Origin of the sequence: Citrobacter sp. Cpo103, assembly GCF_030332605.1 — a bacterium.
In the GTDB taxonomy this organism is placed as follows: domain Bacteria; phylum Pseudomonadota; class Gammaproteobacteria; order Enterobacterales; family Enterobacteriaceae; genus Citrobacter; species Citrobacter portucalensis.
The window spans coordinates 1-57,671 of record NZ_JAOWHO010000029.1 but is presented as its reverse complement, the minus strand read 5'-3'; the positions used below and the strand labels follow the sequence as shown (position 1 = coordinate 57,671).

The 57,671-nt window shown below is 53.5% G+C and carries 54 protein-coding genes (1 of these 54 running past the window's edge); 24 read left to right on the top strand and 30 right to left on the bottom strand.

Going from position 1 to position 57,671, the window contains the following annotated elements; all coding sequences use genetic code 11:
- Nucleotides 1-128, top strand: partial view of a KpsF/GutQ family sugar-phosphate isomerase gene (locus tag OGX89_RS09025; protein ID WP_125112738.1) — the 3' end only. Its footprint begins 472 nt before the window's first position; only the last 128 of its 600 coding nucleotides appear in the window; its start codon lies off the left edge, out of view; its stop codon occupies nt 126-128.
- A gap of 883 nt (nt 129-1,011) precedes the next feature.
- Nucleotides 1,012-2,289 (top strand): stationary phase inducible protein CsiE, encoded by a 1,278-nt coding sequence (csiE, locus tag OGX89_RS09020; protein ID WP_003835255.1) that lies wholly within the window; start codon nt 1,012-1,014, stop codon nt 2,287-2,289.
- On the opposite strand, the gene OGX89_RS09015 is transcribed toward csiE, so the two are convergent.
- Nucleotides 2,284-3,432 (bottom strand): 3-phenylpropionate MFS transporter, encoded by a 1,149-nt coding sequence (locus tag OGX89_RS09015; RefSeq protein ID WP_125112739.1) that lies wholly within the window; start codon nt 3,430-3,432, stop codon nt 2,284-2,286. The genes csiE and OGX89_RS09015 overlap by 6 nt on opposite strands.
- Nucleotides 3,433-3,925: 493 nt before the next feature.
- Between OGX89_RS09015 and OGX89_RS09010 the strand changes: the two genes are divergently transcribed.
- The 4 genes from OGX89_RS09010 to OGX89_RS08995 all read left to right on the top strand — a co-directional run bounded on the left by OGX89_RS09010 (nt 3,926) and on the right by OGX89_RS08995 (nt 8,888).
- A complete protein-coding gene (locus OGX89_RS09010) occupies nt 3,926-4,501 on the top strand; it encodes a fimbrial protein (protein WP_286560302.1) in 576 nt (191 codons plus the stop codon).
- Between the two features lie 83 nt (nt 4,502-4,584).
- Entirely contained in the window at nt 4,585-5,277 is a 693-nt protein-coding gene (locus tag OGX89_RS09005; RefSeq protein ID WP_003835261.1) for a fimbrial biogenesis chaperone, read from the top strand.
- Between the two features lie 42 nt (nt 5,278-5,319).
- Complete coding sequence (locus OGX89_RS09000) at nt 5,320-7,815, top strand: fimbria/pilus outer membrane usher protein (protein WP_125112740.1); 2,496 nt, start codon at nt 5,320-5,322, stop codon at nt 7,813-7,815.
- The gene (locus OGX89_RS08995) at nt 7,806-8,888 is read left to right on the top strand and encodes a fimbrial protein (RefSeq protein ID WP_080470574.1); all 1,083 of its coding nucleotides are present in this window, start codon (nt 7,806-7,808) and stop codon (nt 8,886-8,888) included. Before OGX89_RS09000 ends, OGX89_RS08995 begins: the two co-directional genes overlap by 10 nt.
- A gap of 4 nt (nt 8,889-8,892) precedes the next feature.
- On the opposite strand, the gene hcaR is transcribed toward OGX89_RS08995, so the two are convergent.
- The gene (gene hcaR, locus OGX89_RS08990; protein WP_003835264.1) at nt 8,893-9,774 is read right to left on the bottom strand and encodes a DNA-binding transcriptional regulator HcaR; all 882 of its coding nucleotides are present in this window, start codon (nt 9,772-9,774) and stop codon (nt 8,893-8,895) included.
- A gap of 135 nt (nt 9,775-9,909) precedes the next feature.
- Here hcaR and hcaE point away from each other — a divergent pair, with 135 nt between their 5' ends.
- From hcaE to hcaD, 5 genes are read left to right on the top strand one after another with little or no spacing between them, the layout of a single operon-like run.
- Nucleotides 9,910-11,271: a 3-phenylpropionate/cinnamic acid dioxygenase subunit alpha gene (gene hcaE, locus OGX89_RS08985; RefSeq protein ID WP_063941929.1), complete on the top strand. Its 1,362-nt coding sequence runs from the start codon at nt 9,910-9,912 to the stop codon at nt 11,269-11,271.
- Nucleotides 11,268-11,786 carry a 3-phenylpropionate/cinnamic acid dioxygenase subunit beta gene (gene hcaF / locus OGX89_RS08980; RefSeq protein ID WP_032944241.1) on the top strand — a complete coding sequence of 173 codons (519 nt, stop codon included), beginning with the start codon at nt 11,268-11,270 and terminating at the stop codon, nt 11,784-11,786. The genes hcaE and hcaF overlap by 4 nt, the downstream gene beginning before the upstream one ends.
- A complete protein-coding gene (gene hcaC / locus OGX89_RS08975) occupies nt 11,786-12,106 on the top strand; it encodes a 3-phenylpropionate/cinnamic acid dioxygenase ferredoxin subunit (RefSeq protein WP_003835270.1) in 321 nt (106 codons plus the stop codon). The genes hcaF and hcaC overlap by 1 nt, the downstream gene beginning before the upstream one ends.
- A complete protein-coding gene (hcaB, locus tag OGX89_RS08970) occupies nt 12,103-12,915 on the top strand; it encodes a 3-phenylpropionate-dihydrodiol/cinnamic acid-dihydrodiol dehydrogenase (protein WP_125112741.1) in 813 nt (270 codons plus the stop codon). Before hcaC ends, hcaB begins: the two co-directional genes overlap by 4 nt.
- A 9-nt stretch (nt 12,916-12,924) precedes the next feature.
- A complete protein-coding gene (gene hcaD, locus OGX89_RS08965; RefSeq protein WP_125112742.1) occupies nt 12,925-14,127 on the top strand; it encodes a phenylpropionate dioxygenase ferredoxin reductase subunit in 1,203 nt (400 codons plus the stop codon).
- Nucleotides 14,128-14,219: 92 nt separating this feature from the next.
- Here the strand turns inward: hcaD and glyA are convergent, their stop codons facing one another.
- Nucleotides 14,220-15,473 carry a serine hydroxymethyltransferase gene (gene glyA, locus OGX89_RS08960; RefSeq protein WP_003835277.1) on the bottom strand — a complete coding sequence of 418 codons (1,254 nt, stop codon included), beginning with the start codon at nt 15,471-15,473 and terminating at the stop codon, nt 14,220-14,222.
- Between the two features lie 325 nt (nt 15,474-15,798).
- Here glyA and hmpA point away from each other — a divergent pair, with 325 nt between their 5' ends.
- A complete protein-coding gene (hmpA, locus tag OGX89_RS08955; protein ID WP_003835279.1) occupies nt 15,799-16,989 on the top strand; it encodes an NO-inducible flavohemoprotein in 1,191 nt (396 codons plus the stop codon).
- Nucleotides 16,990-17,090: 101 nt separating this feature from the next.
- Here hmpA and glnB read toward each other — a convergent pair whose 3' ends face one another.
- From glnB to purL, 5 genes are all read right to left on the bottom strand, one after another.
- Complete coding sequence (gene glnB / locus OGX89_RS08950; RefSeq protein WP_002914032.1) at nt 17,091-17,429, bottom strand: nitrogen regulatory protein P-II; 339 nt, start codon at nt 17,427-17,429, stop codon at nt 17,091-17,093.
- Nucleotides 17,430-17,489: 60 nt separating this feature from the next.
- Complete coding sequence (gene glrR, locus OGX89_RS08945; RefSeq protein WP_304502732.1) at nt 17,490-18,824, bottom strand: two-component system response regulator GlrR; 1,335 nt, start codon at nt 18,822-18,824, stop codon at nt 17,490-17,492.
- Nucleotides 18,824-19,567: a two-component system QseEF-associated lipoprotein QseG gene (qseG, locus tag OGX89_RS08940; RefSeq protein WP_125112743.1), complete on the bottom strand. Its 744-nt coding sequence runs from the start codon at nt 19,565-19,567 to the stop codon at nt 18,824-18,826. Before qseG ends, glrR begins: the two co-directional genes overlap by 1 nt.
- 22 nt (nt 19,568-19,589) lie before the next feature.
- A complete protein-coding gene (gene qseE / locus OGX89_RS08935; protein ID WP_125112766.1) occupies nt 19,590-21,020 on the bottom strand; it encodes a two component system sensor histidine kinase QseE/GlrK in 1,431 nt (476 codons plus the stop codon).
- Between the two features lie 647 nt (nt 21,021-21,667).
- Entirely contained in the window at nt 21,668-25,555 is a 3,888-nt protein-coding gene (purL, locus tag OGX89_RS08930) for a phosphoribosylformylglycinamidine synthase (protein WP_125112744.1), read from the bottom strand.
- Nucleotides 25,556-25,812: 257 nt separating this feature from the next.
- On the opposite strand from purL, the gene mltF reads away from it, so the two are divergent.
- Nucleotides 25,813-27,363, top strand: coding sequence for a membrane-bound lytic murein transglycosylase MltF (mltF, locus tag OGX89_RS08925; RefSeq protein ID WP_125112745.1), 1,551 nt, complete (start codon nt 25,813-25,815; stop codon nt 27,361-27,363).
- Nucleotides 27,364-27,403: 40 nt separating this feature from the next.
- Here the strand turns inward: mltF and tadA are convergent, their stop codons facing one another.
- From tadA to murQ, 4 genes are read right to left on the bottom strand one after another with little or no spacing between them, the layout of a single operon-like run.
- Nucleotides 27,404-27,940, bottom strand: a complete 537-nt coding sequence (gene tadA, locus OGX89_RS08920; protein WP_125112746.1) for a tRNA adenosine(34) deaminase TadA — start codon at nt 27,938-27,940, stop codon at nt 27,404-27,406.
- A gap of 28 nt (nt 27,941-27,968) precedes the next feature.
- A complete protein-coding gene (gene yfhb, locus OGX89_RS08915; protein WP_048234700.1) occupies nt 27,969-28,604 on the bottom strand; it encodes a phosphatidylglycerophosphatase C in 636 nt (211 codons plus the stop codon).
- Between the two features lie 3 nt (nt 28,605-28,607).
- Nucleotides 28,608-29,972, bottom strand: a complete 1,365-nt coding sequence (locus OGX89_RS08910) for a PTS transporter subunit EIIC (protein ID WP_125112747.1) — start codon at nt 29,970-29,972, stop codon at nt 28,608-28,610.
- Between the two features lie 9 nt (nt 29,973-29,981).
- Nucleotides 29,982-30,875, bottom strand: a complete 894-nt coding sequence (murQ, locus tag OGX89_RS08905) for an N-acetylmuramic acid 6-phosphate etherase (protein ID WP_048215764.1) — start codon at nt 30,873-30,875, stop codon at nt 29,982-29,984.
- Between the two features lie 117 nt (nt 30,876-30,992).
- Here murQ and OGX89_RS08900 point away from each other — a divergent pair, with 117 nt between their 5' ends.
- The gene (locus tag OGX89_RS08900) at nt 30,993-31,841 is read left to right on the top strand and encodes a MurR/RpiR family transcriptional regulator (RefSeq protein WP_048215763.1); all 849 of its coding nucleotides are present in this window, start codon (nt 30,993-30,995) and stop codon (nt 31,839-31,841) included.
- 55 nt (nt 31,842-31,896) lie between these two features.
- Nucleotides 31,897-32,157: a YfhL family 4Fe-4S dicluster ferredoxin gene (locus tag OGX89_RS08895; RefSeq protein ID WP_003037590.1), complete on the top strand. Its 261-nt coding sequence runs from the start codon at nt 31,897-31,899 to the stop codon at nt 32,155-32,157.
- 106 nt (nt 32,158-32,263) lie between these two features.
- Here OGX89_RS08895 and acpS read toward each other — a convergent pair whose 3' ends face one another.
- The 12 genes from acpS to rseD form a co-directional block, all read right to left on the bottom strand.
- Complete coding sequence (gene acpS, locus OGX89_RS08890) at nt 32,264-32,644, bottom strand: holo-ACP synthase (protein WP_003037588.1); 381 nt, start codon at nt 32,642-32,644, stop codon at nt 32,264-32,266.
- Nucleotides 32,644-33,375: a pyridoxine 5'-phosphate synthase gene (gene pdxJ, locus OGX89_RS08885; protein WP_003835325.1), complete on the bottom strand. Its 732-nt coding sequence runs from the start codon at nt 33,373-33,375 to the stop codon at nt 32,644-32,646. The genes acpS and pdxJ overlap by 1 nt, the downstream gene beginning before the upstream one ends.
- Nucleotides 33,376-33,390: 15 nt before the next feature.
- On the bottom strand, nt 33,391-34,101 hold the full coding sequence (recO, locus tag OGX89_RS08880; RefSeq protein ID WP_008785495.1) for a DNA repair protein RecO: 711 nt from the start codon (nt 34,099-34,101) through the stop codon (nt 33,391-33,393).
- 27 nt (nt 34,102-34,128) lie between these two features.
- Nucleotides 34,129-35,034, bottom strand: a complete 906-nt coding sequence (era, locus tag OGX89_RS08875; RefSeq protein ID WP_003037581.1) for a GTPase Era — start codon at nt 35,032-35,034, stop codon at nt 34,129-34,131.
- Nucleotides 35,031-35,711 (bottom strand): ribonuclease III, encoded by a 681-nt coding sequence (gene rnc, locus OGX89_RS08870; RefSeq protein ID WP_003037579.1) that lies wholly within the window; start codon nt 35,709-35,711, stop codon nt 35,031-35,033. The genes era and rnc overlap by 4 nt, the downstream gene beginning before the upstream one ends.
- 269 nt (nt 35,712-35,980) lie before the next feature.
- Complete coding sequence (gene lepB, locus OGX89_RS08865; RefSeq protein WP_003835329.1) at nt 35,981-36,955, bottom strand: signal peptidase I; 975 nt, start codon at nt 36,953-36,955, stop codon at nt 35,981-35,983.
- Between the two features lie 15 nt (nt 36,956-36,970).
- A complete protein-coding gene (lepA, locus tag OGX89_RS08860) occupies nt 36,971-38,770 on the bottom strand; it encodes a translation elongation factor 4 (protein ID WP_003037577.1) in 1,800 nt (599 codons plus the stop codon).
- A gap of 270 nt (nt 38,771-39,040) precedes the next feature.
- Nucleotides 39,041-39,505 (bottom strand): SoxR-reducing system protein RseC, encoded by a 465-nt coding sequence (rseC, locus tag OGX89_RS08855; RefSeq protein WP_003835332.1) that lies wholly within the window; start codon nt 39,503-39,505, stop codon nt 39,041-39,043.
- Entirely contained in the window at nt 39,502-40,458 is a 957-nt protein-coding gene (rseB, locus tag OGX89_RS08850; RefSeq protein ID WP_003835334.1) for a sigma-E factor regulatory protein RseB, read from the bottom strand. The genes rseC and rseB overlap by 4 nt, the downstream gene beginning before the upstream one ends.
- The gene (rseA, locus tag OGX89_RS08845; protein ID WP_008785497.1) at nt 40,458-41,108 is read right to left on the bottom strand and encodes an anti-sigma-E factor RseA; all 651 of its coding nucleotides are present in this window, start codon (nt 41,106-41,108) and stop codon (nt 40,458-40,460) included. The genes rseB and rseA overlap by 1 nt, the downstream gene beginning before the upstream one ends.
- Before the next feature lie 31 nt (nt 41,109-41,139).
- Nucleotides 41,140-41,715, bottom strand: a complete 576-nt coding sequence (gene rpoE, locus OGX89_RS08840; protein ID WP_003037573.1) for an RNA polymerase sigma factor RpoE — start codon at nt 41,713-41,715, stop codon at nt 41,140-41,142.
- On the bottom strand, nt 41,712-41,876 hold the full coding sequence (gene rseD, locus OGX89_RS08835; protein ID WP_122973798.1) for a rpoE leader peptide RseD: 165 nt from the start codon (nt 41,874-41,876) through the stop codon (nt 41,712-41,714). Before rseD ends, rpoE begins: the two co-directional genes overlap by 4 nt.
- Before the next feature lie 263 nt (nt 41,877-42,139).
- Here rseD and nadB point away from each other — a divergent pair, with 263 nt between their 5' ends.
- Entirely contained in the window at nt 42,140-43,762 is a 1,623-nt protein-coding gene (nadB, locus tag OGX89_RS08830; RefSeq protein WP_063941920.1) for an L-aspartate oxidase, read from the top strand.
- Here the strand turns inward: nadB and trmN are convergent.
- Nucleotides 43,747-44,484: a tRNA(1)(Val) (adenine(37)-N(6))-methyltransferase TrmN gene (gene trmN, locus OGX89_RS08825; protein WP_125112748.1), complete on the bottom strand. Its 738-nt coding sequence runs from the start codon at nt 44,482-44,484 to the stop codon at nt 43,747-43,749. The genes nadB and trmN overlap by 16 nt on opposite strands.
- A gap of 130 nt (nt 44,485-44,614) precedes the next feature.
- Here trmN and srmB point away from each other — a divergent pair, with 130 nt between their 5' ends.
- The gene (gene srmB, locus OGX89_RS08820) at nt 44,615-45,943 is read left to right on the top strand and encodes an ATP-dependent RNA helicase SrmB (RefSeq protein WP_003835340.1); all 1,329 of its coding nucleotides are present in this window, start codon (nt 44,615-44,617) and stop codon (nt 45,941-45,943) included.
- Nucleotides 45,944-45,960: 17 nt separating this feature from the next.
- On the opposite strand, the gene OGX89_RS08815 is transcribed toward srmB, so the two are convergent.
- Nucleotides 45,961-46,857 (bottom strand): LysR family transcriptional regulator, encoded by an 897-nt coding sequence (locus OGX89_RS08815; RefSeq protein ID WP_122973964.1) that lies wholly within the window; start codon nt 46,855-46,857, stop codon nt 45,961-45,963.
- 102 nt (nt 46,858-46,959) lie between these two features.
- Between OGX89_RS08815 and eamB the strand changes: the two genes are divergently transcribed.
- On the top strand, nt 46,960-47,547 hold the full coding sequence (gene eamB / locus OGX89_RS08810; protein ID WP_003835342.1) for a cysteine/O-acetylserine transporter: 588 nt from the start codon (nt 46,960-46,962) through the stop codon (nt 47,545-47,547).
- 79 nt (nt 47,548-47,626) lie between these two features.
- On the opposite strand, the gene grcA is transcribed toward eamB, so the two are convergent.
- Nucleotides 47,627-48,010: an autonomous glycyl radical cofactor GrcA gene (gene grcA, locus OGX89_RS08805; protein WP_003037563.1), complete on the bottom strand. Its 384-nt coding sequence runs from the start codon at nt 48,008-48,010 to the stop codon at nt 47,627-47,629.
- A gap of 317 nt (nt 48,011-48,327) precedes the next feature.
- On the opposite strand from grcA, the gene ung reads away from it, so the two are divergent.
- Nucleotides 48,328-49,017 (top strand): uracil-DNA glycosylase, encoded by a 690-nt coding sequence (ung, locus tag OGX89_RS08800; RefSeq protein WP_003835344.1) that lies wholly within the window; start codon nt 48,328-48,330, stop codon nt 49,015-49,017.
- A gap of 32 nt (nt 49,018-49,049) precedes the next feature.
- On the opposite strand, the gene OGX89_RS08795 is transcribed toward ung, so the two are convergent.
- The gene (locus OGX89_RS08795) at nt 49,050-50,129 is read right to left on the bottom strand and encodes a tRNA/rRNA methyltransferase (protein ID WP_125112749.1); all 1,080 of its coding nucleotides are present in this window, start codon (nt 50,127-50,129) and stop codon (nt 49,050-49,052) included.
- Nucleotides 50,130-50,336: 207 nt separating this feature from the next.
- On the opposite strand from OGX89_RS08795, the gene trxC reads away from it, so the two are divergent.
- The 5 genes from trxC to OGX89_RS08765 all read left to right on the top strand — a co-directional run bounded on the left by trxC (nt 50,337) and on the right by OGX89_RS08765 (nt 56,059).
- Nucleotides 50,337-50,756 carry a thioredoxin TrxC gene (gene trxC, locus OGX89_RS08790; protein ID WP_003835346.1) on the top strand — a complete coding sequence of 140 codons (420 nt, stop codon included), beginning with the start codon at nt 50,337-50,339 and terminating at the stop codon, nt 50,754-50,756.
- A gap of 69 nt (nt 50,757-50,825) precedes the next feature.
- The gene (gene tapT / locus OGX89_RS08785) at nt 50,826-51,524 is read left to right on the top strand and encodes a tRNA-uridine aminocarboxypropyltransferase (RefSeq protein ID WP_125112750.1); all 699 of its coding nucleotides are present in this window, start codon (nt 50,826-50,828) and stop codon (nt 51,522-51,524) included.
- Between the two features lie 36 nt (nt 51,525-51,560).
- Nucleotides 51,561-54,221 carry a bifunctional acetate--CoA ligase family protein/GNAT family N-acetyltransferase gene (locus tag OGX89_RS08780; RefSeq protein WP_125112751.1) on the top strand — a complete coding sequence of 887 codons (2,661 nt, stop codon included), beginning with the start codon at nt 51,561-51,563 and terminating at the stop codon, nt 54,219-54,221.
- 114 nt (nt 54,222-54,335) lie between these two features.
- Nucleotides 54,336-55,691, top strand: a complete 1,356-nt coding sequence (gene pssA, locus OGX89_RS08770; protein WP_003835350.1) for a CDP-diacylglycerol--serine O-phosphatidyltransferase — start codon at nt 54,336-54,338, stop codon at nt 55,689-55,691.
- A gap of 32 nt (nt 55,692-55,723) precedes the next feature.
- Nucleotides 55,724-56,059 (top strand): YfiM family lipoprotein, encoded by a 336-nt coding sequence (locus tag OGX89_RS08765; protein ID WP_208021691.1) that lies wholly within the window; start codon nt 55,724-55,726, stop codon nt 56,057-56,059.
- On the opposite strand, the gene OGX89_RS08760 is transcribed toward OGX89_RS08765, so the two are convergent.
- Nucleotides 56,056-57,354, bottom strand: coding sequence for an MFS transporter (locus OGX89_RS08760; RefSeq protein WP_125112752.1), 1,299 nt, complete (start codon nt 57,352-57,354; stop codon nt 56,056-56,058). The genes OGX89_RS08765 and OGX89_RS08760 overlap by 4 nt on opposite strands.
- A 135-nt stretch (nt 57,355-57,489) precedes the next feature.
- Nucleotides 57,490-57,630 carry a hypothetical protein gene (locus OGX89_RS08755; RefSeq protein WP_164562528.1) on the bottom strand — a complete coding sequence of 47 codons (141 nt, stop codon included), beginning with the start codon at nt 57,628-57,630 and terminating at the stop codon, nt 57,490-57,492.
- Between the last annotated feature and the right edge of the window lie 41 nt (nt 57,631-57,671).

Genomic DNA, 57,671 nt, shown 5'->3' with positions numbered 1-57,671 from the left:
TACTGGTGCTGGCTATCTTTGACGCCGCCTGCGCCTGCCTGATGAGCGAAAGCGGTTACTCAAAGGAGACGCTGTTGTCTGTGCATCCAGGTGGTGATGTGGGATTAACGCTGAGCCGTGGTAAGTAACGCCAGACAGCTGTTTCGGAGGTAATGAATCTGTTGCCTCCGGTATATTGCTACGTTCACCTTATGTTTTTCACTTCTCTGAAACGATACTGCCTGTGAACGTGTTAAGGGTACTATCGCCGTACCCTTAACAATCCCGGCTCCCCGCGGGAAAATTGTTGCTACGCAATACCCTCCGCTTATTCCTCCAGGCTACCGGGCCGGGCGCGAGGTAGCGTCCTTGCAAAGCGCGCCCTGAGCCAGCATCCATGCTGGCTCTCCCGGCCTTACGGAAACACGTCGGCAATTTTCAGCCGGACCAGCCCACACCTGACCATCTGCGTTTTTTGTTTAAACAGCAAAACGGGTTTCACTGGAAGTCAGAGCGTTGAAGCGATGACCCCGGTCCGGCTGAAAATCGATGAGTCGTTGACGGCTGACCGGGTCTGCCCGCATGGATGCGGGCAGAGGGGACGGCCTGCAGGGACGCAGGCTCGTCCCCGACCCGACAGGCAGACGGCATAAGACGAATGAATCGCATCGCGACGATTTTCCCGCCGGGAGCCTGGGATGCAAGGGAGGCGGCGGTGAGCCTCCCTTGCACGTTCACGGGTATCTCTGATTCAGAGAAGTGATAACGCTGGGGTGAACGGAACCCCATAGCGGAATAAAATATTCTCCATCATGTTTAACATGACATGCAGTACATCTCTGGCATATCTAAACAAAAGATAAAACAGTGAAAAAGCGGATTAACGCGCTGCGTTCCACTACCGCTATCTGTTCCGCACGTTAAAAATTCTGTGACGCTCTCCAGCATTCCTGGTGGAAAGCATTCCATTCTCAAAATCTATGAGCAAACTTTAGCTATTCTTATCAAACATACTCACGGGAGATCCTACAGATGATGTCAACGCTTGCCCCACCATCTGTACTTTCCGCTCCCCAGCGCCGTTGCCAGGTGCTGCTGACGCTTTTCCTGCCGGGGCAAATCGCGACTACACAAACCTTCAGCAGCCTCAACGGCGTCGATGATGCCACGGTTCAGGAAGATATTATTGGCGCAGGACTCGAAATCCAGCGCTATCACCGGCTCGCGATAGCCACCGCGCAGAATGGTGGCTATACGATCGAAGGAACCCCGCTAAATCAACGTCTGTGTCTGTTGCAGTGGCTGCGCCGTGGCCTGCGGATTTGCCCTGCCTTTATCGCTCAGCAGTTTACCCCGGCGTTAAAAGCAGAACTTAAACAAAGGGGGATCGCACGTACGCTGTATGACGACACCAATCTGCATGCGCTCATTAATCTGTGTTCCCGGCGCTTGCAGAAACCGTTTGAGTGTCGTGACATCCAGTTCCTGCGTCTGTATTTACAGTATTGCCTGCTACAGCACCACGCGGGGATCACCCCGGAGTTTAACCCACTCCAGCAACGCTGGGCGCAATCCTGCGCGGAATATCCGCTCGCAGAGGAAATTGGCCGTCACTGGCAGCGCCACGTCATGCAGAGTGCACCACTGGGCGAATCGCTGTTTATGGCGTTGCTGTTCTCAATGCTTCGTATCCCCGACCCGATTCGCGATAATCACCATCAGGATCGCCGCCTGCGTCTTGCTATTGCGCGGCTGGTGCTACGTTTTCGCGAGTATGGCAATGTGCGCTTCAGCGATGAGCAAGGGCTGAATGACCAGTTGTATATCCACCTGGCTCAGGCACTGAACCGCAGCGTGTTTGCCATCGGCATTGATAACACGCTGCCGGAGGAGTTCAGCCGCCTTTATCCCCGGCTGGTTCGTACTACCCGCGAGGCGATTCACGGCTTCGAGGCCGAATACGATGTGCAATTTTCCGAAGAAGAGATCGGGCTGGTGGCCGTTATTTTCGGCGCCTGGCTGATGCAGGAGAAGGATTTACACGAAAAGCAGATAATCCTGCTGACCGGTAGTAATGAACAACTTGAAGTGCATATAGAGCAACAGCTACGCGAACTGACGCTGCTGCCGCTCAACGTAAAACATATGCCGATGCAGGACTTTCAAAAAGAGGGTGCTCCGCGCGGTGTAACGCTGATTATTACGCCGTACACCACGCCACTACCGCTATTTTCACCCCCGTTGATTCATGCGGATCTGGCGCTTACGCCGCATCAGCAGCAGCAGATCCGCAAAATTCTCGAATCATAACGTTGCAGGCTGCGCGACCACCTTCGGGCGCAGAACGATTGCCGGGAGCGCCACCAGCGCCATCACCCAGAACACGCCGCTGCCCAGATTCTGGTACAGATAGCCCGCGAATACGGTCATGATGGCGATACTGCCGCCCATCGCTATCGCGGAATACACCGCCTGCAAACGAATAACTTCGCTCCCCTGGCGTGCCGCGATATAACGCATTGCCGCCAGGTGGCAGACGGTAAAGGTTCCGCAATGGAGGATTTGCACCACGATCAGCCACGGCAGCTCGGTGCTCCAGCCCATCAATCCCCAACGCGCCACCCCGCAAACGGCGGAAAGCAGCAGCAGATCGCGGGCGCTAAAGCGACGGAACAGCTTGTGACTAAGCGCGAAAATAATCACCTCCGCCACCACACCTAGTGACCATAAATAGCCCACCGCCGAAGCGGAATATCCAGCAGACTGCCAATAGATGGCGCTGAAACCATAATACGCAGCATGCGCCCCCTGTAGCAGACTCACGCAAGCAAGAAAACGCCAGCTCTGGGTTATCAGCGCGCGCCAGGCGGGCCATCCCGCACTCTCCTGCTGACGGTTTTCACCCGCTGGCTGCACGCTCGGGCGAATCATCATGCCCAGCAGCATCGAGGCGACGCCAAGCGATAGCAGGACCAGGATCACCCGATAGTCAAACAGGCTCACCAGTTTGCCGGTTAACGCGGAGCCGATCACAAAAGCCACGGATCCCCATAGTCGCACCCGACCGTAATCCATGGTGATTTGTTTCTGCCAGGTGTTGGCCAGCGCGTCGGTCAGCGGTACCAGCGGTGAGAAAAAAAGGTTAAAGCCGATCATCACCACCATCAGCCACGCCACGTTGGTTCCCGCCCAGAAGGCCAGCGCAAACACCAGCGTCAACAGAGCCAGAATACGTAACGCTGAGATCAGCCGGGAGGGATCGCTCACACGCGGCGCAATCAGCAAACTACCGAGAAAACGGGCAATCAGCCCCGCGCCCAGCAGTAAACCGATGGTTTCCGGCGTCAGCCCTAACCCTTCGAGCCAGACGCTCCAGAAAGGCAGAAAGATACCGTAGCTAAAGAAATAGGTGAAATAACCGAGCGCCAGCCAGCGCGTGGAATGCAAAGCCATGGGTCCTCCTGTTTTGGAAGCCCTAGTCTAATGACTCAAACCACATTCTGAAGAGTACTACCGTTCACATTTACGAAATAATTGTGACAAACATCACCTTTAACCAACACGATTGGTCATCCGCATCCGCAATCGTTTACATCTGTATGATTTTAAAGCAGAGAACATGCTGGGATGAATAAACAGTAATGCAAGGAATTGAATGGATTTTGCGAAAAATACTCAGATGAATAACAAAAGCCTTAATATCATCACAAGTATATCACTTAACAGCCAATATTCGTGATTACAATATTTTGAATCCCCACCAATTTAAAATTATTTAAATGTAATAGCAGTTAGCTCGTTCATTTTTAATAAATATAATCTGAAAATCTCGCTTATTAATATGACTGCCAGCGCATATCGAATACCATTGCCCAGCAATTAATTTTGATCTTTGTCTTTTCATTAATTTAATTGCTAACAGGTTTATCAAATAAGAGGGACTTTAATGAACAAAATTGCAAAATCTATAGCGGTTAGCTTGCTGGCGCTTTCTGCGGGAAGCGCATGGGCGACGGACGGTAAAATTGAATTTACGGGTGAAATTCTAACCAGCACCTGTGAATTCGCCGATGGTGACGTCATCAACGTGGAACTGGGTCATTACGCCGCGCAGTTTAAAACTGTCGGTGATACCAGCCCGGCGATTCCGGTTAATATTCCGTTGGAAAACTGCCCAGCCACCCCGTGGGAGCACGTTGATGGCACAACGGACAACTCGTTCCAACTGTGGCTGGAAACGCGCGCTGGCGGCACCGTAGCCGATCACGACGATCTGGTCGCCGTTAGCAGCATGGATACCGCCGCAACCGGCGTGGGCATCCGTATCGCAAGAGCCAGCGACAACGCAACGATGGTGCTGAATAAGCTGCCCGCGGCTGATTCAAAAATCAGTTTTGCCCCGGAAGCCGATGGCACCACTATCGTAGGGCTACAAGCCTATTACGTCTCCACTGTAGATTCTAAAGAGATCTCCCCAGGCGAAGCCAACGCCAGCGTTGACGTCACCATCGACTACCGCTAATCCCGTATACCGTCTCTTTCCATCCCTTCTTCCCGCTGAGATGGAAAGAGACGTTTTTTGACATCAGGTTAAGGATTACAGCGATGAAAAAAAACACCGCGCTCGCTTTGGCATTGGTGCTGGGCAGTTGGGTCAGCCAAAGCCTCGCTGGCGGTATTGTGCTACAGAGAACCCGTGTCATCTACGATGCCGGGAAAAAAGAGGCCGCGCTGCCGGTGGCTAACCGCAGTGAAGGTCTGCCTTATTTATTGCAGTCGTGGGTCGACAATGCACAGGGAACCGCACGAGGCCCCTTTATTATTACGCCGCCGCTTTTTCGCCTCGATGCTGATAACGATTCATCATTACGAATTATAAAATCATCTGAAAACATTGCTAACGATAAAGAATCGTTGTTCTTTATTAATGTGCGCGCTATTCCTGCCAAAAACCAAACCACCGATGCGAATAATAATACGCTAACGCTGGTATTTAAAACACGAATAAAACTATTTTATCGCCCGACAAATTTAGTCGGCAAGCCTTACGACGCTTATAAATCTCTTGAATATAAATATAGCAATAATGAGTTAGATATATATAACCCATCGGCTTATCACGTCGTATTCGCCGGTCTTGCGCTAGGGAAAACCGATCTCACGAATAAAATCGATTACATCGCTCCCGGCGAGCATAAACGGCTGGCGGTCCCCGCCGCCGCAGGGAAAACGGTGCAGTGGGCCGCGATCAACGACTATGGCGGTACCACCAAAACAGAAACCCAGACGCTGCAATAAGCCGCGCCTCACGATGATAGCTCTCAGGGAATGACAAGCGATATGACGCAAAGAACGCCGAATTTATCAACCGTGAAGCCACTTGCCTTCTGGTTGCACTGCGCAATCGCCAGCGGATGCCTGGCCTCCGGCCATGCCTGGGCCGGTGACTTCTACTTTGATCCAACCCTTCTGGAAACGGAGAAAAGCGGCCAACAGGCGGTGGATCTGGCGGTATTTTCGCAGAATAACGCCCAGCTTCCCGGCGAATATATTGTTGATATTTATATTAACAACAAGAAAACCGGCCAGCGTAAGCTGCCGTTCGTTGCAGGTAAAGAACACCAGTTGATTCCTCAGTTCACCCTCGGGCAATTGCGTGAACTGGGCTTTAAAATCGACAACTATCCACAGTGGGCGGAGCAGGACAACGCCACGACGGTTGCCGACCTGACGCAGGCGATTCCCGGCAGCATCTCACAGTTTGATATCAACCACAGCCGACTGAATCTCAGCGTGCCGCAGATTGCCCTTTACCGTGACGCCCGCGGCTATGTAGATCCTGCTCGCTGGGACGACGGGATGCCGGTTTTGTTCACCAACTACAACTTTAGCGGTTCGCAAAACCAGTACGACAACGACAGCGATCGGCGCCAGTATCTGAATATGCAAAATGGCGCCAACATCGGCCCCTGGCGACTACGCAATTACTCGACCTGGGCGCACAGCGATAATGACACGCGTTGGGATAGCATTAATAGCTGGCTACAACGGGATATCAAAAGCCTGAAATCGCAGCTGGTGATAGGCGAGAGCGCCACCGAAGGCACGGTGTTCTCCAGCTATCAGTTTACCGGCGTGCGGCTGTACTCTGATGAAACCATGCTACCCAACAGCCAGCGCGGTTTTGCGCCGACCATTCGCGGCATCGCCAACTCCAGCGCTATCGTTACGGTACGGCAAAACGGCTACATCCTGTATCAAAGCAACGTTCCGGCGGGGGCTTTTGAAATCAACGATCTCTACCCTTCGGCGTTCAGCGGCGACTTAGACGTCACTATCGAAGAAGCCGACGGCAGCATACGTCATTTCGTCCAGCCGTTCTCCGCGCTGCCGCAGATGCAAAGACCGGGTTATCTAAAATACAGCGTCACCGCGGGGCGCTTTCGCGCTGCCAGCTCGCAGGACAGCCACGAGCCGGAGTTCCTTGAAAGCACCGCCAGCTATGGTCTGAACAACGCGTTCACGCTTTACGGCGGCCTGAACGCCTCGCAGGACTACCGAGCGCTGGCGCTGGGCCTCGGCTCTACGCTTGGCGTTCTGGGAGCAGTATCGATGGACGTCAGCCGCGCGGACACTCAGCTTGATAATGATGAAAGCTATCATGGCTACAGCTGGCGCACCCAGTACATCAAAGACCTACCGGAAAGCGGCACCAGCGTGTCGCTAAGCTACTACCGCTACACCAGCAGCGGTTATTTCAACTTCTCCGACGCCAACCAGAAGGGTATCAACGGCGGCGATCACCTGCGCAATGAAGCTCAGTTCACTGTCAGCCAGACGTTGTTTTCTGGTATCAGTTTCTACGCCTCTGGCTCGCAGCAGGAGTACTGGGATCGCGAGCAGCAGGATAAAAACCTGTCCATTGGCCTGAACGGCAATCTGTGGGGCGTGAGCTATAACCTCAGCGGCCAGTTTACCGACTCACATGACAGCGACAACGACCGTACGCTGTCGCTCAGCCTGAGCGTGCCGTTGGATCGCTGGCTGTCGCATGCGCAGGCAACCTGGCGCACCACTGACCAGCGCGATCGCGCTACTCAGCACGAAGTGGGCATCAATGGCTCGCTGCTGGAAGACCGTCGGCTGACTTATAACCTGAAACAACGGCAAAGCGAAGGCGGCGATCCGGGCAGCAGCAGTCTGTACGGCAGCTACCGTTCTGCCTACGGCACCGTGAATGCCGGTTACGACTACAGCAGCGATAACCGCCAACTGAGCTACGGTCTCTCTGGTGGTATTGTCGCCCATCGTCACGGCGTGACCCTGTCGCAGTCGCTGGGCAATGCCTTCGCGCTGATTGACGCCAACGGCGCGGCAGGGATCCGGGTGAAAAATTACCCCGGCATCGCCACCGACTATTTTGGCTATGCCGTGATCCCCTATCTGACCGCGTATCAGGAAAACGCCATCTCTCTCGATACCACAATGATGCCGGATAACGTCGACGTCACCGAAACGGTGCGCACCGTAGTGCCTAATCGCGGTGCCGCCGTAACGGCACACTTTATTGCCCGGACCGGCTACCGCGTACTGCTGAAACTCATCGATGCGCGCGGAAAAGCACTGCCCTTCGGCGCCATCGCCAGCAGTCAGACGCAGCAGAGCATCGTCGATGAAGGTGGCGTGCTGTATATCACTGGTGTAAACAGCCAGCCGCAGATATGGTCCGTGCGCTGGGGTAATCAGCCAGATCAACAGTGCCAGTTTACCTTCAGCCTGCCGGAAGATTCTGCTCGCAACACCGCAATACAAAATGGGAACGCGCTATGTCAATAAAGAGTCTGTGGATGAAAAATGGGATTACCGCCGTGCTACTGGCGCTACCTATCACCCCGGTCTACGCGGTGAACGGGGCCTGCTCCGCGACGGGAAGCTTTAACGTCAATATAGCCAGCGACTGGACGCAAGCACAGAACGTCGCGGGAACCTCGCTGGAACTGCCAACGCCGCTCTCAGGCAATGCTTATCAAATCGATTGCAGCTGTAGCGCGAGTAGCAAAGTGGCGTTGTACTATACGGTCACCAGCGCACTATCTAAAAACGGTAAACTCAGCGGCTTTTACCAGTTGAATGATAATCTGGATATTAAAACTGAAGTTGATGACATTCCTGGGAAGACGGCGGTCACGCCGCTGAACACTAAACCTATCCAGGAAAGTGGCTCTTACAGCCCCAGCAGCAGCAAAGGTAGCGTGTGCACGGCTGACCCAGCGGAGATCCGCGCCGCGCCGGTAACCATTGGCGCGAGCACCCGTTTTACGCTGTACGTCACCAAACCCTTCCTGGGGGAACTGGTAATTCCAGACACCCTGGTCGCCTCAGTACAGGCCGGATGGACCAGTTCGTCCACCCCACCATCGGTGAGCAGCATGGAAGATATCGCCGAACTGCGCATCCAGGGGAGCATCACCGTGCCCCAGGATTGTAAAATCAACCAGGGCGACGTGATTCAGGTCGATCTCGGTTTTATCAACGCCAACCGTTTCACCACCAAGGACCAGATGCCGGACGGCTATACACCGGTCAATTTTGACATTCACTATGACTGCGGTGATACCTCAACCATCAAAAATAGCATGGAAATGAGGATTGATGCTGATGATGTGATTGAGCAGTACACGTTAGTCGCCCGCCGCCAGGAAGCCAATAACGTCCCGGACATCGGTGTGAGAATGGCCCGTATCGACGGGACCCATGTCAATGTCCCGTTCACAAATGGATTGATCAATATCGATCCTTCCGGCAAGGGAGTAATCAACCTGGAAGCCTGGCCGATTAATATGCTCGGCGGCACGCCCGCGCCGGGGAAATTTAGCGGTACCGCGACCATCACCGTTCTCGTGAAATAATGGCTCACAACATCGGCTGGCGCTGAGCCAGTTCGATAAAATGCTGCAGGGCGGGCTTTAGCTCGCCTTTTTTCCACGCCATCAACAGCGCAATGGTCGGAACATCGCCAACAATAGGACGGAAAACCACCTGTCCGGTATTAAAATTATTCATATAACCGGGTATCAAAGTCACCCCCAGCCCCATGCCGACCAGGTTCATGGTCACCAGAATGTTGGTTGCCACCTGCACAATGTTGGGCTGGCTTTTTTGTCGCTGAAACCAGTTTTTGACAATCATCGCTAACGCGCCGGAGTAGGCCGGATCGGTACTGACAAAATTCACGCCGTGTAGTTGTTCTGCGGAGATTGCTTGCTCATTAGCTAACGGATGATTCACCGGTAAAACCACTACTAACGGCTCATGAATCAGCTCCAGATAATCGAGATCCGGGCTGTACACCGGGTGGCGCATTAAGCCCACATCCAGCTCTCCACTCAGGATCTTCTCTTCCTGTTCAGTGGTGATCAGACTCACCAGCTCAATGTGCGTATCAGGCTGTTTTAAACGAAACAAAGGCAGCACCTTCGGCAGCAGATTTACCTCTGCGGAAGGGACAAAACCGATGGCGAAATGATTATCTTCCTGCACCGTTTTACGGGCACGAACTTTGGCGTTTTCCGCCTGTTCGAGGATCGCCAGCGCATCTTGTAAAAAGCACTCTCCCGCCGCCGTCAGCGCAACTTTTCGTTTATCCCGCACCAACAATGGAACGCCCACGCACGTTTCCAGATCGCGGATCTGGCTGCTTAACGACGGCTGAGAGGTATGCAGCTTTTCTGCCGCTCGGGTGAAATTCAGCGCCTGCGCCACCGCTACGAAATAGCGTAAGTGCCTCAGTTCCATACCCTTCTCCTTGTTATCGAAAAAATGTCTCAACTGGTAGAAATTTACTATTTCACAGATTGATAACCAAACAGCAACATCCTTAGGGTACAAAAAAAGAAGGTCAATACATCTTAGCTTTCAGGATTAAAAAATATGACCACACCCTCAAATTTAGACATCTACCAACTGATCGATACGCAAAACGGTCGCGTAACCCCACGAATTTATACCGACCCTGAAATTTACCAACTGGAGCTGGAACGCATCTTCGGACGCTGCTGGTTATTTCTCGCCCACGAAAGCCAAATCCCCAAACCCGGTGATTTTTTTAACACCTACATGGGCGAGGATGCAGTTGTGGTGGTTCGCCAGAAAGACGGCAGCATCAAAGCGTTTCTCAACCAGTGTCGCCACCGCGCAATGCGCGTCAGCTACGCCGACTGCGGTAATACCCGCGCCTTCACCTGCCCGTATCACGGCTGGTCGTACGGCATTAACGGCGAGCTGATCGACGTCCCGCTGGAACCGCGCGCCTACCCGCAAGGGCTGTGCAAATCGCACTGGGGGCTGAACGAAGTTCCTGGCGTAGAGAGCTACAAGGGACTGATTTTCGGCAACTGGGATACCTCCGCGCCTGCGCTGCGCGATTATCTCGGCGACATCGCCTGGTATCTCGACGGTGTGCTGGATCGTCGTGAAGGCGGCACCGAAATCGTCGGTGGCGTACAAAAGTGGACCATCGATTGTAACTGGAAATTCCCCGCCGAACAGTTTGCCAGCGACCAGTATCACGCGCTGTTCAGCCACGCCTCGGCCGTGCAGGTGCTGGGGGCAAAAGACGACGGCAGCGATAAACGCCTGGGAGACGGACAAACCGCCCGCCCGGTGTGGGAAACCGCCAAAGACGCACTACAGTTCGGTCAGGATGGGCACGGTAGCGGATTTTTCTTTACCGAAAATCCTGATGCCAATGTCTGGGTCGACGGCGAAGTCTCCAGCTACTACCGTGACACCTACGCGGAAGCCGAGCAGCGTCTGGGTAAAGTTCGCGCCCTGCGTCTGGCCGGTCACAACAACATTTTCCCAACGCTTTCCTGGCTCAACGGTACTGCCACCTTAAGGGTCTGGCATCCGCGCGGGCCGGATCAAGTTGAAGTGTGGGCATTCTGTATTACCGATAAAGCCGCCTCTGATGAAGTGAAAGCCGCGTTTGAAAACAGCGCAACGCGGGCTTTTGGCCCCGCCGGATTCCTGGAGCAGGACGACTCGGAAAACTGGTGTGAAATACAAAAACTGTTGAAGGGTCATCGCGCACGCAACACCAGGTTGTGTCTGGAAATGGGGCTTGGCCAGGAGAAACGTCGTGAAGACGGCATTCCGGGGATCACCAACTACATCTTTTCGGAAACCGCCGCGCGCGGCATGTATCAGCGCTGGGCCGATTTGCTCAGCAGCGAAAGCTGGCAGGAAGTGCAGGAGAAAACCGCAGCTTACCAGCAGGAGGTGATGAAATGAGCACCTTAGTTTCTCAGGAACTACACCACCGCATTACACAGTTTCTCTACCATGAAGCCAGCCTGCTGGATGACTGGAAGTTTCGTGACTGGCTGGCACAACTGGATGAAGACATTCGCTACACCATGCGTACGACGGTCAATGCCCAGACGCGCGATCGTCGCAAAGGCGTGCAGCCGCCGACCACCTGGATTTTCAACGACAACAAAGACCAGCTCGAACGTCGTATCGCGCGGCTGGAAACCGGCATGGCCTGGGCGGAAGAGCCACCGTCGCGTACCCGGCACCTGATCAGCAACTGCCAGGTCAGTGAAACTGGAGTTCCCGACGTCTTTGCCGTGCGCCTTAATTATCTGCTGTATCGCGCGCAAAAAGAGCGCGATGAAACCTTTTACGTCGGCATGCGCATAGACAAAGTGCGCCGTTTGCCGGGCGATGAGTGGCGCTTACTGGAGCGTGAGATCGTGCTGGATCAAGCGGTGATCACCTCCCATAACCTGAGTGTACTGTTCTGATGAGTCGTGTTTATGCCTGCCCCGTAGGGGATTTGCCGGAGGGTGAAGCGCTCCGGCTTGATACTTCGCCCGTCATCGCGCTGTTCAACGTTGGCGGCGAGTTCTATGCCATTAACGATCGCTGTAGCCACGGTAACGCCTCGATGTCGGAAGGCTATCTGGAAGACGACGCTACGGTGGAATGCCCGCTGCATGCCGCCAGTTTTTGCCTGAGAACCGGCAAGGCGTTGTGTCTACCCGCCACCGATCCGCTAACCACCTACGCAGTATATGTGGACGGTAGCGATGTGTTTGTTGATATTCCAGAGGACGCAAGATGAGCGATTTACGCGATAACGTGGTCTTTATCACCGGCGGCGGCTCCGGTCTTGGCCTGGCGCTGGTCGAGCGTTTCATCGAAGAAGGTGCGCGGGTCGCCACGCTGGAGCTGTCGCCAGCTAAAGTTGCCAGCCTGCGTCAGCACTTTGGCGAACATGTGCTGGCAATCGAAGGCAACGTCACCTGCTACGCCGACTATCAGCGCGCGGTAGATCAAATCCTGACGCATTACGGTACGCTGGACTGTTTTATCGGAAATGCGGGGATATGGGATCACAACGCCTCGTTGGTCAATACGCCTGCGGATGCGCTGGAGAGCGGCTTTCATGAGCTGTTTAACGTCAACGTGCTGGGCTATCTGCTGGGCGCAAAAGCCTGTGCCCCTGCACTTATCGCCAGCGAAGGCAGCATCATCTTTACCCTGTCCAATGCGTCGTGGTATCCCGGCGGCGGCGGCCCGCTGTATACCGCCAGCAAACATGCGGCTACCGGGCTGATTCGCCAGCTGGCATACGAGCTGGCACCAAAGGTTCGTGTTAACGGTGTCGGTCCATGCGGTATGGCGACAGATCTACGCGGCCCGCAGGCGCTGGGACAAAACGATACATCGATTATGCAGTCGCTTACGCCGGAAAAAATCGCCGCTATTTTGCCACTACAGTTTTTCCCGGAGCCGGCGGATTTTACCGGCCCGTATGTGATGCTGGCGTCAAAGCGTAACAACCGCACATTGAGCGGCGTGATGATCAATGCCGACGCCGGTCTGGGTATTCGCGGTATTCGTCACGTCGCCGCCGGACTGGATCTCTGAGGAGGCGTTATGAACCCAAAAACTATCGCTATCGTCGGCGGCGGTCAGTCGGCGGCTATGGCTGCCGCTGCACTGCGCCAACAAGGATTTGACGGCGAATTACACCTGTTTTCCGATGAGCAACATCTGCCCTATGAACGCCCACCGCTCTCCAAAGCGATGCTACTGGACGACAATCCGCAACTTCAGCCGATACTCCCCGCTGACTGGTGGCGGGAACACAACGTACAGCTGCATCTGGGGGTTACTGTGCGGACGCTCGGCCGCCAAACGCATCAGTTGGTGCTGGCTAATGGGCAGAGTTATCCATGGGATCGGCTACTGATTGCGACGGGCGCTGCGGCACGCCCCCTTCCGCAACTGGATAAGCTGGGCGATCGTTGCTTCACCCTGCGCCACGCGGGCGATGCCGAGCGCCTGCGCGACAATTTATTGCCGGGCAAGTCGATTGTCATTGTCGGTGCGGGCACCATTGGTCTGGAACTGGCGGCCAGCGCGACTCAACGTAGCTGTCAGGTGACGGTGGTGGAGCTGGCGCCAACGGTCATGGGCCGCAACGCGCCTGCTCCGGTGCGCGACTATCTGCTAGCCCGCCACCAACTTGCGGGCGTGCGAGTACTGCTTAACAGCACTATTGAGCATGTCGAAGCAGGAGAGTGTCTCTCGCTCACGCTACAAAACGGCGAAACTCTCACCGCTGATTCGGTGATCTATGGCATCGGTATCGTGGCGAACGATATGCTGGCCCGCGAAGCGGGGCTGGAGACGGCGAACGGCATTATCGTTGATACCGCCTGCACCACCTCCGATCCCGCGATTTTCGCCGCCGGTGACGTAGCGATAACGCGCCAGGCTGACGGTTCGTTAGTACGCGTCGAAAGCTGGGAAAACGCCAATTTTCAGGCACAGGTTGCCGCCGCCGCGATGCTCAATCAACCGCAGCCAGCAGCAACGCCGGGCTGGTTCTGGACCGATCAATATCGCGATAATTTGCAGTTTATTGGCGAAATGCAGGGAGACAGCTGGCTCATACGCGGCAATTCAGATGCGCAGAGAGCAATATGGTTTAACCTACAGGATGACGTGATTGTCGGCGCAGTAACGTTGAATCAGGGCCGAGAAATACGTTTATTGAGAAAATGGATTCAGGCAAAGAAAAAGCCGCCAGTGGCGGCTTTAATCGATGAAACAATCTTGCTTAAGTCAATATAACTGCCGGATGGCACTTCGTTTATCTGGCCTACATGTGAGTTACCTGTAGGCCGGATAAGATGTTTACACCACCATCTGGCAATCCGTATTACTTACGCGTAAACCGGGAAACGTGCACAGATATCGAGCACTTTACCTTTGACGCGCTCGATAACAGCTTCGTCATTGATGTTGTCCAGAACGTCACACATCCAGCCAGCCAGCTCTTTCACTTCAGCTTCTTTAAAGCCACGGCGAGTCACAGCCGGAGAACCGATACGGATACCGGAAGTCACAAACGGGCTCTTCGGATCGTTCGGTACGCTGTTTTTGTTAACGGTGATGTTAGCACGGCCCAGCGCGGCGTCAGCTTCTTTACCGGTCAGGTTTTTATCAACCAGATCCAGCAGGAACAGGTGGTTTTCAGTACCGCCAGAAACCACTTTGTAGCCACGGTTCAGGAACACTTCCACCATCGCTTTGGCGTTTTTAGCAACCTGCTGTTGGTAAACCTTGAACTCAGGCTCCATCGCTTCTTTCAGCGCCACAGCTTTCGCCGCGATCACGTGCATCAGCGGGCCGCCCTGCGCGCTTGGGAACACAGCGGAGTTCAGTTTTTTGTACAGCTCTTCGTCACCGCCTTTCGCCAGGATCAGGCCACCGCGCGGACCCGCCAGGGTTTTGTGGGTAGTGGTGGTCACAACGTGTGCGTGTGGAACCGGGTTCGGATAAACGCCCGCGGCAATCAGACCCGCAACGTGCGCCATATCGACGAACAGGTATGCACCGATGCTGTCGGCGATTTCGCGCATTTTTGCCCAGTCAACAACGCCGGAGTAAGCAGAGAAGCCACCGATGATCATCTTCGGTTTGTGCTCTTTGGCCTGCTTCGCCATGTCTTCGTAGTCAATTTTGCCGGACTCATCAATACCGTAAGGGATGATGTTGTACAGTTTGCCGGAGAAGTTAACCGGGGAGCCGTGAGTCAGGTGGCCGCCTTGTGCCAGGTTCATACCCAGAACGGTATCGCCCGGTTGCAGCAGAGCGGTGTAAACAGCGAAGTTAGCCTGAGAACCAGAGTGCGGCTGTACGTTGGCGTAGTCAGCGCCAAACAGCTCTTTTGCACGATCGATAGCCAGTTGCTCAACGATATCAACGTACTCGCAACCGCCGTAGTAGCGCTTGCCCGGATAACCTTCAGCGTATTTGTTGGTCAGCTGAGAACCCTGCGCCTGCATAACACGCGGGCTGGTGTAGTTTTCGGAGGCGATCAGTTCGATGTGCTCTTCCTGACGTACTTTTTCCTGCTCCATAGCCTGCCACAGTTCGGCATCATAATCGGCAATGTTCATTTCACGCTTTAACATCCGCATCTCCTGACTCAGCTAACAATAGAATTTCGGCCTAAAAAGGCAGTCCCTAGGACTTCGGCCAACAGTATAACCGAATCATTCTTCGATAACAGGTCTTGACAAAGGATTTTACGCAAACGATTACCTTCGCGGTACGCAAGGCTTTGGAGAACAAAGGTCTGCTGAATTTCAACGGATTTCTTTTCAGGTTTGTGATGCAGATTTTTCACGATGTAACCTTTACAACGCAAAGTTACAAAGAACCATTTACAATGCAGGGGTATTTTTTATAAGATGTATTTGACATACATCATTAAAGTCTCAGATAAAGGAAGACCGTATGCTTGACGCACAAACCATCGCTACAGTGAAAGCCACCATTCCCCTTCTGGTTGAAACAGGCCCGAAGCTGACCGCCCATTTCTACGACCGCATGTTTACGCATAACCCAGAGCTGAAAGAAATCTTCAACATGAGTAATCAGCGTAATGGCGATCAGCGTGAAGCGCTGTTTAATGCTATTGCCGCGTATGCCAGCAATATCGAAAATCTGGCGGCACTGTTGCCGGCTGTTGAGAAAATCGCACAGAAGCATACCAGCTTCCAGATTAAACCCGAGCAGTACAACATCGTGGGTGGCCATTTACTGGCAACGCTGGACGAAATGTTCAGCCCAGGCCAGGAAGTTCTGGATGCGTGGGGCAAAGCATACGGCGTGCTGGCGAACGTTTTCATCAACCGTGAAGCGCAGATTTACAGCGAAAATGCCAATAAAAATGGCGGCTGGGAAGGTACCCGTCCTTTCCGCATCGTGGCAAAAACCCCACGTAGTGCACTTATCACCAGCTTTGAATTTGAACCTGTCGATGGTGGCGCAGTGGCTGAATATCATCCGGGGCAATACCTGGGCGTCTGGTTAAAGCCGGAAGGTTTCCCGCATCAGGAAATTCGTCAGTACTCACTGACCCGTAAACCCGATGGCAAAGGCTACCGTATTGCGGTTAAGCGTGAAGACGGTGGTCAGGTTTCAACCTGGCTGCACAACCATGCGAATGTTGGCGACGTTGTTCACCTGGCCGCACCTGCGGGCGATTTCTTTATGGACGTCGCGACCGACACCCCGGTATCTCTGATCTCCGCGGGCGTGGGACAAACCCCAATGCTGGCGATGCTGGATACGCTGGCAAAAGCGAAGCATACGGCGCAGGTTAACTGGTTCCACGCGGCAGAAAATGGTGACGTGCATGCCTTCGCTGATGAAGTCAATGAACTCGGCAAAACGCTGCCACGCTTTAGCGCACACACCTGGTATCGTGAGCCAACCGAAGTCGATCGCGCGAAAGGTGCGTTTGATAGCGTAGGTCTGATGGATTTGAACAAACTGGAAAGCGCAATTAGCGATCCGGCGATGCAGTTTTATCTGTGCGGTCCGGTTGGTTTCATGCAGTTCGCCGCGAAGCAGCTGGTCGGTCTGGGCGTGAAAAACGAGAACATTCATTACGAATGCTTCGGTCCACACAAAGTCTTGTAATGTGTTACGCGAGTAGGCCGGATAAGGCGTTTACGCCGCCATCCGGCAATCACTCGACCTGATGCGCTACGTTTATCAGGCCTACAAATTAACGGCGCGGCTTAGATTGCCGCGTCGTCTTCTTCACCGGTACGAATACGAATAACGCGTGCCACGTCGAAGACAAAAATCTTACCGTCGCCGATCTTGCCGGTCTGGGCAGTACGGATAATGGTGTCGACGCAGGTATCGACGATGTCGTCGGTAACCACAATTTCAATTTTTACCTTCGGCAGAAAATCCACCATATATTCCGCACCACGGTACAGCTCGGTATGGCCTTTCTGACGGCCAAACCCTTTCACTTCTGTCACAGTCATACCGGTAATGCCGACTTCTGCCAGCGCTTCGCGGACGTCGTCCAGCTTGAAGGGTTTAATAATCGCATCAATCTTTTTCATGCTATTCCTTGAAAAGGTCGCCTGTCTTTTGATCGAATAAAGCTAACATAATCCGCAGATTTATTCTTTGAAATCGTTTGCATCCAGCTCGTGCCGAGAAAGCAATTTATAGAATTCGGTGCGGTTGCGCCCCGCCATTCTTGCTGCATGGGTCACATTGCCCTTGGTGATTTGCAGCAGCTTACGCAGATAGTTGAGCTCAAACTGGTTACGCGCCTCAACAAAGGTCGGCAGCGCGGTGTTTTCCCCTTCCAGCGCCTGCTCCACCAGCGCGTCGCTGATCACCGGCGAAGAGGTCAACGCCACGCACTGCTCAATCACGTTGACCAGCTGACGCACGTTGCCCGGCCAGCTGGCGGTCATTAACCGCTTCATGGCATCGGTTGAAAAGGCGCGTACGAACGGTTTGTGCCGTTCAGCAGACTGGCGCAGCAGATGGTTCGCCAGCAGCGGAATATCTTCCGTACGCTCGGCCAGCGCAGGGATCTTCAGGCTCACCACGTTGAGGCGATAGTACAAATCCTCGCGAAATTCACCCCGAGCCATCGCTTTGGGTAAATCGCGGTGGGTCGCAGAAACGATCCGCACATCAATGTCGATATCGCGGTTACTGCCCAACGGTCTGACTTTTCGTTCCTGCAATACGCGCAGCAGTTTCACCTGTAACGGCGCAGGCATATCGCCAATCTCATCGAGAAACAGCGTGCCGCCTTCCGCGGCCTGAAACAGCCCTTCACGATTGCTCACCGCACCGGTAAAAGCCCCCCGTGCATGACCAAACAGTTCTGATTCCAGCAGTTGTTCCGGCAACGCACCGCAGTTAATGGCAATGAAAGGTTTTTGGCTGCGTGGGCTGGCGTTGTGAATAGCCTGAGCGAAAACTTCTTTCCCGGTTCCGCTTTGGCCGTTAATCAAGACACTAACGTCCGATTGCGCCACCATCCGCGCCTGTTCCAGCAGGCGTAGCATCAGCGGGCTGCGGGTAACGATAGATTCGCGCCAGCTGTCATCGGTGGCGGGCGCAGACTGTTCCAGCGCCCCGTCAATCGCGTGATACAACGCGTCCTTGTCGACTGGCTTAGTGAGAAAACTGAACACCCCCTGCTGGGTCGCCGCAACGGCGTCCGGGATGGAGCCGTGAGCGGTCAGGATAATCACCGGCATTCCAGGCTGTACTTTCTGGATTTCAGTAAACAGCTGCATGCCATCCATTTCATCCATGCGCAGATCGCTAATAACCAGATCCACTTTTTCACGGTTCAGCACCCGTAACCCTTCCTGCCCACTTTCCGCGGTCACGACGCTGTAGCCTTCGCTGGTCAGTCGCATTCCAAGTAATTTCAACAGGCCCGGATCGTCATCCACCAGCAGCAGATGCGCGGGCTTACGGCTTATCATGGCGTAACCTCATCGGCAGACGGCGCTGCGCCTTCTTCGTTATCAGGCGTAGTGAGTTTATCGTTCCCGTGCAGCGCATCAGGATTGTAGTTACCGCCAGGTTTGCGCGTAGAAAGCTGGCGCTCAATATCGGTCAGATTCTCCAGCTTGCGGGTCGTGAGATCGAGCTGGGACTGCAAATGCTGTTGCTGTTGGCGCAGCGTATCGAGATCGCTGTCGGACGCTTGCTGGAGTTTACTGTAGCGCATACGCTCTTCGGCAAGCTGCAACTGCAACGTTTGGCTGCTGCGCCAGACCTGATACAGCGGGCGTACCTGCGGCGGAATTTGCGGGCTTAACGCATCGAGGCGCGTAACAGCCTCCCGCCTTTCAGGCGGCGTAATGTTGGCATTATCGAGCAGGATCCCACGCCTGAAAGCGCCCTGCCAGGTATCTGTCATCAGGGTGCTGGCTTCACTACGCGCCTGCACCGGCATCAGGCGATTGGCACAATCCATCGCCCGCAGCCAGTACAACGGATTGGTTTCTGTAGACTGGCCAGACAGCGACCAGATATCCGTACAGTCGGTTGCAAGGTAGTCCGCCATTTGATTAGGCGGAATTTTCTCCTGCGAGGGATCACCGATAATATGATTCACCGCGTTCGGGACACAACCAACCAGCGCCAGGCACGGCAGGCTTGCGAGGATGACGCGACGAAGAAAATGTCGTTTAAGCATTCGGACAACAACGTATGGCATACTCACCAGACTTAGGTTTATTTTAGTGATTTTTCGCAGCAGCTAGCGGCAGTTCTATGCGAAAACAAACGTTTTGCGCATGGTCATCAACCAGATACAGCTTGCCCCGCATACGGCGGATGCAATCTCTGGCAATGCTTAGCCCCAACCCGCTTCCTTTTACCGCCCCTTTTCGCTGATGACTCCCCTGGAAAAAAGGCTCGAAGATCATGGTCTGTTCTGCTTCTGGAATCGGTGTGCCGGTATTCATTACATCGATGTATACCGTTGAGCCATGCAAACTGCTGCGGATCCAAATGTTACCGGATTCAGCACCATAGTGCACCGCATTGGAATAAAGATTGTCCAGCACGCTCATCAACAGCATCGGTTCTGCCAGGCAGGTGTTCACCGCAAGCGCAACATCAGTATGTATCATTTTGGCGCGAGCGGGCAGGCTATGCGCAGAAACAACGCTTTCCACCAGCGGCGTGATTTCCACACTTTCAAGTTCCACCTCGTCATCAGCCAGCTTGCGGTTGTAATCAAGGAGTTGTTCAATCAGCTTTTGCAGGTTGCGGCTGCTGTCATCCAGAATACCGACCACCTCTTTTTGCTCCGCTGTTAACGGGCCAACCACCTGATCGGCCAACAATTCGGTACCTTCGCGCATGCTCGCCAGCGGTGTTTTCAGCTCATGGGAAAGATGGCGTAAAAACTGATGCCGTTGCGACTCAAGCCAGGAGAGGCGTTCGCTTAACCAGATGATACGCTGCCCCACGGATCTCAATTCCCGTGGCCCGGTAAATAATACGCTATCCCCAAGCGAGCGCCCTTCTCCCAGACAGTTGATCATCCGTTCAATGCCCTTCACCGGACCGATAATCATGCGGGTAAACAGCAAGACCATCGCCAGGCTGACGAGAAACAGCACCAGTGCCTGCCAGCCAAAAAACTGCCCACGTTCGGCTATTTCCTGCTGTAACTGCTGCCCACGAGAAAAGATCACGGTACGCGTCGCTTGCACCATCTCGGTATTGGCATTGGCGAATGCTTCCAGTCGTGCAGCCGACACACTGTCAGGACCACTGTTTTTACACTGCAACTGCGCGAGATCGTTAAGATCCTGACGCAACGCCTGGTAGAGCTTGGTATCCGGCAACACCCCCGCATGCGCATCCAGCATGTCGCTGTAGCGTTTACGCTGGCTTTGGTAGACCCTGGCCAATGTTGGGTCATCAAGCACGCAGTATTGCCGATAGCTGCGCTCCATCTCCAGCGCGACGTTGGTCATCGCCTCGCTGCGTCTGGCATCAATCAGCGTGGTGCGGTTTGTCAGCGCAGCCTGCGCGCTCAGGGCATTCAGACTTTGCCATGCCTGCCAGGCCAGAACTAACAACGGCAGCAGGATAAGCAAGAAGGCCAACGTCACCAATTGACGTAAAGATCGGGGAAAAACTGACCAGCGCTTCAAGGCGTTACTCTCAATGGACAGGAATAGATTGATGCTAACTGAGGGGAACGCCAGATACAACAAAGCCGGGATTAACCCGGCTTTGTTATGGAATAAGGCGGTGCCTAACTCGACGTTTCGCCCGGAGGTTGATATGAGCAATGCTAATATCAGATGTTGGACGGCAGGCACCTTGTTGTGCGTCATTCGAAGTTTATGTAGCACGTCCCGAAGGGGCTGACATAAGAAGGTGAATGAGCCACTGGTTAATATTATGCAGCATCTGTGCCAATATTCAAAACACTTTATTAACACAATGATAAGTATGAAAAATATTATTATTTTCACAAATAACAATTCTGGCTGTTTTTTGTTCTTTCTGTCGCCAATAAGCAACACTTGCAGCACTTAAAAACAAATTCCCATTAAATCAAATAATTAAACGTCTCTTTTTGACGACACTGCAACCCTGTCCATGTCGGCATTTCCCGACACTTTACTTTTAGGTGCAAGCGCTGAGTTTATTGCCGGATGGCGACGTGAACGCCTAATCCGGCCGACAACCGCATTTCTCCGTAGGCCTGATAAACGTAGCGTCATCAGGCGGGTTCCATCCTGCAGACAAAAAAAGCCCCTCGCGAAGAGGGGCTTGATGACTATTGCGCGAATTAACCGAGCTGTTTACGCGCGTTGCGGAAAATACGCATCCACGGGCTATCCTCGCCCCAGTTTTCCGGGTGCCAGGAGTTGCTCACGGTACGGAACACACGTTCCGGGTGCGGCATCATAATGGTGACGCGACCATTTTCAGTGGTCACTGCAGTAATACCGTTCGGCGAACCGTTCGGGTTAGCCGGATAGGTCTCGGTCACCTTACCGAAGTTATCAACATAGCGCAGCGCCACCAGACCTTTGCTCTCAAGCTGAGCCAGATGCGCACCGTCACGCACTTCCACACGACCTTCACCGTGAGAAACGGCAATCGGCATCATCGACCCCACCATATCGGCAAGCAGCAAAGACGGGCTTTGCGTCACTTCGACCAAGCTGAAGCGGGCTTCAAAGCGGTCAGAGTGGTTACGCACAAAGCGCGGCCACAGCTCACTTCCCGGGATCAGCTCACGCAGGTTAGACATCATCTGACAACCGTTACACACGCCGAGAGCCAGCGTTTGCGGGCGATGGAAGAAGGTTTCGAACTCATCACGGACGCGGTTGTTGAACAGAATCGACTTCGCCCAACCTTCCCCTGCGCCGAGTACATCGCCGTAAGAGAAACCGCCGCAGGCCACCAGAGCCTGGAAATTACCCAGGCCGATACGTCCGCCCAGCAGGTCGCTCATGTGCACATCGATGGCGTCAAAGCCTGCACGGTGGAAGGCTGCCGCCATTTCAACGTGGGAGTTCACCCCCTGCTCACGCAGTACGGCCACTTTTGGACGCGCACCGGTGGCGATGTACGGCGCGGCAACATCTTCGTTGATATCAAACGACAGTTTAACGTTGAGGCCTGGATCGGCATCGTTAGTTTTAGCGTCATGTTCCTGATCGGCACACTCAGGGTTATCGCGCAGACGCTGCATCTGCCAGGTGGTTTCCGCCCACCACATACGAAGCTGTGTGCGGCTTTCGCTGAACACATTCTGACCATTGGCGCTCAGAGTGAAACGATCACCCGTTACCGCCTGACCAAGATAGTGCACGCAATCCGCCAGCCCGTGAGCAGCCAGAATCGCTTCTACCGCTTCACGCTCAGCAGCGCGAACCTGGATAACCGCGCCCAGCTCTTCGTTAAACAGCGCCGCCAGACGATCGTCGCCCAGAGTGCTGATATCAGCCTCAATACCGCAGTGCCCGGCGAAGGCCATTTCAGCCAGCGTCACCAGCAGCCCACCGTCGGAACGGTCATGGTAGGCCAGCAGCTTACGCGCAGCGACCAGCGCCTGAATCGCATCGTAGAAGCCTTTCAGTTGCTCAACGTTACGCACGTCGGCAGGCTTATCACCCAGTTGACGGTAAACCTGCGCCAGCGACGTAGCGCCCAGCGCATTGTGACCAAGACCGAGGTCAATCAGCAGCAGGGCGTTGTCTTCAGTAGAGAGCTGCGGGGTAATGGTGTGGCGCACATCTTCCACGCGGGCAAAGGCGGTGATCACCAGCGACAGTGGCGAGGTCATTTCACGCTGCTCGTTACCTTCCTGCCAGCGGGTTTTCATCGACATAGAGTCTTTGCCCACTGGAATGGTCAGGCCGAGCGCCGGGCATAGCTCTTCCCCGACGGCTTTTACTGCTTCGTACAGGCCAGCATCTTCACCAGGGTGACCCGCAGCCGCCATCCAGTTTGCCGACAGCTTAATACGTTTGATGTCGCCAATCTGCGTTGCCGCAATGTTGGTCAGCGCTTCACCGACAGCCAGACGCGCAGAGGCAGAGAAGTCCAGTAGCGCAACCGGCGCGCGCTCGCCGATAGACATCGCTTCGCCGTAGTAGCTATCGAGGCTTGCGGTAGTGACCGCGCAGTTGGCGACCGGGATCTGCCATGGACCAACCATCTGGTCACGCGCAACCATGCCGGTAACGGTACGGTCACCGATGGTCACGAGGAACGTTTTCTCCGCGACAGTCGGCAGATGCAGCACGCGGTTAACCGCATCTGCAATCGAGATTTCGCCACGATTCAGGGCATCGCCTTTGGCTTTCAGCGTCTGCACATCGCGGGTCATTTTCGGTGTTTTACCCAGCAGCACATCGAGCGGCATGTCGATCGGCTGGTTGTCGAAGTGGCTGTCGCTCAAGGTCAGATGCTGTTCTTCGGTAGCTTCACCAATCACCGCATACGGCGCGCGCTCGCGCTTACACAGTTCGTCAAACAGCGGCAATTGATCGGCAGCAACCGCCAGCACGTAGCGTTCCTGGGATTCGTTACACCAGATTTCCAGCGGACTCATACCCGGCTCGTCGCTGAGGATATCGCGCAGCTGGAACTTACCGCCGCGACCGCCATCGCTTACCAGCTCCGGCATAGCGTTAGACAGTCCACCCGCGCCAACGTCATGGATAAACAGAATCGGGTTCGCATCACCCATCTGCCAGCAACGGTCGATAACTTCCTGGCAACGACGTTCCATTTCCGGGTTGTCACGCTGTACGGAAGCGAAATCAAGATCGGCATCAGACTGGCCGGAAGCCATAGAGGAGGCTGCCCCACCGCCAAGACCGATGTTCATCGCCGGGCCGCCGAGGACGATAAGCTTAGCGCCAACGACGATCTCGCCCTTCTGTACGTGATCGGCACGGATGTTACCGATCCCGCCTGCCAGCATGATCGGTTTATGGTAACCGCGCAGCTCTTCGCCGTTGTGGCTGTTGACCTTTTCTTCATAGGTACGGAAGTATCCGGTCAGCGCCGGACGACCAAATTCGTTGTTAAACGCCGCGCCGCCCAGCGGGCCTTCGGTCATGATATCAAGCGCGGTAACAATACGGTCCGGCTTACCGAAGTCTTCTTCCCACGGCTGTTCAAAGCCAGGAATACGCAGGTTGGAAACGGAGAAACCCACCAGCCCGGCTTTCGGTTTTGCACCGCGACCGGTTGCGCCTTCATCGCGGATTTCGCCGCCGGAGCCGGTTGCCGCACCCGGCCACGGAGAGATGGCCGTCGGGTGGTTGTGAGTTTCAACCTTCATCAGGATGTGGGCTGGTTCCTGATGGAAATCGTAGCGGCCGGTTTTGTGGTCGGCAAAATAGCGGCCCACTTCAGAGCCTTCCATTACCGCAGCGTTGTCTTTATAGGCAGACAGCACGTGGTCCGGCGTGGTTTCGAAGGTATTCTTGATCATCTTGAACAGCGACTTCGGCTGCTGTTTACCATCGATAACCCAGTCGGCGTTAAAAATCTTGTGGCGGCAGTGCTCAGAGTTGGCCTGCGCAAACATGTATAGTTCAATATCGTTCGGGTTACGTCCCAGTTTGGTGAACGCATCCTGCAGATAGTCAATTTCGTCTTCCGCCAGCGCCAGACCCAGACGCAGGTTAGCGTCGATCAGCGCCTGACGCCCCTCACCCAGTAGATCAACGCTGGAGACCGGCGCCGGTTGGTGATGGGCAAACAGTTTTTCGGCATCGTTCAGCGCAGAGAAAACCGTTTCCATCATGCGGTCGTGCAGTTCGTCGGCCACCATCTGCCATTGCTCAGCGGTCAGCGTAGAGGCTTCTACATACCAGGCAATGCCACGTTCCAGGCGGCTAATCTGGTGCAGACCGCAGTTGTGGGCAATATCAGTCGCTTTAGAAGACCACGGGGAGATGGTGCCAGGGCGAGGTGTAACCAGCAGCAGTTTGCCTTCCGGGGCGTGGCTTTGCAGAGCAGGACCATATTTCAGCAGGCGTGCAAGCTGCGCGTGCTCATCTTCATTTAACGGTGCATTCAGATCGGCAAAATGGACGTACTCGGCGTAAATGTTGTGGACCTGGAGGTTGGCAGCCTGAAAACGTGCCAGCAGTTTGTTAATACGGAATGCAGACAGTGCAGGTGAACCACGCAGAATTTCCATCATAAGTCTCTCGTCTTCTAAGCTTTCGGTGTGCCCAAGTGGGGGAAACGGGCGTCATTATAAAGAATCTACCGCGCCGACGAAACCGTTTGCGTCGAAATAAAATCACGACCGTCACTTATCATCAAATGCGGTCAGATTTCTGAATAAGTTGCCAACTGACGCAAGTTTAAGCAAAATGCCGTTCATTAATGACGACTTCACTTCTTAATCAACACCACAGCAGACAGAGACAACGTACGGTTCAGAGAATTAACTAATTGAAAAAATTAAAGATTAATTATCTGTTCATCGGCATATTGACGCTGTTGTTGGCAGCGGCCCTTTGGCCATCTATCCCCTGGTTCGGTAAAGCCGAAAATCGTATCGCCGCCATTCAGTCGCGGGGAGAGCTGCGCGTCAGTACCATTGATTCGCCATTAACTTACGCGACCCTCAACGGCAAAAAATTCGGCCTGGATTATGAACTGGCCCAGGAATTTGCCGACTACTTAGGCGTGAAGTTAAAAGTTACCGTACGCCAGAACATCAGCCAGCTTTTTGACGACCTGGATAACGGCAATGCCGACCTGTTAGCCGCAGGTCTGGTCTATAACAGCGAGCGGGTGAAAAATTACCAGCCAGGCCCGACCTATTATTCGGTTTCACAACAGCTGGTGTACCGGGTTGGGCAATACCGCCCGCGCACGCTTGCCACCGTGAACGAAAACCAACTGACTATCGCCCCGGGGCACGTGGTGGTTAATGACCTCCAGCAGCTAAAAGAGAAAAAATTTCCCGATCTGAGCTGGAAAGTCGATGACAAAAAGGGCACCACCGAACTGCTTGATGATGTAATCGCCGGAAAGCTGGATTACACCATTGCCGATTCTGTTGCCATCAGCTTATATCAACGCGTGCATCCTGAGCTGGCCGTAGCGCTCGACGTCTCTGACGAACAACCGGTGACATGGTTTAGTCGGCTGGACGATGACAACACGCTGTCTGCCGCCCTACTGGATTTCTTCAACACCATGAATGAAGACGGTTCTCTGGCACGGCTGGAAGAGAAATATCTCGGGCATGGCGATGATTTTGACTATGTCGATACCCGCTCCTTTTTACGCGCCGTAGACAGTGTGTTGCCGGACCTCAAGCCGCTGTTTGAGAAATATGCGCAAGAGATAGACTGGCGACTGCTGGCCGCTATCTCATATCAGGAATCACACTGGGACGCGCAGGCCACCTCTCCAACCGGCGTACGCGGGCTGATGATGCTGACCAAAAATACCGCTCAGAGTCTTGGGCTGACCGACCGTACCGATGCCGAACAAAGCATCAGCGGCGGCGCGCGATATTTGCAGGACATGATGAGCAAAGTACCGGATACCGTCCCCGAAGGAGAACGCATCTGGTTTGCGCTTGCAGCCTACAATATGGGTTATGCGCACATGCTGGACGCACGGGCGCTGACGGTGAAAACCAAAGGCAATCCGAACAGTTGGTCCGACGTAAAACAGCGACTACCGCTGCTTAGCCAAAAGCCGTATTACAATAAGTTGACCTATGGTTATGCGCGTGGCCATGAAGCCTACGCCTATGTGGAAAACATCCGTAAATACCAGATTAGCCTGGTGGGATATCTGCAAGAGAAAGAAAAACAGGCGCTAGAAACGCAGCAACTGGCGCAGGATTACCCGGCGGTGACGCCCGCAGAGCTAATAGGTAAAGATGAATTCCCGCTTTCGGCGTTTCTGTCTCAGACGTCGTCAAACTACCTGACGCACTCCCCTTCCCTGCTGTTTTCACCGCAGAAAAAAGAGGGAAAGTAGTCCTGGTAGCCTGATAAGCGCAGCACCATCAGGCTGAGAGTTACTGATTAGCGGATTTTTTCAGGGCCTTAATTTCCTGCCGGCGCATGCGGAAGAAATCACTGAGCAGCGTGGCGCATTCATCCCGCAGTACCCCTTCGGTCACTTCAACCCGATGATTCATTCCTGGGTGATGCAGCACATCCATTAATGACCCGGCAGCCCCGGTTTTCGCATCGCGCGCGCCAAAAACGACCCGACCGATACGGCTGTGCACCATCGCGCCAGCGCACATCACGCACGGTTCCAGAGTGACGTACAGCGTGGTATCTAACAGGCGGTAGTTTTGCAGCACCAGGCCGCCCTGACGCAGCGCCATAATCTCAGCATGAGCAGTCGGATCATGATGACCTATCGGGCGGTTCCAGCCTTCGCCAATCACTCGGTTGTTATGTACCAATACCGCACCCACCGGGACTTCACGCTCATCCCAGGCGCGCTTAGCCAGCGTTAAAGCATGACGCATCCAGTATTCGTGGCTAAATTCAACATCTGACAAAGGGGTAACTCCAGTAATCAAAGCGGGCGCATTATACACGTCATACTTCAAATTGCATGTGCGTTGGCTATTCGAGTTGCTGAAGCTCTCCGCGCGGCGTGACGCGCCAGCGATGCTGGCAAAAAGAGAGCAGCGGATTGTCCTGATTACTGTCACTATAGCCACTGTAAAGCTGTAGCGGCGCGCCAATGTGGCGTTCCAGTTGTGTCACTTTCTCATGGCCCAGACAGCGCAGAGTCAGTACCCAGCCGCCGTATCCCCGCGCCATTTTGCTGGCAATCAGATTGACTCGCGGTAGCCATGGAGTATCAAAGTAAACCTGCTCGACCAGTGACTGTGGAGAGCCGGTAATAAGCCAGATATCAGCGTCAGAGCTTAACAGGTAGGTTGTCAGCCGCTGCTGCACGAGCGGAAACGCCGTCACGTTACTGCGAAACCAGCGCACAAAGTCGGCCTGATGCGCTTTCAGACGCGCCTCGCTGCGGCCAAAAGTGCATCCCCATAACAGCAGGCTCATTGGCCAGCGAGCGGCACGTCCTTTTATCAGCAACGCCAGCGCAATCACCGGTAACAAAGGCAGCACAAGCAACGCATTCAGCGGCTGGCGACGCAGCAGATAACGAATAAAACTACCGAACATATCCTGCTGGTGTAACGTGCCATCCAAATCAAAAAAGACAACGCGGCGCTGGTGATTGGTCAAACCTTATTCCTCTGGATCAGTGAATCCCAATAGCCAGGTAAACAGGAACCCGGCGATAACTGCTACCAGATAGCCTAACAGATAGAACATCACTTTTCCGGCAACAATCGTCAGTGCCAGCGGTAATCCGGAGATGCCAAAGGTGATGACCGTCGCCACCTTCCAGTAGCTAATCAGCGCCCCACCTACCGCGCCGCCAAGACAGGCACCGATAAACGGCTTGCCCAACGGCAGCGTTACGCCAAAAATCAGCGGCTCGCCAATCCCCAGCAGTCCGACCGGTAGCGCCCCTTTGATCACTTTCTTTAGTCGCGCATTGCGGGTTTTCATCAAAACCGCAATCGCAGCACCTATTTGCCCAACGCCCGCCATCGCCAGGATCGGAAAGAGCGCGTTATAACCGTGCGCCTGGACCAATTCAACATGGATGGGCACCAATCCCTGATGAAGCCCGGTAAGTACCAACGGCAGGAAGGTTCCCGCCAGCACGGCACCGACCAGAAAACCGCCGCGATCGATAGCCCAGGATGCGCCGTGAGCGATAGATTCAGAAATCCATCCGCCAAGCGGTTGCAGCGCCACAATCGCGATTACGCCGGTAATGATGGTGGTCAGCAGCGGGTTAAGGATAAGCTCCAGTGATTCTGGCAACAGCGCGCGGAATTTACGTTCGATCCAGCACATCAGCGCAACCACCAGCAATACCGCGATCACCCCACCGCGCCCCGGCTGCAACGCTTCGCCAAACAGGGTAATTTGCGCCAGCTGAGGGCTGGAGAGGATTCCCGCCATCACCCCGCCCATTGCCAGGGAGCCACCGAAAACTTTGGCGGTATTCACCCCGACCAGAATATTCATAATGGCAAATACGGCGCTGCCAAATATGCCCATCAACCCCAGCATATTTGGATAGTGGGTCGCAAAATCCCCCACGATATCCGGGCGCTTAAGGATGTTAATAATGCCGGTAATCAAACCGGAGGCGATAAACGCCGGAATTAGAGGGATAAAGACGTTCGCCAGCTTACGCAGCGCATCGCTCATCGGCGCTTTGTACTTCGCTTTGGCCTCTGACTTGGTGCGCTCAATATCATTGGCACCTGCTCGCTCGCCGCCATCGGCAATCAGGGAACGCATGGCATCCACCACTTTGGCTGCTTTACCGGGGCCGACAATAATCTGGTGCTGTGCGCCCTGCTTCACGTAGCCGCTAACGCCGGGCAGTTGCCTGAGGCGGGGAATATCGATCTGCCCGTCATCCTGAACTTCCACCCTGACACGGGTCATACAGTTTTCCAGACGCAGAATATTGTTCTCTCCACCAACGCCCAGCAGGATGTCGCTGGCCAGCAACGCCGTCTTATCCATATACACCTCTTAGTGTTCTAACGCCGCGCGTAAAAAACCCTGGTGAGCGGCAAGCTTTTCGCGGGCGGCAGCGGCATCCAGGCCGGTGAGCGCCATTAAAATAGCTGGCTTAACATCATAATCCGTCTGCTTCAGCAGCGTTTCAGCTTGAGCCCGCGCAATACCGGTGGCTTCAACCACCATACGGCACGCCCGATCGACCAGTTTGACGTTGGTTGCCTGCATATCAACCATCAGGTTCTGGTACACCTTGCCAAATTTCACCATCGCGCCGGTGGAGATCATATTGAGCACCAGCTTTTGCGCGGTGCCGGATTTCAGTCGTGTTGACCCGGTCAGCGCCTCAGGCCCCACTACCGGAGAAATGGCAATATCCGCTTCATGCGCGATAGGGGAATCTGGATTGCAAGAAATAGCCGCCGTTGTACAGCCCACCGAACGCGCATATTTCAACCCGCCAATTACATACGGCGTGCGACCAGAAGCTGCCAGCCCCACCACCAGATCCTGTGCGGTAAGATTAAGCTCACGCAGATCGTCTTCGCCTAGCTGCGGGTTATCTTCTGCGCCTTCTACTGCCTTCAGCAAAGCGCCCGGTCCCCCGGCAATCAGCCCAACCACCAGACCGTGCGGGACGCCAAAAGTCGGCGGGCATTCAGACGCGTCCAGCACCCCAAGACGCCCGCTGGTACCTGCTCCCATGTAAATAATGCGTCCACCGGCTTTTAGCGCGTCAGCTGCCGCATCGACCGCACGCGCAACTTCAGGAAGAGTTGCTTTTACTGCTTCAGCTACCAGCGTATCCTGTTGATTAAAACGATGAACCAACTCCAGAGTGGAGAGCGCATCCAGATCCATGGTCTGAGGATTGCGGGTTTCTGAAACTAACGCACCGAGATTCATTTTTTGTTCCTTAGGAATTTTTAATTCATAATAATCTGTCATAATGGAATATTATATTCACTAAGGCGAGTGATATTTTGTTTTGTAATCGCCATCACATTTTCGCCAGGAGAAAGCATGAACTGTTTAATTCGCATTCGTCAGCGTTATCCGGATCTCGCGCAAAGCGATAAAAAACTTGCGGATTATCTTCTTGCTCAGCCGGATACTGCGCGTCATCTCAGTTCACAACAGCTGGCCTTTGAAGCGGGCGTCAGCCAGTCCAGCGTGGTAAAATTCGCGCAAAAGATGGGCTTTAAAGGATTCCCGGCACTCAAACTGGCGATTAGCGAAGCATTGGCCAGCAATCCTAATCCCCATTCCATTCCGGTACATAATCAGATTCGCGGTGACGACCCAATGCGAATGGTAGGCGAGAAACTGATTAAAGAGAACGTGGCGGCGATGCATGCGACGCTGGACGTCAACAGCGAAGAGAAACTGATGGAGAGCGTCACGATGCTGCGTTCAGCCCGCCGCATTATCGTGACCGGGATTGGCGCATCGGGTCTGGTAGCGCAAAACTTTGCCTGGAAGCTGTTGAAGATTGGTTTTAACGCGGTAGTCGAACGTGATATGCACGCCCTGCTGGCGACGGTGCAGGCGCTTTCACCAAGCGATTTGTTGCTGGCTATTTCGTACACCGGTGAGCGCCGCGAACTTAATCTGGCGGCAGATGAAACGCTGCGTACCGGCGCGAAAATCCTCGCCATCACCGGATTTACACCGAACGCTCTGCAGCAACGGGCAAGTCATTGTCTGTACACCATTGCCGAGGAGCAGGCCACGCGCAGCGCAGCGATTTCCTCCACCCATGCGCAAATGATGCTCACCGATTTACTGTTTATGGCGCTGGTGCAGCAGGATCTGGAGCATGCCCCGGAACGTATTCGCCACAGCGAAGCACTGGTAAAAAAACTGGTCTGAGCAAAGAATGCGCGTATAATGCCCGCCCGATTTGTGATGTTTTGAGAGTTTCCTGATGGCCCTGTTAATCACTAAAAAGTGTATCAATTGCGATATGTGCGAGCCAGAATGCCCGAATGAGGCGATTTCGATGGGTGATAGCATTTACGAGATTAACAGCGACAAGTGTACGGAATGCGTAGGCCATTACGACACGCCAACCTGCCAGAAGGTGTGCCCTATTCCCAATACTATTTTGAAAGATCCGGCGCATGTCGAAACAGAAGAGCAGCTGTGGGATAAGTTTGTGCTGATGCACCACGCCGATAAACTTTAGCCGCGTCGCCATCTGGCGATGAAGCTCCTACCCTGCCCCTGCAACAAACGCATAACCCGTAGGCCGGATAAGACGCTACGCGTCGCCATCCGGCAACGTCCTGAATCTAACTTTCGATAATCACCGTGGCGCAGGCGTAGTGACGCTCATCGGCCAGCGTCACATGCATGTGCGCAACGCCGAGTTTTTCCGCCAGTTTTAACGCCTCTCCCCATAATCGCAGACGCGGCTTACCGAGTTCGTCGTTAAAGACTTCAAACTGATTAAACGCCAGCCCATTGCGAATACCCGTGCCAAAGGCTTTTGCTGCCGCCTCTTTGACTGCAAAACGCTTCGCCAGAAAACGCACCGGCTGCTGATGCGTTTCCCAGATTGCCCATTCGTTGTCGCTGAGCACACGTCTTGCCAGGCGGTCGCCGGAACGGGAGATCACCGCTTCGATGCGGGCAATCTCCACGATATCCGTACCTAATCCCAGAATCGCCATTAGCCACGCGCTTCCAGCATCAGGCGCTTCATTTCGACTACGGCCTCTTTCAGGCCGCTCATCACCGCACGTCCGATAATGGCATGGCCAATATTCAGCTCGTGCATTTCCGGGATCCGCGCGATAGCTTTAACGTTGTGATACGTCAGACCGTGACCCGCATTCACCTTCAGGCCAAGGCTTGCAGCAAAAGTCGCCGCTTTGGCGATACGCGCCAGTTCGCTGGCCTGTTCTGCGTCGGTTTTCGCATCGGCGTAACAGCCGGTGTGAATTTCAATAAACGGTGCGCCAACTTCCGCAGCGGCCTTAATCTGCTCTTCATCGGCATCGATAAACAGCGAAACCAGAATGCCTGCGTCCGCCAGACGTTTGCAGGCATCGCGCATCTTGTCACGCTGTCCGGCGACGTCCAACCCACCTTCAGTGGTAACTTCCTGACGTTTTTCCGGCACCAGGCAGCAAAAATGCGGCTTAGTCTCAACGGCAATCGACAGCATCTCTTCGGTGACGGCCATTTCCAGATTCATGCGCGTATCCAGCGTCTGGCGCAAAATACGTACGTCACGGTCGGTGATATGACGACGGTCTTCACGCAGGTGTACGGTAATACCGTCCGCGCCCGCCTGTTCAACGATAAACGCTGCCTGAACCGGGTCCGGATATGCGGTACCGCGTGCATTACGTAAAGTGGCAATGTGGTCAATGTTGACGCCTAACAGTAATTCGGCCATGACAATCCTCGTTTTTTATTTTCGCTTCGGCATAAACTGCCGGAATAATTCGCGGCTCTTTAAGGGCTTACCACCAAGATACGGCTTTAACGCCATGCGGGTAAAGCGTTTCGCGGCGCGAAGCGTATCAGCATCCGGAAATTCCCGCGATTCGAGTGCTTTCAGATGGCGTCCGGTAAAGGTGGCGTTATCAATCACTACGCTGGCGATAAACCCTTTTTCTTCCCGGTAGCGATAGGTCATGGTGTCGTCTACCGGCTCGCCGCTGCCTGCACAGTGGGTAAAATCGACGCCATACCCCAGATGACCAAGTAAGGCCAGCTCAAAGCGACGCAACGCAGGTTCTGGCGAACCCGTGGCGCCAGCCAGCGCCTGAATACAGTTCAGGTAATCGAAAAAGAGTGCAGAAAAGCGGGTTTCGTATTCGAGTACGCGCGAGATAAGCTCGTTAATATACAAGCCGCTGTACAGCGTGATTCCGCTAAGGGGGAGTGCCAGAGAAACGGCTTCGGCGCTGCGCAAGGTCTTGACCTCGCCACGTCCACCAAAGCGAAGCAACAACGGGGTAAAAGGCTGGAGTGCGCCTTTAAGATTGGAGCGTTTGGAACGTGCGCCTTTAGCCACCAGGCGCACGCGACCCGACTCTTCCGTGAAGACATCCAGCACGAGACTGGTTTCGCTCCAGGGGCGACTATGCAGGACAAAAGCGCGTTGCCATCCTTCCATATACTCGCCGTGTTTCAGAAGATGTGTTTAGACGTCGTCGCCGTAACCGAGGCTACGCAGCGCGCGTTCGTCATCGGCCCAGCCGGATTTCACTTTCACCCACAGTTCGAGGTGAACGGGCGCTTCGAACATCTCCTGCATGTCTTTACGCGCTTCGATGCCGATGGTTTTAATCTTGGCCCCTTTGTTGCCAATAACCATCTTCTTCTGCCCTTCACGTTCGACGAGGATCAGGCCGTTAATGTCGTAGCCGCCGCGTTCGTTAGAGATAAAACGCTCAATCTCCACGGTAACGGAGTACGGCAGTTCAGCCCCCAGAAAACGCATCAGCTTTTCACGGATGATTTCAGAGGCCATAAAGCGCTGAGAACGATCGGTGATGTAATCTTCCGGGAAGTGATGAATAGCTTCCGGCAAATGCTTACGCACGATGCCCGCAACGGTATCGACATTCAAGCCGGTTTCGGCAGAAATCGGTACGATATCAAGGAAGTTCATCTGGCTTGCCAGGAACTGCAGGTGCGGCAGCAGATCGGCTTTTTCCTGAACGTTGTCGACTTTGTTGACGGCCAGAATAACCGGGGCTTTGCCATCACGCAGCTTGTTGAGCACCATTTCGTCGTCCGGCGTCCAGCGGGTGCCTTCGACAACGAAAATAACCAGTTCAACATCACCGATCGAGCTGCTCGCCGCTTTGTTCATCAGGCGGTTAATAGCCCGTTTTTCTTCCATATGCAGACCCGGGGTATCAACATAAATCGCCTGATACGCGCCTTCGGTATGGATGCCAACAATACGGTGACGTGTTGTCTGAGCCTTACGTGAGGTAATAGAAATCTTCTGCCCAAGCAGATTATTCAACAGGGTGGATTTGCCGACGTTCGGGCGACCGACGATAGCAATAAATCCGCAGTAGGTTTTCTCTTCGCTCATTCCAGCTCCAGTTTTTTCAACGCCTGTTCGGCGGCAGCCTGCTCAGCCTTACGACGGCTCGAACCTGTGCCAACCACCGGTTCACTCAGGCCGCTGACCTGGCAGTGGATAGTAAATTCTTGATCGTGCGCTTCACCACGGACCTGCACCACCAAATAAGACGGCAGAGGCAGGTGGCGACCCTGCAAATATTCCTGCAGGCGCGTTTTCGGATCTTTTTGTTTGTCGCCTGGGCTAATTTCATCCAGACGAGTTTGATACCAGTTCAGGATCAATTGCTCAACGGTTTGAATATCGCTGTCGAGGAAGACGCCGCCGATCAAAGCTTCAACGGTATCCGCCAGGATTGATTCACGACGGAAGCCGCCGCTTTTCAGCTCACCAGGCCCCAAACGTAAACATTCACCGAGGTCAAACTCACGGGCTAATTCTGCCAGCGTATTGCCGCGAACCAGCGTCGCGCGCATGCGGCTCATATCACCTTCATCCACACGCGGGAAACGGTGATACAGCGCATTAGCGATAACAAAGCTCAAAATAGAGTCGCCTAAAAATTCTAAACGCTCGTTATGTTTGCTGCTGGCGCTCCGGTGAGTTAATGCCTGCTGCAACAGCTCCTGATGATTAAAAGTGTAGCCCAGCTTCCGTTGAAGCCGATTAATTACGATGGGGTTCATGCGATACCAATAAATGAATGCGTCAACAATTCAGCACACGAAACAGACCTGATATACGCACTTCGCTGAGCCATCCGGCTTCGCCTGCATGCTTTTGTATACAAACCAACGCTGTTTCGTGTGCCGTGGCAACCTGTCGGTGCCAACCTAAAACTTCGGGGGAATATTCTATACACAACGACAAGGGATGTCGTTAGTCTGCGGGAATTTATCCGAGAAATAATTCACGCTGCCGCCGTAATGACGACAACGTGAACAATTATCGGTGATTAGTGAATGCCACCAATACGGCTTAAACGCACACCGGTCGGCCATTCACCTTCTTGCTTATCGAAACTCATCCAGATAGCGGTCGCTTTACCAACCAGATTCGCTTCCGGTACAAATCCCCAGTAACGGCTGTCCGCGCTGTTATCACGGTTATCACCCATCATGAAGTAGTGTCCCGGCGGAACGATCCAGGTTGCCAACGGCTGACCAGGTTGACGGTAATACATCCCCACCTGATCCTGCGCAATCGGCACGGTCAGAATGCGGTGCGTAACTTCACCCAGCGTTTCTTTACGCTCAGAAAGGCGAATACCGTTCTCTTTCGTTTCGTTCAGCGGAACTTCAAAGAAGCCGCTGGTCGCTTCACCGCCGTTACGACGAGCAAAGGTCTGTACAAAATCACTTGGCTGAACATCAGAGTACGTTACCGGCAACGCGTTTTCACACGCCTGACCGGAACGGCATCCTGGCTGAATAGTCACCTCTTTCGCCACTGGATCGTACGTTACTTTGTCTCCCGGTAAACCGACAGCACGTTTAATGTAGTCCAGACGCGGGTCTTCCGGGTATTTAAACACCACAATATCACCGCGTTTCGGATGACCGGTTTCGATCAACGTTTTCTGGTAAATCGGATCTTTAATCCCGTAGGCGAATTTCTCCACCAGGATAAAGTCACCGATAAGCAGCGTCGGCATCATCGAACCTGACGGGATCTGGAATGGTTCATAGATAAATGAACGCACCACCAGCACAATCGCCAGTACCGGGAAAACGGACGCCCCGGTTTCCAGCCAGCCTGGCTTAGGTGCCACTTTTTTCAGCGTAGCTTTATCCAGTGAATCACCTGCAGCAGCTTGCGCTGCTGCCTGACGCTCCCGGCGCTTTGGCGCGAAGATGAATTTATCTACGCACCATAAAATGCCCGTCACCAGTGTGGCAATCACCAGAATCAGGGCAAACATGTTCGCCATGCCAACTCCTTAAGATTATTTGCTGTCTTTACCGACATGCAGAATGGCGAGGAACGCTTCCTGCGGCAGTTCGACGTTACCGATCTGCTTCATGCGCTTTTTACCCTCTTTCTGTTTTTGCAGCAGCTTTTTCTTACGGCTGATATCGCCACCGTAGCATTTCGCCAGAACGTTTTTACGCAGCTGCTTAACCGTTGAACGCGCGATGATGTGCGTACCAATGGCCGCCTGGATCGCGATATCAAACTGCTGGCGAGGGATCAGATCTTTCATCTTCTCAACCAGTTCACGGCCACGGCTCTGGGAGTTGTCGCGGTGGGTAATCAGCGCCAGCGCATCGACACGTTCGTTGTTGATAAGGACATCAACACGCACCATGTCAGACGCCTGGAAGCGTTTGAAGTTATAGTCCAGCGACGCGTAGCCGCGAGAGGTCGACTTCAGACGGTCAAAGAAATCGAGTACGACTTCCGCCATCGGAATCTCATACGTCAGCGCCACCTGGTTACCGTGGTAAACCATATTAGTCTGGACGCCACGCTTCTCGATACACAGGGTGATGACATTGCCAAGGTAAGCCTGCGGCAGCAGCATGTGACACTCAGCGATCGGCTCACGCAGTTCGTAGATGTTGTTCAGCGGCGGCAGCTTGGACGGGCTATCGACGTAGATAGTCTCTTTCGCCGTGGTTTCAACTTCGTAGACTACGGTCGGCGCGGTGGTGATCAGATCCAGATCGTATTCACGCTCCAGACGTTCCTGAATGATCTCCATGTGCAGCAGACCAAGGAAGCCACAACGGAAGCCGAAGCCTAGCGCGGTAGAGCTTTCCGGCTCGTAGAACAGGGAGGCGTCGTTCAGGCTCAGCTTGCCAAGCGCGTCACGGAAGTTTTCATAGTCGTCAGAGCTCACCGGGAACAGACCAGCGTAAACCTGCGGCTTCACTTTTTTAAAGCCTGGCAGCGGTTTGTCTGCCGGGTTACGCGCCTGCGTCAGGGTATCACCAACCGGTGCGCCGAGGATGTCTTTAATCGCACAAACCAACCAACCTACCTCGCCGCATTTCAGCTCGGTACGGTCAACTTGTTTTGGCGTGAAGATACCCAGACGGTCGGCGTTATAGACCTGACCGGTGCTCATCACTTTAATTTTATCGCCTTTACGCATGGTGCCGTTTTTAATACGCACCAGTGACACCACGCCAAGGTAGTTATCGAACCAGGAGTCGATAATCAGCGCCTGTAAGGGGCCTTCCGGATCGCCTTCCGGCGGCGGAATGTCGCGTACCAGACGTTCAAGAACGTCAGTGACGCCAACGCCGGTTTTCGCCGAGCAGCGAACGGCATCCGTCGCATCAATACCGACGATATCTTCGATCTCTTCCGCTACGCGTTCAGGATCGGCGGCTGGCAGGTCAATTTTGTTCAGTACCGGTACTACTTCCAGATCCATTTCCATGGCGGTATAGCAGTTAGCCAGGGTCTGCGCTTCAACGCCCTGTCCGGCATCAACCACCAGCAATGCGCCTTCACAGGCAGCAAGCGAGCGGGAAACTTCATACGAGAAGTCAACGTGGCCCGGGGTGTCGATAAAGTTAAGCTGATAGGTTTCACCATCAGATGCTTTGAAATCGAGCGTCACGCTCTGCGCTTTGATAGTAATACCGCGCTCACGCTCAAGATCCATCGAGTCGAGAACCTGCGCTTCCATTTCACGGTCAGACAGGCCACCGCAGATCTGGATAATACGGTCAGACAGCGTCGATTTACCGTGGTCGATGTGAGCTATGATTGAAAAGTTACGTATGTTCTTCATATAGTGTAATTATTGTGCCTTACGCCCGCCGGAGCAGGCTCTGAGAAGTCGCTGATCTGAGCTTAACGTCTGTTTAAGTGAAACGCCGCATTCTACACTACAACGCTGAGGCGAGGAAACGTTCATAGAGCAAGGATAGCGGGAACTGGAAACAACCTTGCAAAGTCGGTGAAACTTTTGCCGGATGGCGTCATAAACGCCTTATCCGGCCTACGCTTGCATCTGAGCACGCTGTAGACCTGATAAGCGCAACGCCATCAGGCAAAGATATCACTGCTGGGTTTCGACGCGAATAAGATCTGGTGGGAGAGCAACGTTCAGAATGACCGGCTGCCAGGCTTCGCGTTCAGCAAGCTTACGAGAGTATCCACGAGCAATCAGGAATCCGCCCACGCCCCCCAGCACTGCGCCGCTTAATGCGGCAAGATCGGAACCAAACAGCACCTGGAACAGCGCCGCTAAAAGAAACAGTCCTGCCAACGGAGACATGTAGACCAGCATCGCCGATCCCAGCAGGCTACCTTCGGCAATGCCCAGTTCAACTTTTTGACCAGGGGTCAAGGGTTCGTCGCAGGGCACCACGATGGTGTGTGTGGTCTGTGGCCCCAGTTTGTTCAGCACGCGGCTCCCGCATCCGGCCCGGGAAGCACAGCTGCTACATGATGCTTTAACATCGCAGCTGACCGTCGCCAGACCATTTTGCCAGGAGACGACCGTCGCCCACTCTTTAATCATTGTGCTGCCCTGAACTTGATATTGTCCGCGATACGCTTCGCCGTTTGCGGTGGAAGCTCGCCCACAATCGTAATCTCCGCGTTATCACGCACGCTGGTGCTGACCGTTCTGCGGCCAGTACGCAGCAGTTGATCGGCACTGTTCTGCGTCGCACGGTTTACGTTCACGGAGAAACTAAACAGGCCATCAGAATAAAGGCGTGATTCAATCGGCATGTTATCCATCGTCGGCAGCGGACGTCGACTGCTTGAGACCTCACTGAAACCTTGTGGCAACCACGACGGACTCCAGTTGAAGTTGGTTTTCTCGCCCGCAGGAACAGACAGCAACGGTGGTAAATTCGCTTTTGCTAGTGTCTGCATGCTGTCGCTAACACCGTTATTCACGGTAAAGGAGATCACACGGAACTGTTCCAGCGTTTCGCCATCACGATCGAGGAGATCGACACGCATCGGCAGTTTGGTCTCCGTGTCCATCCAAACGATATAGCTGTAACGGGTGCCGTCACGCGCCACAACGCGGATCACTTCACAGAGGCGATCGGCAATACGGGTGCGGCCTACTGAGATAAAATCATAGTAGGGAGCAAGGCGTTTGAAATCGGTGTAAATCAGGGATGGCAGAGAGTCAACGATATAATCGCCATTCAGCGTAAACGGTTCGAGGCCAGGCTCAAAATAGCTAATTTCGTTGCCGCGTTGCACCACTTCCCGGCGTGGTCCATCCATTTGTAATAGTTGCGCGAGTGGACGGTTATCCTGGCGGGCATGACGATAACGTAGGGATTCAACACCCTGCTTATTGATGCTGACAAATGACAGCTCATAGGTTAGCGACTGGCTGGCCAGATTCATCTGCTGCAACAACGCCCCGGACGCAGGATTGGCCGAGGCGTTTACAGAGAAGAACAGGCTACCAGCCACAAGTGACATGGCAAACCAAAGTTGCTTCATTACTGCGATTGCGTTCCTAAAGTTTGAATTCCTGGCACCTGAACAGCGGCTTGCTGTGTTTGCGCCTGCTCAAACTGAAGCTGTTCAGAGTGCAGTCGACGTTGCAATTCGTAATCCTGCAACATGGCATTAATACGACGACGCTGCTCCTGTACCTGCTGTTGTTGACCGCCGCTGGCCGTCGCGTCAGAAGGTACACCCAAGCTAACCGGACTGGCTTTACCCATCATCGGTAATGTATTAAACACCGGCGTTTCGGGCTGCTGGGACGTTTCAGATTGCCCATTATAGTGCTGGACGCCAACGATAACTGCAAGTGATACGCACGCGGCCACACCCATTTGGGTAAGCTGCGCGGCCCACGGACGCATTTTCTTCCAGAATGGCATTTTCTGCCACTGGTGCGGTGCTGGCTGGGCCTCAGGAATCAATGGCGCCGTCTGACGTACTGGCTCATCCTGGATGGCGGCCATTACGCGGGCGGAAATATCGAAATGGAGAACGTCGGCGGTATCACCTCGCATGGAATCGCGAATCAGGTGATAACTCTCCCAGGTTTTTTGCATTTCCGGGTCGTGAGTTAGCTCTTTGAGTAACTCAGTATCCAGCGTTTCGCCATCCATTAAAGCGGAAAGTTTCTCTTTCTGCATGCCTAATACCTTTTCCAGTATCCCGCTATCGTCAACGCCTGATAAGCGGTTGAACTTTATTATCAATAGCTTCCCTCGCTCGGAAGATACGTGAACGCACCGTACCTACCGGACAATCCATGATAGCGGCTATCTCTTCATAGCTCAGGCCATCCAGCTCCCGCAAGGTTATTGCCATGCGTAAATCTTCCGGGAGGGACTCAATAGTTCGGAAAACTATCTGTCTCAGCTCTTCTGACAACATTAAGTTCTCAGGGTTCGAAATTTCTTTCAGCGCACCGCCACTTTCGTAATTTTCTGCTTCAATTGCATCAATGTCACTGGAAGGTGGACGACGCCCCTGAGCGACCAGGTAATTCTTCGCTGTATTGACTGCAATACGATACAGCCAGGTATAAAAAGCACTATCTCCCCGGAACGAGTCCAGCGCACGATAGGCTTTGATAAATGCTTCTTGTACTACATCGGGTACATCACCCGACGGTACATAGCGAGAAACCAGACTCGCCACCTTATGCTGATAGCGCACTACCAGTAGGTTAAAGGCTTTCTGATCTCCCTTCTGGACCCGTTCTACCAGGACCTGGTCCGTTAACTGCTCGCTCATCCGAGGTAAAGTCTCCCCAAACCAAATTTCCACGCGCTTTCGAAACGCCACTCCATCAGCTTCACTATGAGCAAGCAAATGCTTAGAGTGCTCAAGTTTCGTAAAGTTCCGTTACGCATTGTTTTTTGTTTGTCATGTTGTAGACAGGTCTTATCTCTCATTATAAGTCTACATAACCCGATCAACGCACTATCTGTACAGAAATGCCCATTTCACCGCTTGCAGAGTAACCCAATGGGCACTTTATTTCATCACATAATCTGATGCTAACGGCCTGCTTCACAAAATATTTTTGCCTATTTCGTCCTCGTCATGCTTTTCTTTCATGTTTAGTCATTGCAACACATTTAAAAATAAAACGTGCAGTATCGCGCAATGTGGTGCTATGGTGACCAAACACTGTTTAGTAAATTAAACAAACATCATGAATACGACTCCTGAATTATCCTGTGACGTGCTGATCATTGGCAGCGGGGCTGCCGGACTCTCACTGGCGCTGCGCCTGGCTGAAAAACATCAGGTTATTGTCCTGAGCAAAGGGCCGGTCAGCGAAGGCTCGACATTTTATGCCCAGGGGGGTATTGCCGCGGTTTTCGATGAAACCGACAGTATCGACTCCCACGTTGAAGATACGCTGATTGCCGGGGCCGGGCTGTGCGATCGCCATGCGGTTGAATTTGTCGCCAGCAATGCCCGCACCTGCGTTCAATGGCTTATCGATCAGGGCGTCTTATTCGATACACAGGTTCAGCCTAACGGCGAAGAGAGCTATCACCTGACCCGTGAAGGCGGTCACAGCCATCGACGCATCCTGCACGCTGCGGATGCTACCGGCAAAGAAGTCGAAACCACCCTCGTCAGCCAGGCACAAAATCACCCCAATATCCGGGTTCTTGAGCGTAGCAACGCCGTCGACCTGATTGTCTCCGATAAAATCGGTCTGCCGGGAACGCGTCGGGTTGTCGGCGCATGGATCTGGAATCGTAATAAAGAAGCCGTCGAAACCTGCCATGCGAAGTCGGTAGTGTTGGCCACCGGCGGCGCATCAAAGGTGTATCAATACACCACCAATCCGGATATTTCCTCGGGTGACGGGATTGCAATGGCCTGGCGCGCAGGATGCCGCGTCGCCAACCTGGAGTTTAACCAGTTTCACCCGACTGCGCTGTATCATCCGCAGGCGCGCAATTTTCTGCTGACCGAAGCGCTGCGCGGCGAAGGCGCGCACCTGAAGCGCCCGGACGGTTCACGCTTTATGCCCGATTTTGACGAACGTGGCGAACTGGCTCCCCGCGATATTGTCGCCCGCGCCATTGATCATGAAATGAAGCGCCTTGGTGCAGATTGCATGTTCCTCGATATCAGCCATAAGCCGGAAGAATTTGTTCGTCAGCATTTCCCGATGATTTATGAAAAGTTGCTGGGACTGGGCATTGATTTAACCAAAGAGCCGGTTCCCATCGTGCCTGCCGCGCACTATACCTGCGGCGGTGTGATGGTGGATGACTTTGGCCGTACCGATGTCGACGGGCTGTATGCGATCGGCGAAGTGAGTTACACCGGCCTGCATGGCGCCAACCGGATGGCATCGAACTCATTGCTGGAGTGTCTGGTTTATGGCTGGTCCGCAGCTGAAGATATCGACAGGCGCATGCCTTATGCTCGCGGCGTTAGCACGCTCCCGGGCTGGGATGAAAGCCGGGTAGAAAATCCGGATGAGTTGGTTGTTATCCAGCATAACTGGCATGAGTTGCGGCTGTTTATGTGGGATTACGTCGGTATTGTGCGTACGACCAAGCGCCTGGAGCGCGCTCTGCGCCGTATCACCATGCTGCAACAGGAAATCGACGAGTATTACGCCCATTTCCGCGTGTCGAACAATTTGCTGGAACTGCGTAACCTGGTGCAAGTTGCGGAGCTGATTGTCCGCTGCGCAATGATGCGCAAAGAGAGTCGGGGCCTGCACTACACGCTGGATTACCCAGAACAGCTTCCTGAGTCGGGCCCGTCTATTCTCTCACCGCTAAGTCATCACATAAACAGGTAAAACGCCTGGGTCAGCGCCGTATAACCTTCAGAGTAACGTTGGTCTGGCCCACGAATCACCAGCCTGTCGCTAAAGCACTCCCCGGCCTGCGGGGAGAATGCCAGCAACACCCGATGCGGTAGCCGGGCTTCCGTTTCTGCTACATCCGTACGTAATCGCAGATGCCAGCCCATACTTAATGCCTGCTGGGTAAACGCGTTCCCAATCTGTTCCGGCAGCACTACACAAAAAAATCCTTCTTCCGTAATGCTGTCCGCCGCCAGCGTAAGCAACGCCTGGTGATCGAGCGAGGTGGTATAACGCGCTTGCTCACGCTGCGGTGTAGCGCATTCCACGCCCTGTTCATAATAGGGAGGATTGCTGATTATCAAATCAAAACGCACGGTCTGACGCGGTACCCACTGTTGCGCATCTTCTGTATGAACACTCACGCGATGCATCCACGGAGATTGTGCGATGTTCTCCTGCGCCTGCTGCGCGGCGTCGACATCAAGCTCCACGGCGTCAATGATGACGTTTTCATCAGTGCGCTGGGCCAGCATCAGCGCCAACAGGCCGCTCCCGGTACCAATATCCAGGATCCTTTTTACGCCCGCAACGGGGGCCCAGGCTCCCAATAAAATGCCGTCTGTTCCGACTTTCATTGCACAGCGATCGTGTGCCACAAAAAACTGCTTAAAAGTAAATCCATTACGTCTCAGTACGGATGTAGACTGGGGCATGAAGAACAACCTTCCTGGAAAAAAAACGATAACATAGGATAAAAACAATACCTGAGAAGGTATATCCATACAAACAGATGAAGATTGCAGCCGTAACGTCTATAATCAGCGCCCCACTCAGAGGTAGAACATGACTGTAACGACTTTTTCCGAACTTGAACTCGATGAAAGCCTTCTGGATGCCCTCCAGGAAAAAGGTTTCACTCGCCCGACCGCCATTCAGGCTGCCGCCATTCCGCCTGCGCTCGATGGCCGTGATGTACTCGGTTCTGCGCCGACAGGCACCGGTAAAACGGCGGCATATTTGCTGCCAGCGTTGCAGCACCTGCTCGACTTCCCGCGCAAGAAATCTGGTCCGCCACGCATTTTAATCCTGACACCAACGCGCGAACTGGCGATGCAGGTTGCCGAACACGCCCGTGAGCTGGCGAAGAATACGCATCTGGATATCGCTACGATTACCGGCGGCGTGGCTTATATGAACCACATGGAAGTCTTTAGCGAAAACCAGGACATCGTGGTCGCCACCACGGGTCGTCTGCTGCAATACATTAAAGAAGAAAACTTCGACTGCCATGCGGTTGAAACGCTAATTCTCGATGAAGCAGACCGTATGCTGGACATGGGCTTTGCCCAGGACATCGAGCATATCGCCGGTGAAACACGCTGGCGTAAGCAAACCATGCTGTTTTCCGCCACGCTGGAAGGCGATGCGATTAAGGATTTTGCCGAGCGTCTGTTGGAAGACCCGGTCGAAGTCTCAGCGGATCCGTCCACCCGTGAACGCAAGAAGATCCATCAGTTTTACTACCGTGCCGATGACATCGAGCACAAAACTGCCATGCTGATTCACCTGTTAAAACAGCCAGAGGCGACCCGCTCAATTGTTTTCGTACGCAAACGCGAGCGTGTGCACGAACTGGCAGGCTGGCTGCGCCAGGCTGGCATTAATAACTGCTATCTCGAAGGCGAGATGGTGCAGAACAAACGTAACGAAGCGATCAAACGCCTGACCGATGGCCGCGTGAACGTGCTGGTAGCAACCGACGTCGCCGCTCGCGGGATTGATATTCCGGACGTCAGCCACGTGTTTAACTTCGACATGCCGCGCAGTGGCGATGCCTATCTGCACCGTATTGGCCGTACCGGTCGTGCTGGCCGTAAAGGCACTGCGATCTCTTTGGTTGAAGCGCACGACCACCTGCTGCTCGGCAAAGCGAGCCGCTATATTGACGAACCGCTGAAAGCTCGCGTCATTGACGAACTGCGTCCAACCACGCGCGCGCCAAGTGAGAAATCTAACGGTAAGCCATCCAAGAAAGTGCTGGCGAAGCGCGCTGAGAAAAAGGCGAAAGAGAAAGAGAAGCCGCGGGTGAAAAAACGTCACCGTGACGCCAAAAATATCGGCAAACGTCGTAAGCCGAGCGGAGCTGCTACCCAGCAGTCCGACAAAGAGTAAACCGAATGCCGGGCCATTTAGCCCGGCATTTTTTCACGTGATGCAAAACTCTCTTCAATACACTCAAGAAACACCCGCATCGCCGGGCTAACGACTTTTCCGGTATGATAACCACACAATGCCGTAATTAACTCAGGTTGTTCACTGAACGGTAATTCAATCAACTCCCCTGAACGTAACTCCTTCTCGACGGCAAAATGCGGCAAAAAGCTGATCCCAAGATTTGCCGATACGCACTGCTTAATGCTTTCAATGCTCCATAACTCAATGGTATTTTCCAGCGTAATCTGTCGTTTACGCAGTAGCCCCTCGAAGCGTTGTCTGAAAATACATTGCGGCTCATTAATGATAAAACTGCAGGGAATGTGCTGGTTATGCTGAGTAAAATCAACGTGCTGAAGCAGTGGCGAAGCAACTAATGCCAGTGACTGATCGCCAAGCGGTATCAACTCCAGAGCATCGTCATTACCCACCCGATAAAACACCCCCAGATCAACATCATCACTGAGCAACGCATCGCGAATGACATAACAATTGAGCGACTGTAAAGACAACCGCACATGAGGCGCACGTTGTTTAAATCGCTGTAAAACCTGCGGCATTTTATACGCCAGCAGCGTTTCGCCTGTTGCGACACGTAGATCGCCGCTCGGCTGCGCATCCTGATGTGCCGACTGTCGAATCGATGCCATCACGCGCGTCAGGTCATGGATATGCGGCATCAGCCGTTTTCCCTCACTGGTGAGACACATCCGGCGACCAATTTTTTCAAACAACTGCACCGACAGCTCTTGCTCAAGCTGTTGAATATGAAAGGTAACCGTTGATTGCGTACAGCACAGTTTTTGTGATGCCCGCAGAAATGAGCCCTCTTCCACCACCGTTTTTAGCGTAATAAACCGACGTAAATCCATCCGCACCAACCCATCGAAAATATCGAATTCAGAATGCAAAAACATTCATTTTTTTTAATGTTTTGCCTCGGGTACTGTCTATCAAAACAGAGGAGATAACAAGTGACCCCCATGCTTTTAAGTGCATTCTGGACCTATACATTGATTACCGCGCTAACCCCCGGACCAAACAACATCCTTGCGCTCAGTGCCGCGACGTCACACGGTTTTCGTCAGAGTACACACGTACTGGCCGGAATGAGTCTGGGCTTTTTAATCGTCATGATGATGTGCGCCGGGATTTCATTTTCACTGGCGGTCATGGATCCAGCCATCATCCACTGGCTTAGTTGGGCTGGAGCCGCTTATATCCTGTGGCTGGCGCTGAAGATCGCTACCAGCCCGACCTCGAACGATAGATTGCAGTCAGAGCCGATTAGCTTCTGGGCAAGTTTTGGCTTGCAGTTTGTTAACGTGAAAATCATTTTGTACGGCATTACCGCGTTATCCACGTTTGTATTACCGTACACTCAGGACGCCCACTGGCTGATTGGGGTGAGTATTCTGTTAGCGCTGATAGGCACCTTCGGGAATGCCTGCTGGGCGCTGGCGGGCCATCTTTTTCAGCGCGTTTTTCGCCGTTACGGTCGACAGTTGAATATCATTCTGGCGCTGTTGTTGGTGTATTGCGCGGTGAGGATCTTTTACTAACAGATGCAAAAAAGCGGAAGACGCACTGGCATCTTCCGCTTTTTGATTCTCTGCTAAACGGGGTTATTCCCCGTGAGCCTTACAGGCTCTCAGTAAAGGTACGAGCAATAACGTCGCGCTGCTGTTCTGGGGTCAGAGAGTTGAAACGCACTGCATAACCAGAAACACGGATGGTCAGCTGCGGATATTTTTCCGGATGCTTAACTGCATCTTCCAGCGTTTCGCGACGCAGAACGTTCACGTTCAGGTGCTGACCACCTTCCACGCGGACTTCCGGCTGTACGTCTACCGGTACTTCACGGTATTCGATTTCGCCCAGTTTGCTGACTGCAACGACTTCATCAGCATTGAAACCTGCTTTCGCAACGATGCAGCGTGCTTCGCCTTTTTCGCTGTCCAGCAGCCAGAAAGAGTTCAGCAGGTCGTCGTTTGCAGCTTTAGTAATCTGGATACCTGTAATCATTTGATGCCTCCCCGGCAAAATTATTTGATCTCGGTTGGCCGTCATCCGGCCAATTGGTAAAACCATTGTTGCTTGAGTGTATATATACCCCTCACACACCCTTGAATCTTTGATTTAAATCAACAAAAACCACACATGAAAAGTGGTGATAGGTGGATTTTATTGTTTTACATCAACTTACGCCATATGCGCAGCTAAACTTTTTACATAAATTTTCAACTATCTTTAAGGAGTAGACCATTGAGAAACGTACAGAATTTTGCGACGCCGAAAGAAGCAGTTAAGCTAGGGGGATTGAAAATTCGCAGGAGAGCGAGATGGCCACCGAATTAACCTGGCACGATGTGCTGGCTGAAGAGAAACAGCAGCCTTATTTTGTTAACACACTGCATACTGTTGCCGGCGAGCGTCAGTCAGGAATGACAATTTATCCGCCGCAAAAAGATGTGTTTAACGCTTTTCGCTTTACCGAGCTTGGTGACGTGAAAGTTGTCATCCTGGGTCAGGATCCTTACCACGGTCCAGGCCAGGCACACGGTCTCGCGTTCTCTGTCCGCCCCGGCATTGCCACTCCACCCTCATTGCTGAACATGTACAAAGAGCTGGAGGCAACGATTCCAGGTTTCACGCGCCCAACACACGGATATCTGGAAAGCTGGGCACGTCAGGGGGTACTGTTACTCAACACCGTACTCACCGTCCGCGCCGGTCAGGCACATTCTCACGCCAGCCTTGGGTGGGAAACATTTACCGATAAAGTCATCAGTCTGATTAACCAACATCGGGAAGGCGTGGTTTTCCTGCTCTGGGGTTCTCACGCGCAGAAGAAAGGCGCGATTATTGATACGCAGCGTCACCATGTGTTGAAAGCGCCCCACCCATCACCGCTCTCTGCGCATCGCGGTTTCTTTGGCTGCAATCACTTTGTACTGGCGAATGAATGGCTGGAACAACGAGGTGAAAAGCCAATTGACTGGATGCCGATATTACCCGTAGAAAGCGAGTAAAAAAATGCCAGCGATTCGCTGGCATTTTATTATCAGGCTTTGTTCTGACGCCACCACTCCGCGAGCAGCACGCCTGTTGCCACAGAAACGTTGAGCGTTTCTACCTTGCCAGTGCCGTCAATCGCTATGCACAAATCGTCGGCTGAGCATGCTGCTTCTGGCAGAGCTTCACGCTCACGCCCTAATACCAGCACCATTTTTTCCGGCAGGGTGGTAGTAAACAGCGGTTTGCCTTTCCCGCTTGAGGTCATCACAACCGAGTAACCCGCCTGGCGGAAGTCGTCCAGCACATCAACAATGCTGTCGCCGGTAATCGGCTGAACGTGCTCAGCTCCGCCTTCAGCTGTACGGATGGCCGCACCTGATTCCAGCAGCGCCGCATCCTGAACCACTACGCCTTTCACACCGAAGTGCGCGCAGCTACGCATCATGCCGCCCAGGTTATGGGGGTTAGCGATATCTTCCAGTGCCAGCACGCAATCCTGCGCCCCTGCCTGACCAACCCATTGCTTAACGGTAGTACCGTTACGTTTTTTGATCAGGAAACAGACGCCGCCATGGTGTTCGGTGCCAGAGGCTTTCGCCAGCTCGGCTTCGTCAACCACGTGATAGGCTTTGCGGTTTGCCGCCATCCAGCGTAATGCTTCTTTAAAGCGCGGGGTTACGCTCTGAACAAACCAGGCGCGAACGATGGCGTCCGGGCGACTCTGGAACAGAGCCTGGCAGGCATTCTCACCGTAAACGCGGGTTTCTTCCGCGCGCTGACGGCGTAATACTTCAGGATCGATAAAGCTCTTACCGCTAATACCGCCGTGATCGGCTTTATCCGCTGCGTCATCATTCGGTGCGCGGGACACGGTACGCCACGGTGAATCTTCACGTCTGCGGTCACGTTCTACATCGCGGTCACGACCACGTTCACGACCGCGTTCGCTGTTCGGACCCTTTCGGTCATCACGGGCAGGGCGACGACCGCCTTCGGCTCGGGAAGTACCGGGGCGACCACCGCCTTTGCCAGTACGTGGATTTTGGGTGCGTTTATCCGAGTCATCGTCACTGCGGACGTACATCACTTTGACCTTGCCGTTTTTGTTCTTCAGTTCGTCGCTCATGTTTTTCTCCACCTGCTCTGCGCGAAGCGCGCAGATTACCCGATGTGCACGTCGTTAGCCATTATTTCATTTAAAAGCTAAGGACTATTGTACTCATTGAATAAAACGCATTGTTGTTTAGAACAGACTCCCCGATAATATGTAACATAATAGAAACATACTGGCGTTCCTGCCGTGAAGTCCACTCCACTCATCCAGAGGTTAGTTATGAATACCGTTTGTACCAGCTGCCAGGCTATCAACCGCATCCCTGACAATCGTGTCCAGGAAGCGGCTAAATGCGGACGCTGTGGTCACGACCTGTTTGATGGGGAGGTGATCAATGCGACCGGTGAGACACTGGATAAACTGTTAAAAGACGATCTCCCGGTGGTCGTTGACTTTTGGGCCCCCTGGTGTGGTCCATGTCGTAACTTCGCCCCGATTTTTGAAGATGTCGCGGAAGAGCGTAGCGGTAAAGTGCGTTTTGTTAAAGTGAATACGGAAGCCGAGCGAGAACTCAGCGCCCGTTTCGGTATCCGCAGCATTCCGACCATTATGATTTTCAAAAAAGGGGAAATCGTCGACATGCTTAACGGCGCTGTACCAAAAGCCCCGTTTGATAGCTGGCTTAACGAATCATTATAATCTCTACGGGGCGCATCTTGTGCCCCGTTTTCACCTCTGCGACAATAGCGTTTTTCAACGTGTTTACCCATGACCGATAACGCAGTTCTTCAGTTACGCGCTGAGCGCCTCGCGCGCGCCACGCGTCCTTTCCTTGCCCGAGGTAATCGCGTTTGCCGATGTCAGCGCTGCCTGCTGCCGCAGAAACTCTGCTTGTGCGCAACGCTGGCACCCTCTGAGGTAAAAAGTCGCTTTTGTCTGGTGATGTTTGATACCGAGCCGATGAAGCCCAGCAACACGGGGCGTTTGATTGCTGATATTCTGCCCGATACCACGGCTTTTCAGTGGTCACGCACCGAGCCGCCGCAGGCGCTGCTGGAACTGGTGAAAAATCCGGATTACCAGCCGATGGTTGTATTCCCGGCCTCCTATGCGGGTGAAGAGCGTGAAGTGATTTTCACGCCACCAGCCGGTAAGCCCCCATTGTTTATCATGCTCGACGGCACCTGGCCTGAGGCGCGTAAAATGTTCCGCAAAAGCCCGTACCTCGATAACCTGCCGGTGATCTCCGTTGATTTATCACGCCTTTCTGCTTACCACCTGCGTGGCGTTCACGCTGAAGGGCAATATTGCACTGCCGAAGTGGCCATCGCCTTGTTGGATCTGGCGGGAGATACGCAAGCCGCTGAAGGGTTAAGCGATCATTTCACTCGCTTTAAAACCCGCTACCTGGCAGGAAAAACTCAACATCAGGGAAGCGTCACAGCAGATTCATCAGAAAACGTTTAAAATCATTCGGTCACTGGTGTCATTAAGGAAGCCGATATGAGTCAGCGTGGCCTGGAAGCACTACTGCGACCGAAATCCATTGCGGTGATTGGGGCGTCAATGAAGCCTAATCGCGCGGGTTACCTGATGATGCGTAACCTGCTTGCCGGCGGTTTCAATGGACCTGTTTTACCGGTGACGCCCGCATGGAAAGCGGTGTTGGGCGTACTGGCGTGGCCCAATATCAACAGCCTGCCTTTTAGCCCGGATCTCGCTGTGTTGTGCACCAATGCCAGCCGTAACCTGGCGTTACTCGAAGCGCTTGGCGAGAAAGGCTGTAAAACCTGCATTATTCTCTCAGCTCCCGCGGCGCAGCACGCAGAGCTACTGGCCTGCGCATCACGCTACAACATACGTTTGCTGGGCCCCAACAGCCTGGGACTTCTCGCGCCCTGGCAAGGACTTAACGCCAGCTTTTCCCCCGTTCCGATTAAGCGCGGCAAGCTGGCTTTTATCTCTCAATCCGCCGCCGTATCCAACACCATTCTCGACTGGGCACAGCAGAGAGAAATGGGCTTTTCTTACTTTATCGCGCTGGGTGATAGCCTGGATATTGACGTTGATGAGCTGCTGGATTACCTGGCGCGCGACAGCAAAACCAGCGCGATATTGCTGTATCTCGAGCATTTAAGTGATGCCCGACGCTTTGTTTCCGCCGCCCGCAGCGCCTCGCGCAATAAACCTATTCTGGTGATTAAGAGCGGTCGTAGTCCAGCGGCGCAGCGTTTACTGCATACCAGCGCCGGGATGGACCCCGCGTGGGACGCCGCTATTCAGCGCGCCGGTTTACTACGCGTACAAGACACCCACGAGCTGTTCTCGGCGGTCGAAACCCTGAGCCACATGCGCCCGCTGCGTGGCGACAGGCTGATGATCATCAGCAATGGGGCCGCGCCTGCCGCACTGGCATTAGATGAACTGTGGTCAAAAAATGGCAAGTTGGCGACGTTGAGTGAAGACACCTGCCAGAAATTACGCGATGCCTTGCCTGAACATGTTGATATCGCCAACCCGCTGGATCTGCGTGATGACGCCAGCAGCGAACACTACGTTAAGACGCTGGATATTTTGCTCGCCAGCCAGGATTTCGACGCGTTGATGGTGATTCATTCCCCCAGCGCAGCCGCTCCCGGAACCGAAAGCGCACAGGCATTGATTGAAGCGGTAAAGCATCACCCCCGAGGAAAATTCGTCTCGTTACTGACCAACTGGTGCGGAGAGTTTTCCTCTCAGGAAGCCCGCAGACTGTTTAGTGAAGCCGGACTGCCCACCTACCGCACGCCGGAAGGTACCATCACCGCATTTATGCATATGGTGGAGTATCGGCGAAACCAGAAGCAGCTACGAGAAACGCCTGCGCTGCCTGACAGCCTGACCTCCAACACCGCCGAAGCGCATAATCTGTTACAGCGGGCGATTGCTGAAGGAGCCGCATCGCTTGATACCCACGAAGTGCAGCCGATTTTACAGGCTTATGGCTTACACACGCTGCCAACGTGGATCGCCAGCGACAGCGCGGAAGCAGTACACATCGCGGAGCAAATCGGCTACCCGGTGGCGCTCAAGCTGCGTTCTCCTGATATCCCGCATAAATCAGAAGTTCAGGGGGTGATGCTCTACCTGCGTACAGCCACTGAAGTGGAGCAGGCTGCCAATGCAATTTTCGATCGGGTAAAAATGGCCTGGCCGCAGGCACGCATTCACGGTTTATTAGTACAAAGTATGGCGAATCGCGCTGGTGCTCAGGAACTTCGCGTCGTCGTTGAACACGACCCGGTATTTGGCCCGTTGATTATGCTGGGTGAAGGTGGTGTTGAGTGGCGACCGGAAGATCAAGCCGTGGTGGCATTGCCGCCATTGAACATGAATCTGGCGCGTTATCTGGTGATCCAGGGGATCAAAAATAAAAAGATCCGCGCGCGCAGTGCACTGCGCCCTTTGGATATCGCCGGGTTGAGCCAGCTTCTGGTGCAGGTCTCCAACCTGATCGTCGACTGTCCGGAAATTCAGCGTCTGGATATTCATCCGCTGCTGGCCTCCGCCGGAGAATTTACCGCGCTGGACGTTACGCTGGATATTGCTCCTTTCACGGGCGATAACGAAAGCAGACTGGCTGTACGCCCCTACCCTCATCAGCTTGAAGAGTGGGTGGAGTTGAAGAACGGCGAGCGCTGTCTGTTCCGCCCCATTTTGCCGGAGGATGAACCTCATCTTCAGCAGTTCATTTCTCAGGTGACAAAAGAAGATCTTTATTATCGCTATTTCAGTGAGATCAACGAATTTACCCACGAAGATTTAGCCAATATGACGCAGATCGACTACGATCGGGAAATGGCCTTTGTTGCGGTGCGTTGTAAAGATAATCACGAAGAGATCCTCGGCGTAACGCGAGCGATCTCGGATCCTGATAACGTAGACGCTGAGTTTGCCGTACTGGTTCGTTCCGATCTCAAAGGGCTTGGACTGGGTCGCCGATTGATGGAAAAATTAATTGCCTATACTCGAGATCACGGACTTATACGTTTGAATGGTATTACGATGCCGAACAATCGTGGGATGGTCGCCCTGGCCCGAAAACTCGGGTTTGTTGTTGACGTCCAGCTCGAAGAGGGAATTGTTGGGCTAACGCTTAATCTGGCCCAATGTGAGGAATCGTGAGTAAGGTACTGGAAATGTTGACCACATTAATGGGTACTGGTGGTATCATTGCCCGCTTATGTCGTCTGCATAGCACAGAGGACCCTTCAATGAACAGAGAAGAAATGCACTGTGATGTTGTCAAAATTTAAGCGTAATAAACATCAACAACACCTTGCCCAACTACCCAAGATTTCTCAGTCAGTTGATGATGTAGATTTCTTTTATGCTCCCGCTAATTTCAGGGAGACTCTGCTGGAAAAAATAGCCAGCGCGACGCGACGGATCTGCATTATTGCGCTGTACCTGGAACAGGATGACGGTGGTAAAGGCATACTTGACGCTCTCTATGCGGCAAAACGGCAGCGTCCTGAACTGGATGTCCGGGTGCTTGTCGACTGGCACCGAGCCCAGCGCGGTCGTATTGGGGCTGCGGCATCCAATACCAATGCTGACTGGTATTGCCGAATGGCGCAAGAAAACCCTGGTATCGATATTCCTGTCTATGGCGTTCCGATTAACACCCGTGAAGCGCTTGGCGTCCTGCATTTCAAAGGCTTTATCATTGATGACAGCGTCCTGTACAGCGGGGCCAGTCTGAACGATGTTTACCTGCATCAGCATGATAAATATCGCTATGACCGTTATCAGTTGATTCGCAACGCGCAAATGGCCGATATCATGTTCGATTGGGTGACGCAAAACCTGATGAACGGTCGCGGCGTTAACCGTCTTGATGATATCAACCGCCCTAAAAGCCCAGAAATTAAAAACGACATCCGCCTGTACCGTCAGGAACTGCGCGATGCGTCATTCCATTTTCAGGGTGATGCTGATAACGAACAGCTTTCGGTTACGCCTCTGGTGGGTCTTGGGAAATCCAGTCTGTTAAATAAGACCATTTTCCATCTTATGCCCTGCGCGGAGCACAAGCTTACAATCTGTACCCCTTATTTCAACCTTCCCGCCATACTGGTGCGCAATATCATTCAACTGCTGCGTGAAGGGAAAAAGGTTGAAATCATTGTCGGTGATAAAACCGCCAACGACTTTTTCATCCCGGAAGATGAGCCATTCAAGATCATCGGTGCGCTGCCTTATCTGTATGAAATAAATCTGCGCCGTTTCCTGAGCAGATTGCAGTATTACGTGAATACCGACCAGTTGGTCGTGCGCTTATGGAAAGATGATGACAATACCTATCATCTGAAAGGTATGTGGGTTGATGATAAATGGATGCTACTCACCGGCAACAACCTTAACCCTCGCGCCTGGCGTCTGGATCTGGAAAACGCCATCCTTATCCACGATCCTAAGCAAGAGCTCACCCCTCAGCGCGATAAAGAGCTGGAGCTTATCCGTACGCATACTACCGTCGTTAAGCACTATCGCGACCTGCAAAGCATTGCTGACTATCCAGTCAAAGTGCGTAAACTCATCCGTCGACTGCGCCGTATTCGTATCGACAGATTAATTAGCCGTATTCTGTAATCAAGACCCCGTCCAGTGACGGGGTTTTTCATATGGAGGCAACGGTGCGCCTGTTCATTCTTATCAGTATCCTTGCCATTTCGGGCTGCAGCCATATGGCTAACGACCAGTGGAGCGGGCAAGACAAAGCTCAACACTTCATCGCCTCCGCCATGCTTGCCGCAGCCGGCAATGAATATGCCCAACATCAGGGTAACAGCCGCGATCGCAGTGCGGCTATCGGCCTGATGTTCTCAGTCAGCCTGGGTGCGTCAAAAGAGCTATGGGACAGCCGTCCCGCTGGGAGCGGCTGGAGCTGGAAGGACTTCGCCTGGGATGTTGCAGGCGCATCTACCGGCTATGCGGTCTGGCAACTGGCACATTACTAGAGGCGCAGACCTTTCCCCTTCCCATGCAGCATTAGCGATACTAAAAACGCAACGACTGCCAGCGCAGTGACGTACCAGAAGAATGTCGTTTCCATACCGACAGACTTCAGGGACAACGCGACATATTCGGCTGAACCGCCAAACAACGCATTGGCCACCGCATAAGATAATCCAACCCCCAGAGCGCGCACCTGCGCCGGGAACATTTCGGCCTTCAGAATACCGCTAATTGACGTATAGAAACTGACGATTAACAGAGCACACATCACCAGAGCAAACGCCATATACGGGGATGTTACGCTTTGCAATGCTGTCAGAATGGGAACAGTGAAAATCGCGGCCAACGCGCCAAAACACAGCATTGAAGTACGTCGGCCAATTTTATCAGACAAGGCGCCGAACAGCGGTTGTACTAGCATGAACACACACAGTGCCGCCGTCATAATCCCGCTGGCTACGTTGGCATGCATACCGGCTGTGTTAACCAGGTACTTCTGCATATAGGTTGTGAACGTGTAAAAACACAACGAACCCGCGGCGGTAAAACCAAGCACCATGACAAAAGCTTTGCGATTACGCCACAGACCTTTCAGAGAGCCCGCTTCTTTCAGCGCACGAACGTCCTGTTTCGAGGTTTCATCCAGTTGGCGACGCAGCCATAGCGCAACAATAGCCAGCACGGCGCCCAACGCAAATGGAATACGCCAACCCCATTCTCTGAGCGCTGAGTCTTCTAACGTGTGCTGTAATATGACCACAACCAGCAATGCCAGTAACTGTCCGCCGATTAACGTTACGTACTGGAATGAAGCATAAAAACCTTTCTTACCTTCAACGGCGACTTCACTCATATAGGTCGCGCTGGTTCCGTATTCACCACCGACAGATACCCCCTGGAATAGCCTGGCCAGCAGTAATAGCGCAGGCGCCCAGGTACCGATAGTTTCATATCCCGGTAGACAAGCGATCACCAACGATCCCATGCACATCATGCAAACGGACAGCAACATGGACTTTTTACGCCCGTGCTTATCTGCGATACGGCCAAACAGCCAGCCTCCAATTGGTCGCATCAAGAAGCCAGCGGCAAAAACGCCGGCGGTTTGTAAGAGTTGTGTGGTGGTATTTCCTGATGGAAAAAAGATATGAGCAAAATAAAGAGAGCAGAATGAATAGATATAGAAATCAAACCATTCGACCAGATTCCCTGATGATGCTCCGACAATCGCCCATATACGACGACGGGTATCGCCGTCTGACAGCGCCCCGTTCTCAGTTACACTACTATCAGCCATTAGAATTGTACCCCTGCCAACGATCGCGTGAATTTATCAATGATGGTTGTGTGTTTTTTAGTGAATAGAATGTTATATAATTGTTATATCTTATTGTGCGGTAAAGATCACGATTTTAATTAGCAGAGAAAGGATTCAGATATAGTCGAGGGAGAGATCCGTGTAGTAGATCGAGACAGTGTGCTTTTGTTGGTCGATTAAGGCTGTTACGTCGAATCCGGCAATGTACCGCCGCGTTGCCTGATGCGCTGCGCTTATCAGGCCTACAAAATACATTCAGCCCAGCCCCTGCAGGCCGGATAAGGCGGCACGCCGCA

Excerpts from the sequence above, each read along its gene's own strand:
- csiE (WP_003835255.1), top strand. The coding sequence starts at position 1,012 with ATGATGTCAACGCTTGCCCCACCATCTGTACTTTCCGCTCCCCAGCGC.
- OGX89_RS09015 (WP_125112739.1), bottom strand. The coding sequence starts at position 3,432 with ATGGCTTTGCATTCCACGCGCTGGCTGGCGCTCGGTTATTTCACCTAT.
- OGX89_RS09010 (WP_286560302.1), top strand. The coding sequence starts at position 3,926 with ATGAACAAAATTGCAAAATCTATAGCGGTTAGCTTGCTGGCGCTTTCT.
- OGX89_RS09005 (WP_003835261.1), top strand. The coding sequence starts at position 4,585 with ATGAAAAAAAACACCGCGCTCGCTTTGGCATTGGTGCTGGGCAGTTGG.
- OGX89_RS09000 (WP_125112740.1), top strand. The coding sequence starts at position 5,320 with ATGACGCAAAGAACGCCGAATTTATCAACCGTGAAGCCACTTGCCTTC.
- OGX89_RS08995 (WP_080470574.1), top strand. The coding sequence starts at position 7,806 with ATGTCAATAAAGAGTCTGTGGATGAAAAATGGGATTACCGCCGTGCTA.
- hcaR (WP_003835264.1), bottom strand. The coding sequence starts at position 9,774 with ATGGAACTGAGGCACTTACGCTATTTCGTAGCGGTGGCGCAGGCGCTG.
- hcaE (WP_063941929.1), top strand. The coding sequence starts at position 9,910 with ATGACCACACCCTCAAATTTAGACATCTACCAACTGATCGATACGCAA.
- hcaF (WP_032944241.1), top strand. The coding sequence starts at position 11,268 with ATGAGCACCTTAGTTTCTCAGGAACTACACCACCGCATTACACAGTTT.
- hcaC (WP_003835270.1), top strand. The coding sequence starts at position 11,786 with ATGAGTCGTGTTTATGCCTGCCCCGTAGGGGATTTGCCGGAGGGTGAA.
- hcaB (WP_125112741.1), top strand. The coding sequence starts at position 12,103 with ATGAGCGATTTACGCGATAACGTGGTCTTTATCACCGGCGGCGGCTCC.
- hcaD (WP_125112742.1), top strand. The coding sequence starts at position 12,925 with ATGAACCCAAAAACTATCGCTATCGTCGGCGGCGGTCAGTCGGCGGCT.
- glyA (WP_003835277.1), bottom strand. The coding sequence starts at position 15,473 with ATGTTAAAGCGTGAAATGAACATTGCCGATTATGATGCCGAACTGTGG.
- hmpA (WP_003835279.1), top strand. The coding sequence starts at position 15,799 with ATGCTTGACGCACAAACCATCGCTACAGTGAAAGCCACCATTCCCCTT.
- glnB (WP_002914032.1), bottom strand. The coding sequence starts at position 17,429 with ATGAAAAAGATTGATGCGATTATTAAACCCTTCAAGCTGGACGACGTC.
- qseG (WP_125112743.1), bottom strand. The coding sequence starts at position 19,567 with ATGCCATACGTTGTTGTCCGAATGCTTAAACGACATTTTCTTCGTCGC.
- purL (WP_125112744.1), bottom strand. The coding sequence starts at position 25,555 with ATGATGGAAATTCTGCGTGGTTCACCTGCACTGTCTGCATTCCGTATT.
- OGX89_RS08910 (WP_125112747.1), bottom strand. The coding sequence starts at position 29,972 with ATGGATAAGACGGCGTTGCTGGCCAGCGACATCCTGCTGGGCGTTGGT.
- murQ (WP_048215764.1), bottom strand. The coding sequence starts at position 30,875 with ATGAATCTCGGTGCGTTAGTTTCAGAAACCCGCAATCCTCAGACCATG.
- OGX89_RS08900 (WP_048215763.1), top strand. The coding sequence starts at position 30,993 with ATGAACTGTTTAATTCGCATTCGTCAGCGTTATCCGGATCTCGCGCAA.
- OGX89_RS08895 (WP_003037590.1), top strand. The coding sequence starts at position 31,897 with ATGGCCCTGTTAATCACTAAAAAGTGTATCAATTGCGATATGTGCGAG.
- acpS (WP_003037588.1), bottom strand. The coding sequence starts at position 32,644 with ATGGCGATTCTGGGATTAGGTACGGATATCGTGGAGATTGCCCGCATC.
- pdxJ (WP_003835325.1), bottom strand. The coding sequence starts at position 33,375 with ATGGCCGAATTACTGTTAGGCGTCAACATTGACCACATTGCCACTTTA.
- recO (WP_008785495.1), bottom strand. The coding sequence starts at position 34,101 with ATGGAAGGATGGCAACGCGCTTTTGTCCTGCATAGTCGCCCCTGGAGC.
- era (WP_003037581.1), bottom strand. The coding sequence starts at position 35,034 with ATGAGCGAAGAGAAAACCTACTGCGGATTTATTGCTATCGTCGGTCGC.
- rnc (WP_003037579.1), bottom strand. The coding sequence starts at position 35,711 with ATGAACCCCATCGTAATTAATCGGCTTCAACGGAAGCTGGGCTACACT.
- lepB (WP_003835329.1), bottom strand. The coding sequence starts at position 36,955 with ATGGCGAACATGTTTGCCCTGATTCTGGTGATTGCCACACTGGTGACG.
- lepA (WP_003037577.1), bottom strand. The coding sequence starts at position 38,770 with ATGAAGAACATACGTAACTTTTCAATCATAGCTCACATCGACCACGGT.
- rseC (WP_003835332.1), bottom strand. The coding sequence starts at position 39,505 with ATGATTAAAGAGTGGGCGACGGTCGTCTCCTGGCAAAATGGTCTGGCG.
- rseB (WP_003835334.1), bottom strand. The coding sequence starts at position 40,458 with ATGAAGCAACTTTGGTTTGCCATGTCACTTGTGGCTGGTAGCCTGTTC.
- rseA (WP_008785497.1), bottom strand. The coding sequence starts at position 41,108 with ATGCAGAAAGAGAAACTTTCCGCTTTAATGGATGGCGAAACGCTGGAT.
- rpoE (WP_003037573.1), bottom strand. The coding sequence starts at position 41,715 with ATGAGCGAGCAGTTAACGGACCAGGTCCTGGTAGAACGGGTCCAGAAG.
- rseD (WP_122973798.1), bottom strand. The coding sequence starts at position 41,876 with ATGAGAGATAAGACCTGTCTACAACATGACAAACAAAAAACAATGCGT.
- nadB (WP_063941920.1), top strand. The coding sequence starts at position 42,140 with ATGAATACGACTCCTGAATTATCCTGTGACGTGCTGATCATTGGCAGC.
- trmN (WP_125112748.1), bottom strand. The coding sequence starts at position 44,484 with ATGCCCCAGTCTACATCCGTACTGAGACGTAATGGATTTACTTTTAAG.
- srmB (WP_003835340.1), top strand. The coding sequence starts at position 44,615 with ATGACTGTAACGACTTTTTCCGAACTTGAACTCGATGAAAGCCTTCTG.
- OGX89_RS08815 (WP_122973964.1), bottom strand. The coding sequence starts at position 46,857 with ATGGATTTACGTCGGTTTATTACGCTAAAAACGGTGGTGGAAGAGGGC.
- grcA (WP_003037563.1), bottom strand. The coding sequence starts at position 48,010 with ATGATTACAGGTATCCAGATTACTAAAGCTGCAAACGACGACCTGCTG.
- ung (WP_003835344.1), top strand. The coding sequence starts at position 48,328 with ATGGCCACCGAATTAACCTGGCACGATGTGCTGGCTGAAGAGAAACAG.
- OGX89_RS08795 (WP_125112749.1), bottom strand. The coding sequence starts at position 50,129 with ATGAGCGACGAACTGAAGAACAAAAACGGCAAGGTCAAAGTGATGTAC.
- trxC (WP_003835346.1), top strand. The coding sequence starts at position 50,337 with ATGAATACCGTTTGTACCAGCTGCCAGGCTATCAACCGCATCCCTGAC.
- tapT (WP_125112750.1), top strand. The coding sequence starts at position 50,826 with ATGACCGATAACGCAGTTCTTCAGTTACGCGCTGAGCGCCTCGCGCGC.
- OGX89_RS08780 (WP_125112751.1), top strand. The coding sequence starts at position 51,561 with ATGAGTCAGCGTGGCCTGGAAGCACTACTGCGACCGAAATCCATTGCG.
- pssA (WP_003835350.1), top strand. The coding sequence starts at position 54,336 with ATGTTGTCAAAATTTAAGCGTAATAAACATCAACAACACCTTGCCCAA.
- OGX89_RS08765 (WP_208021691.1), top strand. The coding sequence starts at position 55,724 with ATGGAGGCAACGGTGCGCCTGTTCATTCTTATCAGTATCCTTGCCATT.
- OGX89_RS08760 (WP_125112752.1), bottom strand. The coding sequence starts at position 57,354 with ATGGCTGATAGTAGTGTAACTGAGAACGGGGCGCTGTCAGACGGCGAT.
- OGX89_RS08755 (WP_164562528.1), bottom strand. The coding sequence starts at position 57,630 with ATGTATTTTGTAGGCCTGATAAGCGCAGCGCATCAGGCAACGCGGCGG.